Annotated in this window: 23 protein-coding genes and 2 pseudogenes (1 of these 25 only partly in view); 11 read left to right on the top strand and 14 right to left on the bottom strand. The window is 71.0% G+C overall.

Translation table 11 applies throughout. From position 1 onward, the window contains the following. The 11 genes in view from ACZ6QQ_RS16340 to ACZ6QQ_RS16290 are tightly spaced (at most 36 nt apart) and all read right to left on the bottom strand, a layout consistent with a single transcriptional unit that may run on beyond the window. Positions 1-6,006, bottom strand: partial view of an SDR family NAD(P)-dependent oxidoreductase gene (locus ACZ6QQ_RS16340; RefSeq protein ID WP_465877084.1) — the 5' portion only. Its footprint begins 600 nt before the window's first position; only the first 6,006 of its 6,606 coding nucleotides appear in the window; its start codon is at positions 6,004-6,006; its stop codon lies off the left edge, out of view. Further along, positions 6,003-11,606: a type I polyketide synthase gene (locus ACZ6QQ_RS16335; protein WP_465877082.1), complete on the bottom strand. Its 5,604-nt coding sequence runs from the start codon at positions 11,604-11,606 to the stop codon at positions 6,003-6,005. Before ACZ6QQ_RS16335 ends, ACZ6QQ_RS16340 begins: the two co-directional genes overlap by 4 nt. Then, complete coding sequence (locus ACZ6QQ_RS16330) at positions 11,603-18,526, bottom strand: SDR family NAD(P)-dependent oxidoreductase (protein ID WP_465877081.1); 6,924 nt, start codon at positions 18,524-18,526, stop codon at positions 11,603-11,605. Before ACZ6QQ_RS16330 ends, ACZ6QQ_RS16335 begins: the two co-directional genes overlap by 4 nt. 32 nt (positions 18,527-18,558) lie before the next feature. Next, positions 18,559-18,807, bottom strand: coding sequence for a phosphopantetheine-binding protein (locus tag ACZ6QQ_RS16325; RefSeq protein ID WP_465877080.1), 249 nt, complete (start codon positions 18,805-18,807; stop codon positions 18,559-18,561). Positions 18,808-18,843: 36 nt separating this feature from the next. Continuing rightward, complete coding sequence (locus ACZ6QQ_RS16320; protein WP_329101441.1) at positions 18,844-19,590, bottom strand: polyketide synthase; 747 nt, start codon at positions 19,588-19,590, stop codon at positions 18,844-18,846. After that, positions 19,565-20,374 (bottom strand): enoyl-CoA hydratase/isomerase family protein, encoded by an 810-nt coding sequence (locus ACZ6QQ_RS16315; RefSeq protein WP_465877078.1) that lies wholly within the window; start codon positions 20,372-20,374, stop codon positions 19,565-19,567. Before ACZ6QQ_RS16315 ends, ACZ6QQ_RS16320 begins: the two co-directional genes overlap by 26 nt. 4 nt (positions 20,375-20,378) lie before the next feature. Further along, entirely contained in the window at positions 20,379-21,626 is a 1,248-nt protein-coding gene (locus tag ACZ6QQ_RS16310; RefSeq protein ID WP_465877076.1) for a hydroxymethylglutaryl-CoA synthase family protein, read from the bottom strand. A 10-nt stretch (positions 21,627-21,636) separates the two neighbouring features. Next, positions 21,637-22,395 carry a polyketide synthase gene (locus ACZ6QQ_RS16305; protein WP_465877074.1) on the bottom strand — a complete coding sequence of 253 codons (759 nt, stop codon included), beginning with the start codon at positions 22,393-22,395 and terminating at the stop codon, positions 21,637-21,639. Beyond that, the gene (locus ACZ6QQ_RS16300; protein ID WP_465877072.1) at positions 22,392-25,184 is read right to left on the bottom strand and encodes a type I polyketide synthase; all 2,793 of its coding nucleotides are present in this window, start codon (positions 25,182-25,184) and stop codon (positions 22,392-22,394) included. Before ACZ6QQ_RS16300 ends, ACZ6QQ_RS16305 begins: the two co-directional genes overlap by 4 nt. After that, on the bottom strand, positions 25,177-31,752 hold the full coding sequence (locus tag ACZ6QQ_RS16295) for an SDR family NAD(P)-dependent oxidoreductase (protein ID WP_465877070.1): 6,576 nt from the start codon (positions 31,750-31,752) through the stop codon (positions 25,177-25,179). The genes ACZ6QQ_RS16300 and ACZ6QQ_RS16295 overlap by 8 nt, the downstream gene beginning before the upstream one ends. A gap of 19 nt (positions 31,753-31,771) precedes the next feature. Beyond that, complete coding sequence (locus ACZ6QQ_RS16290; protein ID WP_465877069.1) at positions 31,772-39,913, bottom strand: SDR family NAD(P)-dependent oxidoreductase; 8,142 nt, start codon at positions 39,911-39,913, stop codon at positions 31,772-31,774. Between the two features lie 1,119 nt (positions 39,914-41,032). On the opposite strand from ACZ6QQ_RS16290, the gene ACZ6QQ_RS16285 reads away from it, so the two are divergent. From ACZ6QQ_RS16285 to ACZ6QQ_RS16255, 7 genes and pseudogenes are all read left to right on the top strand, one after another. Continuing rightward, the gene (locus ACZ6QQ_RS16285; RefSeq protein ID WP_465877067.1) at positions 41,033-41,602 is read left to right on the top strand and encodes an aminotransferase class V-fold PLP-dependent enzyme; all 570 of its coding nucleotides are present in this window, start codon (positions 41,033-41,035) and stop codon (positions 41,600-41,602) included. Positions 41,603-41,865: 263 nt separating this feature from the next. Continuing rightward, positions 41,866-42,048: pseudogene (locus ACZ6QQ_RS16280) on the top strand (transposase); the annotation flags it as partial. 71 nt (positions 42,049-42,119) lie between these two features. After that, complete coding sequence (locus tag ACZ6QQ_RS16275) at positions 42,120-42,359, top strand: hypothetical protein (protein ID WP_465877065.1); 240 nt, start codon at positions 42,120-42,122, stop codon at positions 42,357-42,359. 173 nt (positions 42,360-42,532) lie between these two features. Next, complete coding sequence (locus tag ACZ6QQ_RS16270) at positions 42,533-42,871, top strand: hypothetical protein (protein WP_465877063.1); 339 nt, start codon at positions 42,533-42,535, stop codon at positions 42,869-42,871. Beyond that, positions 42,841-43,236, top strand: coding sequence for a hypothetical protein (locus ACZ6QQ_RS16265; RefSeq protein WP_465877061.1), 396 nt, complete (start codon positions 42,841-42,843; stop codon positions 43,234-43,236). Before ACZ6QQ_RS16270 ends, ACZ6QQ_RS16265 begins: the two co-directional genes overlap by 31 nt. Before the next feature lie 156 nt (positions 43,237-43,392). Further along, entirely contained in the window at positions 43,393-49,194 is a 5,802-nt protein-coding gene (locus tag ACZ6QQ_RS16260; protein ID WP_465877060.1) for a hypothetical protein, read from the top strand. Continuing rightward, positions 49,188-49,679, top strand: a complete 492-nt coding sequence (locus tag ACZ6QQ_RS16255; RefSeq protein WP_465877059.1) for a hypothetical protein — start codon at positions 49,188-49,190, stop codon at positions 49,677-49,679. Before ACZ6QQ_RS16260 ends, ACZ6QQ_RS16255 begins: the two co-directional genes overlap by 7 nt. A gap of 86 nt (positions 49,680-49,765) precedes the next feature. Here the strand turns inward: ACZ6QQ_RS16255 and ACZ6QQ_RS16250 are convergent, their stop codons facing one another. Further along, the gene (locus ACZ6QQ_RS16250; RefSeq protein WP_465877057.1) at positions 49,766-50,341 is read right to left on the bottom strand and encodes an EF-hand domain-containing protein; all 576 of its coding nucleotides are present in this window, start codon (positions 50,339-50,341) and stop codon (positions 49,766-49,768) included. Between the two features lie 723 nt (positions 50,342-51,064). Between ACZ6QQ_RS16250 and ACZ6QQ_RS16245 the strand changes: the two genes are divergently transcribed. Beyond that, the gene (locus ACZ6QQ_RS16245; protein WP_465877154.1) at positions 51,065-51,499 is read left to right on the top strand and encodes an integrase core domain-containing protein; all 435 of its coding nucleotides are present in this window, start codon (positions 51,065-51,067) and stop codon (positions 51,497-51,499) included. 409 nt (positions 51,500-51,908) lie between these two features. Continuing rightward, positions 51,909-53,318, top strand: a complete 1,410-nt coding sequence (locus ACZ6QQ_RS16240) for a VldE C-terminal domain-containing protein (RefSeq protein WP_465877056.1) — start codon at positions 51,909-51,911, stop codon at positions 53,316-53,318. 388 nt (positions 53,319-53,706) lie between these two features. Here ACZ6QQ_RS16240 and ACZ6QQ_RS16235 read toward each other — a convergent pair. After that, positions 53,707-54,212: pseudogene (locus tag ACZ6QQ_RS16235) on the bottom strand (transposase); the annotation flags it as partial. Then, positions 54,209-54,364, bottom strand: coding sequence for a LuxR C-terminal-related transcriptional regulator (locus ACZ6QQ_RS16230; RefSeq protein WP_465877153.1), 156 nt, complete (start codon positions 54,362-54,364; stop codon positions 54,209-54,211). The pseudogene ACZ6QQ_RS16235 and the gene ACZ6QQ_RS16230, both read right to left, overlap by 4 nt. Positions 54,365-55,256: 892 nt before the next feature. Between ACZ6QQ_RS16230 and ACZ6QQ_RS16225 the strand changes: the two genes are divergently transcribed. Beyond that, a complete protein-coding gene (locus ACZ6QQ_RS16225) occupies positions 55,257-56,642 on the top strand; it encodes a hypothetical protein (protein WP_465877054.1) in 1,386 nt (461 codons plus the stop codon). A 317-nt stretch (positions 56,643-56,959) separates the two neighbouring features. Next, positions 56,960-57,671 (top strand): DUF1906 domain-containing protein (locus tag ACZ6QQ_RS16220; protein ID WP_465877053.1); only part of this gene is annotated, 712 nt, incomplete at its 3' end.

The following is a 57,671-nucleotide window of genomic DNA, read 5'->3' as shown; positions in this document are numbered from 1 at the left end:
CTGCGCCCGGTCGTCGGCGGCCAGCAGCGCGGCCAGCTCGGCCATGCCCTGCTCCGGTTCGAGCAGGCCCATGCCGCGTAGCGCCCACTGCCGGTCGCCCCGGTCGTCCACGGACGCGGCCATGCCCGCGCCACGCCACGGACCCCAGTTGACGCTCAACCCGGGCAGGCCCTGCCTGCGGCGTTCGGCGGCGAGCAGGTCCAGGAAGGCGTTGCCGGCCGCGTAGTTGCCCTGCCCGGCCGAGCCGAGCAGCGACGCCACCGACGAGAAGAGCGCGAAGAAGTCCAGGTCGAGGCCCTGGGTGGCGCGGTGCAGGTGCCACGCCCCGGCCAGCTTCGGACCGAGCACCCGGGCGAACCGGGACCACTCCTGCTGGAGCAGCACCCCGTCGTCGAGCACCCCGGCCGCGTGCACCACGCCGCGCAGCGGCGGCAGGGACGCGCTGATCTCGTCGACGACCCGGGCCACGTCGTCCGCGCGGGCGATGTCGGCCCGGACCACCTCCACCCGGGCCCCGGCCTCGCGCAGCGCCTCGACCGCCGGCCGGGTGGCGTCGGTGACGCCACTGCGGCCCACCAGCACCAACGTCCCGGCCCCCCGGGCGACCAGCCAGCGCGCCACGTGCAGGCCCAACCCGCCCAGGCCACCCGTGATCAGGTACGTCCCGTCGGCCCGGACCAGGTCGGCGGCGTCGCCTGCCATGGGGTCGGTGTGGCTGACGACGACCTTGCCGACGTGCCGGGCCTGCGCCATGTACCGGAACGCGTCGACCGCCCGGGGGAGCGGGAAGACCCGCCGGGGCAGCGGACGCAGCGTCCCCGTCTCGAACCGGCGCATCAGCTCAGCCAGCAGGACGCGCACCGTCCCCGGCTCGTCCCGGGAGAGTTCCACCAGGTCGAAGGCGGTGTAGGTGATGTCGTCCCGGAACGCGGCCACCTGTCCGGCGGACCAGATCTCCCGTTTGCCGATCTCCACGAACCGGCCACCGGGGCGGAGCAGCCGCAGGCTCTCCACGATGAAGTCCCCGGTCAGCGAGTTGAGGACGACGTCCACGCCGGCCCCGCCCGTCTGTTCGCGGATCTGGGCGGCGAAGTCGAGCGTGCGGGAGTGGAACACGTGCCGGACCCCGAGCCCGGTCAGCACCGGCCACTTGCGGGGGCTCGCCGTCGCGTAGACCTCGGCGCCGACCGCCCGGGCGAGCTGCACGGCGGCCAGGCCCACCCCGCCGGCCGCCGCGTGCACCAGCACCCGGTCCCCCGGGGCGAGCCGGGCGATGTGCTCCAGCGCGTACAACGCGGTCAGGAAGGTCACCGGGATCGTCGCCCCGTCCGCGTCCCCGACCACCGCCGGCAACGGCGCGACCAGGTCGGCGTCCACCGTGACGAAGCTGCCGAAGCTCGCCGGGGCCAGGGCGACCACCCGGTCCCCCACCGCCAGGCCGGACACGTCCGCGCCGACTCCGACCACCTCGCCGACACACTCCAGGCCCAGCGGGCCCGCCTCACCCGGGTACATGCCGAGCGCGTTGAGCACGTCCCGGAAGTTCAGGCCGGTGGCCCGGACCCGCAACTCCACCTGGCCGGCGGCCGGGGCGCGGCGGGCCACCGGCCGGAGCACCAGTTGGTCCAGCACACCCGGGGCGCCGACCTCCAGCCGGAACGACTCGACGCCAGGCCGGGTCAGGTGCCGCCGGTCGTCGTCCGCGCACCGGCCCAGCCGGGCCACGTGCCGATTCTCGGCGCGCAGCGCGACCTGGTCGTCGCGTCCACCGGCGTGCAGCTCGGCGACCAGCGACGCCGCGTCGTCCCCGGTCCCGGCCGGGTCCAGGTCGATACGGGTGCAGCGCAGCTCCGGGTGCTCCAGCGCCACCGTGCCCGCCAGGCCCCACAGCGGTGCCTGACCGAGCGCGTACGGCCCGGCCGGCTCGCCGACCGGCTGCGCTCCCCGGGTCACCAGGTACGTGCGGGGCGGCTGGTTCCGGGTGGCCAGCGCCCGGACCAGGTGCAGGACGCTGCCGAGGACGACCCGCTGGGCGTCCTGGAGGACAGCCGGGTCCGCGTCCGGGTCGGCGGGCACGTCCAGCGCCCACAGGTGCAGCACCCCACGCCAGCCGTCGCCGGGTGTCTCGTCGAGCAGCCGGGTCAGGTCCTCCGGGCGGTCCGGGTCGATCCGGTACCCGTCCGGTCCCGCCCCGTACTGCTGTCCCTGGTGAACGAACGTGCAGGTGTGGCCCCCGGCGGTCAGCGACGCCGCGACCTCCTGCCCGAGCCCGCCCTGGTCGGCGAAGACCAGCCAGCGTCCCGGTGCGACCTGGTCACCGCCTGCCTCGACCGGGCCGACGACCGGCCAGGTGATCTCGTAGCGCAGCCCGTCGGCGCCGGCGCTCGCCGGACGCACCGCAGCCGGGTCCACGTGACGCAGTCGCAGTCCGCGCAGCTCCACCACGGTCCGCCCGGCCGAGTCCACCACCAGCACGTCGCCCATTACGTCGGACGCGGTGTCCCGGGTCCACGCGTACGCGCGCAGTTCGTGCTGGTCGGCGGGCGTTGCCGTCCGAAGCTGCTCCACCCGGAACGGGACGTGGATCGCCAGCCCGTCCGCCGGCTGCGGCCGGGTCAGCCCCAGCAGTTGGAAGCACGCGTCCAGCAGGCCCGGGTGCACCGGGTACGGCACCGACCGGTCGAGCTGCTCCGGGACCCGGATCACGCTGGTCGCCACGCCGTCGCCGGTGTGCACGTCGGTCAGCCAGCGGAAGCTCGGGCCGAGGTCGAGGCCGGCGTCGGTGACCCGCCGGTAGAACGCGTCCAGGTCGGCCAGGGGCCGGTCGCAGCGCGCCCCCAGCTCCGCCAGGTCGGCCGGCGGCTCCGCCGGGTGGGCGTCGGCGTCCAGCCCGGCCGTGGCGTACTCGGTCCAGGCCCCGTCGTCGAAGGTGACCAGCCGCAGGGTCGCGTCTTCCGAGGTCAGGACGGTCTGCACGGTGCGCTCGCCCGACTCGGGGAGCAGCAGCGGCTGGGCGAAGAGGACATCCCGCAGCCCCGCCGTCGTGGCGCCCGCCTCACCGGCCGCCGCCAGCAGCATGGCCACGTGGTGGGCGCCGGGTACCACCACCTGGTCGTGCAGCCGGTGCTCGGCCAGGAGCGGATGGTCGGTCACGCCCAGCGTGGCCTCGAAGACCGTGTCCCGCAGCGACGGCGTACGCAGCCGCTGCCCGAGCAGCCGGTGGTCCCCCGACCGTCGCCGGCTCCGTACTCCCGGCGTCGGTGCCGCCCAGTAACGCTGGCGTTGGAACGGGTAGGTGGGCAGGTCGACCGAGGCGGTCGACAACCCGCCGGTGACAGACTTCCAGTCCAGGTCCACGCCCTGGGTGTAAAGGGTGGCGACGGCGGTCAGCATCTGCTGCCAGTCGTCCCGGTTCCGCCGCAGCGACGGCACCCACGCCACACCGGTGTCGTCGGTTACCGACTGCCTGGCGGCGGCCAGCAGCACCGGGTGCGGGCCGATCTCCTGCACCACCGTGCAGCCCTGACCGACGACGGTCGCCGCCCCGTCGGCGAACCGCACCGGCGCCAGCACGTGGTCGACCCAGTAGCCGGGCTTGCTGATCTCCTGGCCGGCGACACCACCGGTCACGTTGGACACGACGGTGCGCTTGGCCGACTTGAAGGCGACCGTCTCGGCGACCTTCCGGAACGCCGGCACCATCGGTGCCATCAACGGCGAATGGAACGCGTGCGACACGTGCAGGGCGGTCGTCTTCACCCCGTCGGCGGCGGCCTTCTCCCGTACCACTGCCACCGCGTCGGCCGGGCCGGCGACCACGGTCTCGACCGGGCTGTTCACCGCCGCGACGACGGCGTCGGTACCGGCGAGAAGGGACGTCACCTTCTCGGCCGGCAGGGACACCGCCAGCATCGCCCCACCAGCGGGAAGCGCCTGCATCAGCCGGCCCCGCGCCGCGACCAGCCGGAGTCCGTCCTCCAGCGAGAACACCCCCGCCACGCACGCCGCCACCAGTTCACCGACGCTGTGACCGGCAACCACCTCCGGCTCCACGCCCCAGTGCCGCCACAGCGTCGCCAACGCCCACTCGACGGCGAACAGCGCCGGCTGGGTGAACCCGGTCTGGTCCAGGAGTTCCTGGGTAACCTCGTCCGTGCCTGGAAACAGCACCTCCAGCAGCGGTCGGTCCAGCTCGCCGGCCAGCAGCTCGGCACAGCGGTCGAGTTCAGCGCGGAACACCGGCTCCGACTCGTACAGCGCACCGGCCATGCCCACCGACTGGGCACCCTGACCGGTGAACAGCCACGCCAGCCGGGGCCGGCTGCCGGTGGCGACCACCCCGTGGGCCACCGACCGGTGCTCTTCACCGGCCAACCAACCCCGCAACCGTGCTGCCGCCTCCGCGGCGTCCGAGGCCACCACCGCTAGACGGTGCGGGAAGTGACTCCGCGACACCCCCGCCGCCGCACACACCGACCCGAGCGACGGCCCACCCTCCAACAGGTCTGCGTACCGCTGCGCGACGACACGCAACGCCACGCCGCCCCGCGCCGACAACGGCAGGACGTGTACGTCGCGCGTCAGCGCGATGTCGGGGGCCTCCGCCGCCGGCGCCTCGGCCACGATCACGTGGGCGTTCGTCCCGCTCATGCCGAACGAGCTGAGGCCGGCCACTCTCGGCTTCTCGCCGCGCAGCCAGGGCGTGGGTGCGATGGGCACCTGGACGGGCAGCTCCGCCCAGTCGATGTGCGGGTTCGGCGTACGCAGGTGCAGGTGCGGCGGCAACTGCTCGTGCCGCAACGCCAGCACCAGCTTGATCAGGCCGGCCATCCCGGCCGCCGCCTCCAGGTGCCCGATGTTCGTCTTCACCGAACCGACCAGCACCGGACGATCCGCGGGCCGGTCCCGGCCGAGGACGGCGGCGAGCGCGCGTACCTCGATCGGGTCACCGAGGGAGGTGCCGGTGCCGTGTGCCTCGACGTAGTCGACATCGGCAGGTGAGATCGCCGCGTCGGCCAGCGCCGTCCGGATCAGCTCCTGCTGGGCGAGGCCGTTCGGCACCGTGAGGCCACCGCTCGGGCCGTCGTGGTTGACCGCCGTACCGCGAACCACCGCGAGCACCCGGTCACCGTCGCGCTGCGCGTCCGACAGCCGCTTCAACACGACGACCCCGCAACCCTCACCACGGCCGTAACCGTCGGCGGCGGCGTCGAACGTCTTGCACCGGCCATCGACGGCCAGGGCGCGCATCTTCGACAGGGTGATGAACGCGTCCGGGGCGAGCATGGCGTTGACCCCGCCGACCAGCGCGAGGTTGCTTTCGCCCGTGCGGAGGCTGCGCGCGGCCAGGTGCAGCGCGACCAGCGACGACGAGCACGCGGTGGTCACCGCCATACTCGGCCCCTGGAGCCCCAGCAGGTACGACAACCGGCCAGCCGGGAAGCTCAGGTCGTTGCCGGTGCCGGCGTACAGGTCGAGCTGGCCGGGGTCACCCGCACCGGTCTGCAACTGGAGGTAGTCGTTGGTCATGATGCCGACGTAGACCCCGGTCGGCGTGCCGACGAGCCGGTCCGGCACCTGACCGGCGTGCTCCAGGGCCTCCCAGGCGACCTCCAGGAGCATGCGCTGCTGCGGGTCGAGGCTGGCCGCCTCCCGGGGTGCGATGCCGAAGAAGGCCGGGTCGAACTGGTCGACGCCGTCCACGAAGTGGCCCTCGCGGGGGTACATCTTGCCCGGGCGGTCCGGGTCAGGATCGTGGTAGTCGGCCAGGTCCCAGCGTTCGCGTGGCACCTCGGCGGCGGCGTCCACGCCGTCGCGCAGCACCCGCCAGAAGGACGACAGGTTGTCGCCACCGCCGGGAAAGCGGCAGCTCGCCCCGATGATCGCGATCGGCTCGTGCTGCGCCCGCCGCACCTCGTCGAGTTCGGCCTCCAGCTCCTCGATGGCGACGAACGCGCGCAGGAGCGCGGACTGCTGCTGCTCGGCCCGCGTCGAGTCCTCGGTCACTTCCTTCTCCGCTCAGCGAGGGCGGCGAGTTTCTTCGCCAGCAGGTCTTCCAGGTCGTTCTCGGAGAGGTCCTTGAGTCGGTCCATCGCGTCCGTACGGGCGGCCGGCTCTTCCGGTTCCGCCTCCTCCGGGCCGCTCACGTCCAGGACCAGGACGTCCTGGGCGAGGTAGGTGGTGAGCGCCTCGACGGTCGGGTACTCGAACACCACCGTCGACGGCAGGGGCTTGCCGAGCTGGCTCTGCAGGGTGTTCTTCAGCTCGATCGCCATCAACGAGTCGAGGCCGATCTCGAAGAACTTCTGCCTCGGTTCCAGGTGGTACGTGGCCGGCAGGCCGAGCACCGCGACCACCTGCCCGCGGACGTGCTGCCGGAGCAGGTCGAGGCGGTCCTGCGGCGCGGCCGCCGCGAGCCGTTCGGCCAGTCGTGGCCCCGGCGTGGTCACGGCCGCCCGCCGCTCCCCGGCGCGCGCCGTCCGGGCCAGCTCCCGCAGCAGCGCCGGTTCGTCCCCGGGCGGGAACCGCCGCAGGTACGTCGACCAGGTGACCGGCAGGACACCGACCTGGACCGGGTCGGCGTGCAGGATCTGCTCCAGCACCTCGATGCCCTGCTCGGGGGTGATACCGCCGATGCCAAGGGCGGCCCAGCGTCCCTCGCTCTGGCCTGCCCGCGCCGCCATCCCGGCCTCGGTCCACGGCCCCCAGTTGACGCTCACCGCCGGCAGGCCCAGTGACCTGCGGTGGTGCGCCAGCCCGTCGAGGAACGCGTTCGCGGCGGCGTAGTTGGCCTGCCCGGTGGAGCCCAGCAGCGAGGCCGCCGAGGAGAACAGCACGAAGAAGTCGAGCGGCAGGTCGCGGGTGGCCTGGTGCAGGTTCCACCCGCCCGCGACCTTGGGGGCCAGCACCCGGACGAAGTTCTCCCACGGCTGCTGGAGCAGCACCCCGTCGTCGAGGACACCGGCGGCGTGCACCACGCCGCGCAGCGGCCGGTCGGCCGGGATCGCCGTAAGCAGGCGGGTCACGTCGTCGGCGCGCGTCACGTCGGCCTGGGCCACCGTGACGGCGGCACCCGCCCGCCGCAGGTCGTCGAGGACCGTCGCGGTCGCGCCGGTCGGCTCCCGCCGACCGACCAGGATCAGATGCCCGGCACCACGCGCCACCAGCCAGCGCGCGACCGCCAGGCCCAGCGCACCGAGGCCCCCGGTGATCAGGTACGTCCCGTCGCCGGCCACGGTCACCGCCGGGTCTCCGGCCGGAACGGTCCGCTGCGGCACGAGCCGGGCGGCCAGCCGCTCTCCCCCGCGTACGGCGATCCGGTCGCCGGTCGGCGGTGCGAGCAGTTCCCCAACCAGTGCGGCGGCGGCCTCGGTGTCGGTGGCTGCCGGATCGAGGTCCACCTGTCCGCCCCACAGTTCGGGGTGCTCCAGTTCGACCACATTGCCCAGGCCCCAGAGCGGGGTCTGCGCCACGGCCACCGTTGCCTGGCCGGCCGGGAAGGCACCCCGCGTGACCAGGTGCAGCCGCGCCGCAGTCCCGCCCGCCACGGCGGCCAGTCCCCGGAGCAGGTGCAGCGCGGCCCGCAACGTCCGCGCCTGGGCGACGTCGAGGCCGGCCAGTTCCGGCTCGCCGTCGGCCGGGATCGCCCCCCACAGCAGCACGGCACCCCGGAACGGAATGTCCCGGTCGGCGGCCACGGTACGGAGCAGGCTCGTGACCTGGGTGGGGTCGGCCGGATCGACCTGCCAGGTGTGCTCGCCGACCGCCTCCTGGGACAGGCCGGGGTGCACGACGACCACCTGGTGTCCCCTCGCCCGCAGCGCGGCGGCCACGGCCGTGCCGACACCGTTCCGGTCGGCGCAGAGCAGCCAGCGTCCGGGGCCTTCCGCAGGGGCGGACGCCGCGGGCTGCGGCTGCCACGCGATCTCGTGCAGGAGGCCCGTCGCCTGGGACTGGCCGGCGCGCAGCAGCGCGGACCGTTCGGCTCGCTTGAGGTGCAGCCCCCGGGACTCGGCCACCACCTGACCGTCGTCGTCGATCAGTCGGACGTCGGCGGTGAGCGTCTCGTCGTTCGGGTCGCTGCCGGGACGCAGTCGGGCGTGTCCCCACAGCGGACGGTCGGCGGGATGAGCCCGGTGCAGCCGGAACCGGTCCAGCCCGAGCGGCACGTAGACGGCGAACTCCCGGCCGGCGGTGGGCAACGTCGCGCCGACGATCTGGAAGCTGGCGTCGATCAGGCCGGGGTGCAGCACGTACCGGTCCTGACGGTCCGTGTCCTCGACGGCGCGCATCCGGCACAGAGCTTCGCCGTCCCGCCGCCAGATCCGGCTCTGCCAGCGGAACCCGGCATCGAGTTCGAGCCCGTCCCGCCAACCGCTGTCGTAGAACCAGTCGACGTAGTCCGGGTCGGCGGTGCACCGCTCCTGGACGACGGCGGGCGTCTCGTGTGGCGTACCGCTCTCGTCGTCAGCCGGGCGCAGGGTGGCGGTGGCGTGGGTCGTCCAGGTCGGGTCGTCGGTGCTGCGGCTGACCAACTGGATCGGCGCCCCGTCGTCGGTGGCGGTCCCGATGACCACCTGCACCACTCGGGCCTGACCGTCGGCCAGCAGCATCGGCTGCGGGAAGACCACGTCCGCGATCGCGGTCGCGGTGCCCTGGCTGTCGGTGGCAGCGGCCAGCATCGTCAGGTGGTGGGCACCGGGCACCACGATCTGGTCGTAGATGCGGTGCTCGGTGAGCAGCGGATGGGATGCCGGGGCCAACGTGGTCTCGAAGACGGTGCCGGCGAGCGCGGGCGAGGTGAGGTTCCGTCCGAGCAGCGGATGCGTGCCGCCCTCGGCGGGCGGGTTCGCGTTCTGCCGAGGAGCGACGGATGCCCAGTAACGCTGGCGCTGGAAGGGGTAGGTCGGCAGGTCGACCGAGGCGGTCGACACACCGCCGGTGACCGCCGTCCAGTCCAGGTCCACGCCCTGGGCGTAAAGGGTGGCGACGGCGGTCAGCATCTGCTGCCAGTCGTCCCGGTTCCGCCGCAGCGACGGCACCCACACCACGTTGGTGTCGTCCTCGACGGACTGCCTGGCGGCGGCCAGCAACACCGGGTGCGGGCCGATCTCCTGCACCACCGTGCAGCCCTGACCGACGACGGTCGCCGCCCCGTCGGCGAACCGCACCGGAGCCAACACGTGATCGACCCAGTAGCCGGGCTTGCTGATCTCCTGGCCGGCGACACCACCGGTCACGTTGGACACGACGGTGCGCTTGGCCGACTTGAAGGCGACCGTCTCGGCGACCTTCCGGAACGCCGGCACCATCGACGCCATCAACGGCGAATGGAACGCGTGCGACACGTGCAGGGCGGTCGTCTTCACCCCGTCGGCGGCGGCCTTCTCCCGTACCACTGCCACCGCGTCGGCCGGGCCGGCGACCACGGTCTCGACCGGGCTGTTCACCGCCGCCACCACGACGTCGGTACCGGCGAGAAGGGACGTCACCTTCTCGGCCGGCAGGGACACCGCCAACATCGCCCCGCCCGCCGGCAACGCCTGCATCAGACGACCACGTGCCGCCACCAACCGGAGTCCGTCCTCCAGCGAGAACACCCCCGCCACACACGCCGCCACCAGTTCACCGACGCTGTGACCGGCAACCACCTCCGGCTCCACACCCCAGTGCCGCCACAGCTTCCCCAACGCCCACTCCACCGCGAACAGCACCGGCTGGGTGAACCCCGTCTGGTTCAGGAGGTCCTGGGCGACGTCGCCTTCGCCTTGGAACAACACCTCCAACAACGGCCGGTCCAGCTCACCGGCCAGCAACTCCGCGCACCGGTCGAGTTCCGCGCGGAACACCGGCTCCGACTCGTACAGACCCCGGGCCATGCCCACCGACTGGGCACCCTGACCCGTGAACAGCCACCCGATTCGCGGCCGGCGACCGGCCTCGACCACACCGTGGGTTGTCGACCGGTGCTCGTCGCCGGCCAACCAGCCGCGCAGACGCGTCGCCGCCTCGGCGGCGTCCGACGCCACCACCGCTAGACGGTGCGGGAAGTGACTCCGCGACACCCCCGCCGCCGCACACACCAACCCGAACGACGCCCCGCCCTCCAACAGGTCTGCGTACCGCTGCGCGAGGACACGCAACGCCGCACCGTCCCGCGCCGAGAGTGGGAGGACGTGCACCGGACGTGTCGGCGCGGCGGCCGGGGCCTCCGCTGCTGGTGCCTCGGCCACGATCACGTGGGCGTTCGTCCCGCTCATGCCGAACGAACTCACCCCGGCGATCCGGGGCCGCTCGTTCCGGGGCCACGGCCGCCCGTCGGCGGTCACCTCGACCGGCAGCTTCTCCCAGTCGATGTGCGGGTTCGGCGTACGCAAGTGCAGGTGCGGCGGAATCGTCTCCTGCTGCAGCGCCAGCACGAGCTTGATCAGACCGGCTATCCCGGCAGCCGCCTCCAGGTGACCGATGTTCGTCTTGACCGAACCGACCAGCACCGGACGATCGGGCGCGCGTCCCTCACCGAGCGCGGCGGCCAGCGCGTCGATCTCGATCGGGTCACCCAGGGAGGTGCCCGTACCGTGGGCTTCGACGTAGTCGATGTCGGCCGGGGTGACGCCCGCGTCGGTGAGGGCGGTGCGGATCAGTTCCTGCTGCGCGAGCCCGTTCGGCACGGTCAGCCCGGAACTCGGCCCGTCATGGTTCACCGCCGAACCCCGGATCACCGCCAGAACCCGATCACCGTCACGCCGCGCGTCCGACAACCGCTTCAACACCACAACCCCGCAACCCTCACCACGGCCGTAACCATCAGCGGAGGCATCGAAGGTCTTACACCGACCATCCGGCGACAACGCCTTGGTGCGGGACAGGTAGATCGTGCCCTCGGGGGTCAGGACCAGGTGCACGCCACCGGCAAGGGCGAGGTTCGACTCGCCGGACCGCAGGCTGCGACACGCCAGGTGCACGGCGACCAGCGACGACGAACACGCCGTGTCGACGGCCAGGCTCGGCCCCTGCAACCCGAGCAGGTACGACAGCCGCCCTGCGGCGACGCTGAACGCGTTGCCCGTGCCGGTGTACGCGTCCATGGTGGCCGGGTCGGCGGAACGGAGCATCAGGGAGTAGTCGTCGGTGCCGATGCCGACGAACACCCCGGTGCGGCTGCCCACCAGTCGGGCCGGGACCTGACCGGCGTGCTCCAACGCCTCCCACGCCACCTCCAACAACAACCGCTGCTGCGGATCCAAACTCACCGCCTCACGAGGCGACACCCCAAAGAACCCCGCATCAAAACCATCCACCCCAGACACAAAATGACCCCACCGCGTATACATCCGACCCGCCACATCCGGATCACCATCAAAAAACTCATCCACATCCCACCGATCCCCCGGCACCACACCAACACCCTCACCACCAGCCGCCAACAACTCCCAGAACCCACCCGGACCCACAACCCCACCCGGAAAACGACAACCCACACCCACCACCGCGATCGGTTCGGGTGCGGAACGCTTCGCTGCGTCGAGACGCTTCTGGAGGTCGAGGACCAGGAGCGCGAGGCGCTTGGGCGGCAGGTTGGCCAGCCGCTCGTGGAGGTCGCTCATGATGCCTGTCCTTCTACGCCTGAACTGTCTGCGAACATGCGGTCGATCTCGTCGTCGGACATCTGCTCGAGGTTGTCGAGCAGGGCACCCAGCTCGTCGTCCTCGGGTTCCGCCGTCTGCGGTGGGGCCCCGCTCCGGCCAGCGTCCGGCGCACCGAAGATCGCCTGTTGGAGGTAGCCGACGACGGCGTCGATGGTCGGATAGTTGAAGAGCAGCGTGGCGGGTAGCTCGTACTCGAAGGCGGCCTGGACACGGTTCTTGAACTCCAGCGCCATCAGCGAGTCCAGACCGAGGTCGAAGAGCCCCTTCTGCGGGTCGAGCGACGCCTCGTCGAGCATGAGGATCTTCTCGAGTTCCCGGGTCACGTAGTCGGTCAGCGCGGTCCGGCGGCTCGCGTCCGGCAGGGCCGCGTACTGCGTACGCAGGCGGGGGGCGGTCGTCGTGTCGGCCGATGCCCCGGCGACCGCCGGCTCCCGCCGGACGACCTCCGCCAGCAGGGGACGTTCCGCGCCGAGCGGGTACCGCTCGGCGTACCGGGACCAGTCGACCGGCAGGACGCCGACCTGGGTCACCCCGCGCGCCATGATCCGTTCGAGCACCCGGATGCCCTGCTCCGGTGGAATGATGCCGATGCCCCGCTCGGTCCAGCGCTGCTGGTCGCGGTCGGTGAGGCTGGCGGCCATGCCGGAGTCGCCCCACGCACCCCAGTTGACGCTGACCGCCGGCAGCCCGGAGGCACACCGGTGGTGGGCGAGCACGTCGAGGAAGGCGTTCGCCGCCGCGTAGTTGCCCTGGCCCGGCGCACCGAGCAGGGAGGCGATCGAGGAGAACAGGACGAAGTGGTCCAGGGGCAGGTCCCGGGTGAGGGTGTGCAGATGCCACGCCCCGTCGACCTTCGGCGCGAACACCCGCGCGAACCGTTCCCAGCTCTGCTGGTGCAGCACGCCGTCGTCGAGCACGCCGGCCGCGTGGAAGACGCTCCGCAGTGGCGGCATGGTGGTGCCGATCTCGTCGAGGACGCGTCGTACGTCGTCCGCGTCGCCGACGTCGCCGCGCATCACCCGTACGTCGGCACCCTGTGCGGTGAGGTTTCGCAGCGTCTCCACGGTGGCCTCGGACGGCGGGCGGCGGCCGACCAGGACGACGTGTCGGGCACCCCGGTCCACCAGCCACCGGGCGACGAGCAGGCCGAGCGCACCAAGGCCACCAGTGACCAGGTGGGTACCCTCTGCCGTGATCTGCACGGGGCTGGCGGGCAGGGTGGCGGCAGCTCGGGTGACCCGGGCGACGCGGCTGCGGCCGTCGCGCCACGCGAGTTGGTGCTCGCCGCTGGCCGACCGGACAGTCCGCACGATGGTGGCCGCCGGGTCGCCGGCTTGGGGGTCGAGGTCGATCAGGCCGCCCCACAGGGTGGGGTGTTCCAGGCCGACGACGCTGCCCAGCCCCCAGACCGGGGCCTGGTGCGGAGTGCCGGGCGTGGTGGTGCCGCCGACCGGCTGGCCGCCTCGGGTGACGACCCGGATCTTCGGCGGTTCCGCCAGTTCGAGTGGTGCCAGTGCCTGCACGAGGTGCAGCAGACCGGCGCAGTCACGCAGGTGGGCGGCGTGCAGCGCATCGGGGGCCGCGGCGGTGTGGTCAAGGCTCCAGAGGTGCACGATGCCGGTGAGGCCGCCGCCCACCTCCGCGAGAAGCTGGCGGAAGTGGTCCGGCTGGTCGGGCGTGACCTGCCACTCGTCGTCGGCGAGGGCGGCGTACGAGTCTCCGGCGCGAACCAGATGGCAGCGGGCGCCCTCGGCACGCAGCAGCGCGGCGACGGACTCGGCGACGCCGCCGGCGTCCGCGAGGAGCAGCCAGTTGCCCGGGTCGGCGTCGGCGGCTGCCTCAGGCAGGTCGTACGGTCGCCAGCTCAGCTCGTACAGCCAGTCGGCCTGCGGGTCGGTGTGGCCCGGGGAGATCTGGGCGAGGCGGGACGTGTCGACCCAGTACCGCTTTCGCTGGAACGGGTACGTGGGCAGGTCGACCGAGGCGGTCGACACACCACCGGTGACAGACTTCCAGTCCAGGTCGACACCCTGGGCGTAGAGGGCCGCGACGGCGGTCAGCATCTGCTGCCAGTCGTCCCGGTTCCGCCGCAGCGACGGCGCCCACACCACGTTGGTGTCGTCCTCGACGGACTGCCTGGCGGCGGCCAGCAACACCGGGTGCGGGCCGATCTCCTGCACCACCGTGCAGCCCTGACCGACGACGGTCGCCGCCCCGTCGGCGAACCGCACCGGAGCCAACACGTGGTCGACCCAGTAGCCGGCGGACGCGATGCTCCGGTCCGCGACCTGACCGGTCACGTTCGACACCACGGTCCGCTTGGCCGGATGGAAGGCCACCGTCTCGGCGATCTGCCGGAACGCCGGCACCATCAACGCCATCAACGGCGAATGGAACGCATGCGACACGTGCAGGGCCGTGGTCCTCACCCCGTCGGTAGAGAGCCGGTCGGCCAACATCTCCGCTGCCTCGACCGGACCGGCCACCACCGTCTCGACCGGGCTGTTCACCGCCGCCACGACGAGATCGGTACCCGCCAGCAGCGGGACCACCCGCTCCTCGGGCAACGCCACCGCCAGCATCGCCCCGCCCGCCGGCAACGCCTGCATCAGACGACCCCGTGCCGCCACCAACCGGAGTCCGTCCTCCAGCGAGAACACCCCCGCCACACACGCCGCCACCAGTTCACCGACGCTGTGACCGGCAACCACCTCCGGCTCCACACCCCAGTGCCGCCACAGCTTCCCCAACGCCCACTCCACCGCGAACAGCACCGGCTGGGTGAACCCCGTCTGGTCCAGGAGATCCTGGGCGGCCTCGTCCGCGCCCGGGAACAGCACGGTTAACAACGGCCGGTCCAGCTCACCGGCCAGCAGCTCCGCGCACCGGTCGAGTTCCGCGCGGAACACCGGCTCCGACTCGTAGAGGGTGCGTGCCATGCCCACCGACTGGGCACCCTGGCCCGTGAACAGCCACCCGATTCGCGGCCGGCGACCGGCCTCGACCACACCGTGGGTCACCGACCGGTGCGCGTCGCCCGTTAGCCAACCCCGCAACCGCGTCGCCGCCTCGACCGCGTCCGATGCCACCACCGCTACCCGGTGCGGGAAGTGGCTCCGCGACACGGCCGCCGCCGCACACACCAACCCGAACGACACTCCCCCAGGGGCCTCCAACAGATCCACGTACCGCTGGGCGAGGGCGCGCAACGCCGCGTCGTCCCGCGCCGACAACGGCAGGACGTGTACGCCCCGGGACGGCAACGGCGCTTCCACCGCGTCCAGAACGGGTGCCTCGGCCACGATCACGTGGGCGTTCGTCCCGCTCATGCCGAACGAACTCACCCCGGCGATCCGGGGCCGCTCGCTGCGGGGCCAGGCGGTCGGGGCGACCGGGATCTCGGCCGGGATCGTGTCGAGGGCGATCCGGGGGTTGACGGTGTGGAAGTGGAGCTGCGGCGGTAGTTGCTCCTGCTGTAGCGCCAGCACCGACTTGATCAGGCCGGCCACTCCGGCCGCCGCCTCCAGGTGGCCGATGTTGGCCTTGACCGAGCCGAGTCGCAGTGGCCGGTCCGGGGTACGGCGGTCACCGAGCACGCTGCCCAGGGCGGCCACCTCGATCGGGTCGCCGAGGGGCGTACCGGTGCCGTGCGCCTCGACGTAGTCGACGTCGGTGGGCGAGATGCCGGCATCGGCCAGCGCGGTACGGATCAGTTCCTGCTGCGCCAGACCGTTCGGCACGGTCAGCCCGGAACTCGGCCCGTCATGGTTCACCGCCGAACCCCGGATCACCGCCAGAACCCGATCACCGTCACGCCGCGCGTCCGACAACCGCTTCAACACCACAACCCCGCAACCCTCACCACGGCCGTAACCATCAGCGGAGGCATCGAAGGTCTTACACCGACCATCCGGCGACAACGCCTTGGCCCGGGACAGGAAGATGTACGACTCCGGGATGATCATGAGGTTGACGCCGCCGGCGAGGGCGAGGTCGGACTCCCCGGAGCGCAGGCTGCGACAGGCCAGGTGCACGGCGACCAGCGACGACGAACAGGCCGTGTCGACCATGAGGCTCGGCCCCTGCAAGCCGAGCAGGTACGACAGCCGGCCGGCCACGGCGCTGCCGATGCCCCCGGTGCCGTAGTAGGTGTCGATGATCGTGGGATCGGCGAGCTTGAGCTGGAGTTGCATGTACTCGTTGCTGATCAGCCCGACGAACACCCCGGTGCGGCTGCCCACCAGTCGGGCCGGGACCTGACCGGCGTGCTCCAACGCCTCCCACGCCACCTCCAACAACAACCGCTGCTGCGGATCCAAACTCACCGCCTCACGAGGCGACACCCCAAAGAACCCCGCATCAAAACCATCCACCCCAGACACAAAATGACCCCACCGCGTATACATCCGACCCGCCACATCCGGATCACCATCAAAAAACTCATCCACATCCCACCGATCCCCCGGCACCACACCAACACCCTCACCACCAGCCGCCAACAACTCCCAGAACCCACCCGGACCCACAACCCCACCCGGAAAACGACAACCCACACCCACCACCGCGATCGGTTCGCTTGTCGGCCGAGGTGCGGCGTGCTGGCCGAGGGCAAGCAGGGCCTGCTTGACCGGGGAGAGCCCAGTCGGGTCGCCGAGGTGCCGGCGGAGCAGGGTGAGGGCCTCGTCCTCGGAGAGTGCGGCCAGCGCGTCGGCGGTGGGCAGGTCCCCGCCGGCGGCGCGGCGGGGCGGCTCCAGGGTCTCGATCCGGAAGACCTCGCGGGCGAGGTAGTCGCTGAGCGCGGCGACCGAGGCGTACTGGAAGACGACGGTCAGCGGCAGTGAGTGCGTGTCGCCGAGGGCCCGCTGGAGCCGGTTCTGGAGGTCGACGGCCATCAGGGAGGTCATGCCGAGGGCGAAGAAGCCCTGCCGGGGGTCGACCGGACTGTCGTCCTCGGTGCCGAGGGTGGCGGCGACCAGGTCGTTGACCGCGTCGGCGATCCGGGCCCGCCGCTCGGCGGGGGGTGCCGCGACGATCTCACGGACCAGGGCGGGCACCTCGGGCGTCCGGTCGGCGCGGGCGGCGGGACGGGACTCGATCCAGTAGCGCTTGCGCTGGAACGGGTAGGTGGGCAGGACGATCCGGGTCGGCGCCGCAGCGGGGGTCGCCGGGTCGGTGCCCTTCACGTACGCCTCGGCCTGCCCGCCGGGATCACTGCCCGGCGCGTCCCCGGCGGTACCCGGGTCGGACGGCCCGGTCGGGTCGGCCACGCCGTGCCGGACGGCGGGCTGGTCGGCGCCGGCGAGCCAGTCGGCCAGCCGGTCGGCGGCGGTGGCCCGGTCCGGGGCGAGGACGGCGAGCCGGTGCGCGAAGTGGGTCCGACCGGTGGCGGCGGTCGCGCAGACGGCGGCCAGGTCGGGGGCGTCCGGGGCGCGGAGCAGGGTGACGTACCGCTCGGCGAGGGCACGCAGCGCCGGGGCGGTCCGGGCGGAGAGCGGCAGCAGCAGCGGGGTGGAAGCGTCGGCCGCAGCAGGGACCGCAGGCTGCGGCGCTTCGGCGACGACGAGGTGGACGTTCACGCCGCCGAGGCCGAAGGAGTTGACCCCGGCGAGTCGGGTCCGGTCGCCGGCAGGCCAGGGCAGCGGCGTGTCGGGCAGCACGAACGGCGCGTCGGCCAGTCCGGTCTGCGGGTTGAGCGTGGTGAGGTGCAGGTGCGGGGGGATGGTGCCGTGCCGCAGGGCGAGGACCACCTTGATCAGGCTGGCGACGCCGGCGGCCAGTTCCAGGTGGCCGACGTTGGTCTTGACCGAGCCGAGCGCGCACGGCTGGTCGGGGTCGCGGTCGACGCCGAAGACGCGGGTGAGGGCGGTCGCCTCGACCACGTCGGCCAGTGGGGTGCCGACGCCGTGCGCCTCGATCAGGTCGACCTGCCCGGGGGTGACGCCGGCGTCCCGCAGGGCCCGCCGGACGACCGCCTCCTGGGCGTGGGCGTCGGGGGCGGTCAGCGCCTCCCCGCGTCCGTTCTGGTTCATGGCCGAGCCGCGGATCACGGCCAGGATCGGGTCGCCGTCGCGCTGGGCGTCGGCGAGTCGCTTGAGGACGACCATCCCGGCGCCCTCGCCGCGTACGTACCCGTCGGCGGCGGCGTCGAAGCTCTTGCACCGCCCGTCGGCGGCCATCATCCAGGTCTGGGAGAGCCCGATGGTGGCCTTGGGCGAGAGCATGAGGTTGACGCCGCCGGCGAGCGCCACCTGGGTGTCGCCGGCGCGCAGGCTCTGGCAGGCGAGGTGCACGGCGACCAGGGACGACGAGCAGCCGGTGTCCAGCGCCAGGCTCGGCCCCCGCAGGTCCAGCAGGTACGACAGCCGGTTCACGGCGACGCTGAGGGCGTTGCCGGTGACGAAGTAGGCGTTGAGGTTGGCCGGGTCGTCGAAGGCGACCGAGGCGTAGTCGTCGGTGCCGATGCCGACGAACACCCCGGTCGCGCTGCCGGCGAGCCGGGCCGGGACGATGCCGGCCCGTTCCAGCGCCTCCCAGGTGACCTCGAGGAGCATCCGGTGCTGCGGGTCCATGCTGGCCGCCTCGCCGGGTGAGATGCCGAAGAAGTGCGGGTCGAACCGGTCCACGTCGTCGACGAAGCCGCCCCAGCGGGTGTTGGCTCTGCCCGGCTCGGCGAGGTCGGGGTCGTAGAGGGCAGCCGCGTCCCACCGGTCCGCCGGGACCTCGGTGATCGCGTCCCCGCCGTCGACGAGCAGACGCCAGAACGCGTCGGCGTCGGGCGCGCCGGGGAACCGGCAGCTCAGACCGACGACGGCGATCGGCTCAGCGGCGGGCCGGGACGACAGTCGATCGTCGTCCCGGCGGCTGCGCTCCAGTGCCATGGGGGCTCGAACCCTTCCTCGGGAGATGAGGCCTACTGCTCCTGCTTGACCTTCAGGAACAGGTCGACGAGTTCGTCGACGTTCTTGAGGTTGGCCAGTTCGGTGCGGGGCACCCGGATCTTGAGTTCGCGCATCGACGCCGAGACGATCTCGACGATGTCGAGGCTGCCGAGCCCGAAGTCCTTCATCGACTTGGTGGTGTCGACGGGCTGGTCGTCCAAGCCCTCGGCGTTGAGCTGGATGTGCTTGGTCACCACGTCCACGACCTGCTGACGGTCCATCTTGGGGTGTCTCCTTGTTCTGATCGGTGGTGCTGGTCAGGTGAGGTAGGTCTCGGCGACGATCTCCGCAACCTCGGGTCGGCCGAAGCAGACCCGGTGCATCAGGTGCTCGCGGGACATCGCCGCGCGCAGCAGTTGGCGTCGGGGCTGGGCCAGGGTCTCCTTGGTCAGCTCCAGCACGTGCCGGGGTTTCTCGGCGATGCGCTGGGCGAACTCCAACGCGGTGGGGAACACCTCGTCGGCCGGGACGACGGCGTTGAAGAAGCCACGGCCGTCGAGGTCGCCGCCCCGGTAGTAGCGGGCGGTCAGGGTCAGCTCGGCGGCGGTGGCGGCCCCGACGGCGGCCGGTAGCAGCGCGGTGGTGCCCATCGCCGGGGTGAAGCCCATCCGGGCGAAGTTCATGGCGTACCGGCGGTTGCGGGCGGCCACCACGAGGTCGCAGCAGAGCGCCAGCACCAGCCCGCCGCCGACGGCGTGCCCCTCGAGGGCGCCGACGATCGGCACCGGGAAGTCCAGCATCGGCCGGGACAGCAGCAGGTCCTTGACGTGCAGGGCACCGGAGAGCACCCGTTGCAGGGCCTCCATGGTCGCCCCGGCGCAGAACACCTCCGGCCGGCCGCGCAGGATCAGCACCTTGAGCTGCGGGTCCTGGGCGAGTTGGGCCAGGGCGGCCAACAGCTCGTCGCAGAGCCGGTCGCTGAGGCGGTTGTCGTGCTCGGCGTCGTCGAGGGTCAGCTCGGCGACGCCGGGCTCGACCTCACGTACCCGAATGACTTGGAACATCCGTCCGCCCTCGGTAGCGTGCGAACCACGGCGGGGCGAAGCCCTCGCCGAACGACGTGACCCCCGCCAGGACGTCCGGCCGGGCCAGCCAGCCGGTGAACTGGTCGAGGCCGATCTCGATCTGCTGGTCGAGGTCGGCGGCGCTGAGCCGGTCGTAGTAGCGCTTGGTCTCGGCGAGCGCCTGCGGCGCGGACCGGAAGATCCGCTGGAGCTGGGCGCGCAGCGCCGTGCCGACGCCATCGGTGACCAGTTCGTCGACCAGGCCCCAGGTGTGCGCCTCGGCGGCCGGGATGCCCCGGGTGCTCAGGGTCATCGCCCGGAGGCGGGCCGGGCCGGTGCGCAGCAGCAGGAACGGCACGATGGTCGCCGGCACCAGGCCGACGATCGGCTCGGAGAGCATGAACCGCGCGGCCGGGGTGGCGAGCACCAGGTCGCAGGCGGCGAGCAGGCCGACGCCGCCGCCCATGGCCTCGCCGTCGGCGACCGCGATCACCGGTACCCGGGCCCGCCGGATCCGGGCCAGGCAGGCCGGGAGCCGGCGGAGCTGGTCGCGGTCCGGGAGCCGGCCGTGGACGAAGAACGCCTCCAGGTCGAGCCCACGGCAGAACGTCGGCCCCTCGGCGGCGACCACCATCGCCCGGCAGTCCGGGTCGGCGTCCACGGCGTCGAGCGCCGCCGTCAGCCCGTCGATCAGGTCGAAATTGATCGCGTTGCCGTTGGCGGGGGCGGCCAGCGTCACGAAGCAGACGCCGTCGGCGATCTCGGTGCGTACCGCGCGGTCCATTCCGTCAGCTCCAGCGGTAGTGACGGTGGTAGTCGCGGACGGCCTCCAGGACCAGCAGGTGCTCTCCCTCGTAGCGCTGGGCGTACAGGTCGCCGACGTCCTGGGTCAGCGGCTGGTAGGTGCGTTCGTCGATGTTCGTCTCGCAGGCCTTCTCGATCTGCTCGTACTGTGCGACGGAGAGCCGGACCCGGGAGTCGAGGTGCGCGTCCAGGTCGAGGCCGCGCACGTATCCGGTGGCGTCCGGTCCGACCAGTCCGCTGTAGAACTCGGCCTGGCAGCCGGAGCCGTACGCGAAGACCGAGAGCCGATCCCCGGCGGCCAGGTCGGTGGCGGTGTGCAGCATGCCGAGCAGGCAGATGAAGGTGGACGCTCCGTACGCGCTGCCGATCCGCCGGGCGAAGTGGGTGCTGGCGGCGACCCGGTCCCGCCAGCTCGCCTCGATGGCGGCCTTGTCGGTGACGCCGAGCCGGTTGAGCAGGGTCTTGTGCGCGACCTTGGTCATCCCCGGGAACGGGGCGTGATAGATGTTCTTCCGGAAGTACGACTCGAAGTCGACCTCGCCGACGATCGCCTCGTACCGCTCGTAGGTCTCCTCCAGCGCGTCCAGGTAGGAGTAGAAGCTGGTCGTGCCGGTGATGATCTCGGTACGCGAGTTGGGGCGCAGCGCGTCGGACAACTCGTTGGTCCAGTAGCCGGCCTTCTCCAGTTCCAGCTCGAACACGGCCGGCTCGGCGCTGACCAGCATGGCGACCGCGCTGCCGCCGGCCATCAGCTCACCGAGGTCGTCGTCCTCGGTCTGCACGTGGTTGCGGGTGCGGCTCAGGTCACTGTTGATGACCAGGGCCTTCTTGCCGGGGCGGACGTTCGACGCGACCCAGGAAGCGGCGACGCGCAGCGCGGCCGTGCCGCCGTAGCACATGTGCTTGACCTCGAAGTTGCGGCTGTGCGCGGGCAGCCGGCAGAACCGCTGCACCCAGGTGGAGATGGGCTTGCCGAAGTCCACCGCCGATTCGGTGGCCACCACGACCAGTTCGATCTGCGCACGGTCATCGTCGGTGAGGAGCCGTTCGGTGGCGTTGACGGCCAGGGTGACCGGGTCCTCGTACGGCGGGACGATGGCCCGCGACTCGTACGGGACCATCTGGCGGCGTTCCAGCTCGGTGAGGGAGCCGCCGCGCGCCGAGGCGAGGTCGGCGATCGTCAGGTACGCCCGACCGCCGTACAGGTTCAACTTCTCGATGCCTACCCGCATGGGAGTTCTCCTAGCTCAGGTATGTCTGGTCGAGCAGCGCGGCGCTGCCGGGCTGGGTGAAGCAGATCCGGTTCATCAGCGGCTCGCGGGCGATGGCCTCCTGGAGGGCGTGGCGCTTGGGCAGCGCGAGCGTCTCCTTCAGCAGTTCCAGCACGTAGCGCGGCTTCTCGGCGATCTGCTCGGCCAGGTCGGTGGCGTGGGCGAGCACCTCGTCGCCGGGTACGACCGCGTTGAACAGCCGCCGGTCGGCCAGCTCCCGACCCTTGTAGTACTTCCCGGTGAAGATCATCTCGGCGGCGACGTGGTGACCGACGGCGGCCGGCAGCAGCACCGACAGGCCCATCGCCGGGGTGAAGCCCATGCTGGCGGAGTTGACCGCGTAGCGGCGGTTCGCGGCGGCGACGGTCAGATCGCAGCACAGCGCCAGGGCCAGGCCACCGCCGACCGCGTGCCCCTCGAGGGCGCCGATCACCGGCACCGGGAAGCCCAGCAGCCGGTCGGCGAGGGCGAGCAGCCGGCGCTCGTCGTACACGCCGCTGGCCATCTCCCGGAGCATCTGGAGAGTGCCGCCGGCGCACCAGATCTCCGGGGTGCCGGTGACCAGGAGGACCTTGACCGACTCGTCGCCAGCGAGCTTGTCGAGGGCGGCGAACAGCTGGTCGACCAGCTCGTAGCTGAGCCGGTTCTCCCGGGTCGGGTCGCAGATGGCGAGCTGGACGATGCCCGAGTCGAGTCGGGTCACCGCCAGAACCGGATCGTGGTGGGTCACCTCGGGTCCTCCGTCGGCCGGCGGTACTGGGCGAGTTGTTCCGGGTCCAGCCAGCAGCGCCGCCGCTGGAACGGGTAGGTGGGCAGGTCCACCGGGGCGTGCGCGCCGCCGCCGAAGGCGGTCCAGTCCACCTCGACGCCGTCGGTGTGCAGGGTGGCGGCACTGGCGGTGAGGGTCTCCCAGTTGCCTACCTCCGGGTCCAGCGACCGCAGCCACCGGCCGGTCCCCCGGGGCAGGCAGCGTTTGCCCATCTCGATCAGGGTGTCCTTCGGGCCCATCTCCAGGAACGTGTCGTAGCCCTCGGCGGCGAGCGCCCGGGTGGCGTCCAGGAAGCGGACCGGCTCGCGGAGCTGATGACGCCAGTACGCGGCGTCGTGGCAGATCCCGGAGCGCAGCATGGTCGCCTGGTAGGTGGACATGAACGGGATGCGCGGCTCGCCGTACTCCTGCCCGGCGATGGCCTTCTCGAACTCGTCGAGGATCGGCTCCAGCAGCGGCGAGTGGGAGGCGTAGGACACCCGCAGCGGGCGGGTGAGCACGAAGTCCTCCTCCAGCCGTTCCAGCACCGCCTGCACGGCGGTCCTCTCGCCGGAGATGACGGTGTGCTCGGGGCCGTTGACGGCCGCCACGGCGACCCGGCCGGCGTACCCGTCCAGCAGCGCGGTGACGTCCTGCGCCGAGGCGGAGCAGGCGGCCATCATGCCGGTCGGCGGGAGCGTGCGGGTGAGCCGGCCGCGTTCCACGATCAGCCGCACCCCGGTCTCCAGGCTGAACACCCCGGCGACCCAGGCGGCGGCGTACTCGCCGAGGCTGTGCCCCAGCACCGCGTCCGGTTCGACGCCCCAGGAACGCCAGGTCGCGGCGAGGGCGCACTGGAGGGCGAAGAGGGTCGGCTGGGCGTACTCGGTGTCGTCGATCGGGTAGGTGACCCCGCCGTCGGGGTAGAGGACGTCCCGCAGCCGCCATGGGTGGTGGGCGTCGAAGAGTTCGGCGCAGCGGTCGATCACACCCCGGAAGACCGGCTCGGTCCGGTACAGCTCCCGGCCCATGTCCCGGTGTTGGCCGCCCTGACCGGGGAAGATGAACGCCAGCCGCCGGCGGGTGCCGGTGGCGACGGCGCCGACCTGGACGCCGTCCGGGCGCTCGCCGGCCGCGATCGCGGTCAGTGCGGCACGGGCCTGCGCGAGGTCGGTCACCGGGACCGCCGCACGGTGCGCGAAGTGGGTGCGGCGGGCGTTGGCGGTGTGGCAGAACGCGGCGAGGGTCGGGGTGGGTGGCGCGGCGAGCCGGTCGGCGTACCGGCGGGCCTGGTCGCGCAGGGCGTCCTCGCTGCGGGCGGAGAGGGTGAGCAGCCGGACCGGCCGGTCGTCGGCGACCGAATCAACCGAGGCGAGCGGCTCGGCCGCGTCGGCCGGAGTGTCGCCGAGGACGATGTGGGCGTTGGTGCCGCCGAAGCCGAACGAGCTGACGCCGGCGGTCCGCGCGCCCGCCGGGGACGGCCACGGGGTGCGGGCGGTGGCCACCCGCAGCGGCAGTTCGGCCCAGTCGACGTACGGGTTCAGCTCGCGTAGGTGCAGGTGCGGGGGGATCTCGCCGTGGTGCAGCGCGAGCGCCACCTTGATCAGGCCGGTGATCCCGGCGGCGGCCTCCAGGTGCCCGGTGTTGGTCTTGACCGAGCCGAGCAGCAGCGGGCGGGCCGGGTCGCGGCCCGGGCCGAGGGTCGCGCCGAGGGCCCGGACCTCGATCGGGTCGCCGAGGGTGGTGCCGGTGCCGTGCGCCTCGACGTAGTCGACCCGGTGGCCGGGGGTGCGGGCGTCGGCGAGCGCGGCCCGGATCACCGCCTCCTGGGCGACGCCGTTCGGGGCGGTGAGGCCGTTGCTGTGACCGTCCTGGTTGACCGCCGAGCCCCGGATCACCGCGAGGACCCGGTCCCCGTCGGCGCGGGCGTCGGAGAGTCGCTTGAGGACGACCATGCCGGCGCCCTCGCCGCGCACGTAGCCGTTGGCGCTGGCGTCGAAGGTGCGGCTGCGCCCGTCCGGGGAGAGCATGCCGATCTGCGAGAACGCCGCCATGGTCTCCGGCCAGAGCATCACGTTCACCCCGCCGGCCAGGGCGACCCGGGCGGTGCCGGCGCGCAGGCTCTGGCAGGCCAGGTGCACTGTGACCAGGGACGACGAGCAGGCGGTGTCCACCGCCATGGACGCGCCGCGCAGGTCGAACAGGTACGACAGGCGGTTCGCGGCGATGCTGAACGCGGTGCCGGACAGCCCCCGGATCGGCGCGCCACCGAGCAGCAGCGAGTAGTCCCAGGTGCTGATGCCCACGTAGACGTCGGTGGCGCTGCCGGCGAGCCGGGCGGGCACCTGACCGGCGTGTTCGAGGGCCTCCCAGGCGACCTCCAGCAGCAGTCGCTGCTGGGGGTCCATGCTGGCGGCCTCGCCCAGCGAGATGCCGAAGAAGCCCGGTTCGAACTGGTCGACCCGGTCGAGGAAGCCGCCGTCGCGGGTGCTCATGGTGCCCGGAGTGGCCTGCTCCGGGTCGTGGTACGCGGCCACGTCCCAGCGGTCGGCGGGAACCTCGGAGACCAGGTCCACGCCGTCGCGCAGCCGGGTCCAGAAGGCGTCGGGGCCGTCCGCGCCGCCGGGGAGGCGGCAGCCCACCCCGATGATCGCGATCGGTTCGGTCCGGGCGCGTTCGACCTCGTCCAAGCGGGCCTGCAGGGTCTCGATGGCGACCAGGGCCCGCTTGAGCGGGGAGAGCGCCTGAGAGGACGGTCCGGCGTCACTCATTGGTGTTCCTCACCTCCAGGGCGGAGAGCTTCGCGGCCAGCAGCGCCTCGACGTCCGCGTCGTCCAGGGCGGCGACCCGGGCGACCAGGTCGGCCGGGGCCTCGGGGGCAGGGCCCGGGGTCACCGGCGGCGGGGTGGCCGGGGTGGGCGACGGTCGGGCCGGCTCGGGGAAGAGTTCGCCGAGCAGGTGGTCGGTCAGCCGGGCCACGGTGGGGTGGTCGAAGACCAGGGTGCTGGGCAGGGCCCGGCCGGCGAGCCCGCCGAGCGCGTTGCGTAGTTCGACCGCCATCAGCGAGTCCAGGCCGAGGTCCCGCAACGGTTGCTGCGGGTTGACCGGTTGGCTGGTGGGCAGCCCGAGGATGGTGACGGCGGTGTCCCGGACGTACTCCTGAAGGAGCTGCCGGCGCTCGGTGGGGTGGGCGGCGGTGATCCGCTCGCGCGGCCCGCCGGTCGCCGGGGTGGGTGCCGCGCCGGTCGGGGCGGCGGCCGGGGTGACGCCGAGCCGGGTCAGCAACGGCGGGGCGTCGGCGCCGTACTGGCGCAGGTGGGTCGGCCAGTCCACGGCGAACACCCCGGCCTGCACGGCGTGCGCGTCGAGGAGCCGACCGAGGGCGGCGGTGGCGTCGTCGGCGGTCAGCGGCCGGAAGCCCTGCCCGGCAAGCCGCTGCCGCTGCTGGTCGCTGAGCCGGGCGGCCATCCCGCCGTCCGCCCACGGCCCCCAGTTGACGCTGGTGGCGGGAAGCCCTCGGGCGCGGCGGTGCTGGGCGAGCGTGTCGAGGAAGGCGTTCGCGGTGACGTAACCGCTCTGCCCGGCCGAGCCGAGCAGCGACGCGACCGACGAGCAGAACACCAGGAAGTCCAGCGGCAGGTGCCGGGTGAGCCGGTGCAGATTCCAGCCACCGGCGACCTTCGGGGCGAGCACCCGGGCGAAGCGCGGCCAGTTCTGCTGGTCGAGCACACCGTCGTCGAGCACGCCGGCGGCGTGCACCACGCCGCGCAGTGGCGGCAGGTCGGCGGCGATCCCGGCGAGCAGGTCGGTCAGGGCGTCCGGGTCGGCCACGTCGGCCTGCCGGACGTGGACCCGCGCGTCCGGGTGCAGGTCGCGCAGGGCCGCGGCGACCTGCGGCGTGGGGGCGCTGCGGCCGACCAGCACCAGGTGCCGGGCGCCGCGCGCCACCAGCCACCGGGCGATCGCCGGGCCGATTCCGCCGAGACCTCCGGTGACCAGGTACGTGGCGTCGGGGTGCACGGCCGGCGGTGGCTCGTGGGTGACCACCACCTTGCCGACGTGCCGAGCCTGGGCCATATGGCGGAACGCGTCCACCGCCCGGTCCAGGTCGAACGCGCGCAGCGGCAGCGGGTTGAGCCGGCCCTCCCCGAGTGCGGCGGTCAGGTCCCGCAGCAGGGTGCGGACCAGCGCCGGGTCGTCGTCGGCGACCGCCCCGAGGTCGTACGGGTGGTAGGCGACGTCAGGGCGGTGGGCGGCGACCCGCTCGACCGCCCAGATGCCCCGCTTGCCGATCTCCAGGAACCGCCCGCAGGGGCGGAGCAGGTCCAGGCTGTACGGGATGAAGTCGTCGGCGAGCGAGTTGAGCACAACGTCGACGCCCGCACCGTCGGTGCGCTCACGGATCTGGTCGGCGAAGTCCAGGGTGCGCGAGTTGAAGACGTGTTGCACGCCCAGGTCGGTGAGGATCGGCCACTTGGCCGGGCTGGCGGTGGCGAACACCTCCGCCCCGGCCGCCTGGGCGAGTTGCACGGCGGCCAGGCCGACGCCACCGGCGGCGGCGTGGATCAGCACCCGGTCGCCGGGCTTGAGCGCGGCCAGGTGGTGCAGCCCGTACGCGGCGGTGCAGAACGCCACCGGGATCGTGGCAGCCTCGGCGTGGCCGAGGGTCGCCGGGAGCGGGGCGACCCGGTCGGCGGCGACGGTGACGAAGCTGGCGAAGCTCGCCGGGGCGAGCGCGAGGACACGGTCCCCGACGGCCAGGTCCGGCACGTCCGCGCCGGCGGCCACCACCACCCCGGCGCACTCCAGGCCGAGCGGTCCCGCCTCACCCGGATACATGCCGAGCGCGTTGAGCACGTCCCGGAAGTTGAGCCCGGTGGCGTGCACCCGGATCTCCACCTCGTGCGGTGCCGGCTGCCGGCGGGCGGCCGGGTCGAAGGTGAGGTTCTCCAGGACACCCCGCGCGCGGATGCCCAGCCGCACCGGCCCGGCCTCGGCCGGCGGCGTGGCCGGCACCAGCCGGGGCACATGGACGGTGCCGGCGCGCAGCGCGAGCTGGTCCTCGGCGTCGGCGGCGCGCAGCAGGTCGGGCAGTTCCGGCGGCACCGGCCGGGGGTCGGCCGGGTCGAGGTCGAGGCAGGTCCAGCGCAGGTCGGGGCGTTCCCGGCCGACCGCCCGGGCCAGGCCCCAGATTGGCGACTGGGTCACCGCCACCGGCGCGTCGTCCGGGGTGACCGCCCGTGCGCCCCGGGTGAGCAGCCAGACCGGCGGGGTCGGGCCGTCGGCGGCGGTGAGCACCCGGGCCAGGTCGAGCAGGACGCGGACGGTCCGTTCGTGTGCGGTCAGCACGTCGCCGGTGGTCGGCTCGGCCTCCGGCCCGAAAACCGCAGGGGTGTCCAGGCCGGCGAGGTGCACGACGCCCCGCCACGGCCGGTCGGCGGTGAGCTGGCCGTGCAGCCGGGCGGCCAGGTCGTCGGCCGGGTCGGCGGGCAGCACGACGACCTCGTCGCCCCGGGCCCGCAGCAGGTCGCCGAGCGCCTCGGCGGAACCGTCCCGGTCGGCCAGGAACAGCCAGGCCCCGCCGCCGTCCCACTCGGCCGGACGGGGTGCCCGCGCCGGCTCCCAGGCGATCTCGTAGCCGAGGTCGGCGTTCCGGCGCAGCGCGTCCCGGCCGGCCCGCCGCAGCAGCAGCCCCTCGACCCGGGCCAGTGGCGTGCCGTCCGGGGCGTACAGGTCGAGGTCGGCGACGGTCGTGTCGTCGTCGCGGCGACGCAGCGTGGCGTGGCTCCACACCTGCGCCCCGGCCGGGGCTGCCGCGGCGAACCGGTCCAGACCGATCGGCAGCCAGGCGGCGGCCAGGTCGTCGGGGAGCGCGGCCAGGACCACCTGGAGGGCCGCGTCGAGCAGCGCCGGGGGCCACCGGTACGCGCCGGCGGTGGCGGCCACGTCGGCCGGGAGGGCGACCCGACCGAGCGCCTCGTCGGTGCCCCGCCACAGGTCGCGTACGCCGGTGAAGGCCGGCCCGTAGCCGATGCCGACGTCGCGCAGCCGCTGGTAGAACGGCGTGACCTCGGCCGGGGTGAGTCGGTCGCGCAGCGCCGCCACGTCGACCGGTGGTCCGGGCGGCGGGGCGTACCGGGCCACCACGCCTTCCGCGTGCCGGGTCCAGGGCTGGTCGTCGACGGCGGTGGCCGGCTGGCTGAACACACCGACGCTGCTCCGGTCACCGCCGGCGGGGGTGAGCACGGTCTGCACCGCCACCGGCGCGTCGGCGGGCAACACCAGCGGCTCGTGCAGCACCAGGTCGGTGACCTGGACCGGACCGGGGTCGCCGTGGGCGGCCAGGGCCAGTTCCAGGTAACCGGTCAGCGGCAGCAGCGCCGCGTCGTGGACGCGGTGGTCACCGAGGGCCCCGACGGTGGCGTCCAGGACGCCGTCGAAGGTGGGCAGGGCGGTGCGGGCCCGCCGACCGAGCAGCGGGTGCCCGCCGGCCGGCCGGGCGACGGCGGGTCGGGCTGTCGGGCGCAGCCAGTGCCGTCGCCGCTGCCACGGGTACGCCGGCAGCTCCACGCACCGGCCGGCGGTGGGGTGCAGCCGTCCGAAGTCGACGGGGTGGCCGGCCCGGTAGAGGCCGCCGAGGGCGGTGAGCAGGGCGGTCCGTGGGTCCGCGTTGGCCCGCATCGAGGCGAGCACGACGGCCCGTTGGCCGGTGCTCTCGAACTGCTCGACGATGGGCCGGGCCAGCACCGGTTGCGGGGCGACCTCGACCACCGTCCGCAGGGCGGTCTCCACGCCGAGGTGGGCGAGGGCGTCGGCGAAGCGGACCGGTTCGCGGATGTTGCGTCCCCAGTACGCCGCGTCGAAGTCCCCGTCTCCGGCGGCGCGTCCGGTGACGGTGGAGACGATCGGCACGCTGGCCGGCTGCGGGGCGAGCCCGCGCAGCGCCGCCACCAGCGGGGCCTGGAACGGTGCCATCTGCGGGCTGTGGAAGGCGTACTCGACCCGCAACATTCGGCTGGCCACGCCCCGGGTGGTGAGCGCGGCGAGCACCTCGGCGAGGGCATCCGGGTCACCGGCGAGCACGGTGGCGGTGGGCCCGTTGACGGCGGCCACGGTGAGCCGCTCCGCGTACCCGGCGACGACCGCCTCGGCCTCGGCGACCGGCAGCGCGACGCTGGCCATCCGGCCGAGCCCGTGCGCCTGCTGCATCACCCGTCCCCGGTGGTACGCGACCCGCAGCGCGTCGGCGAGGGTGAGCACCCCGGCGACGTGGGCGGCGGCGATCTCGCCGACGCTGTGCCCGATCACGGCCTCCGGTTCGATCCCCCACGAGCGCCACAGGGCGGCCAGCGAGACCTGCACGGCGACCAGGGCGGGCTGGGCGATCTCGGTGCGGTCCAGCCGGGAGCGGGTCTCGTCGGCGCGGATCTCGGCCAGCAGCGACCAGTCGGTGTGGGCGCGGAGCAGCTCGTCGCAGTGGCGCATGGTCTCGGCGAAAACCGGTTCCTGGTCCAGCAGATCGCGGCCCATGCCGGCCCACTGGGCGCCCTGCCCGGAGAAGACGAAGAGTGGCCCGGCGGGCGGGTCGGGGACGGTTCCGTCGACCGGCAAGTCGACCAGGGCGGCCAGCTTGTCGGCGAGTTCGGCGGGCGTACGGCCGGTCACCATGGCCCGGAACGGGTGGTGACTGCGCCGCACCCCGGCCGTCCAGACCAGGTCGCGCAGCGCCGGGCCGACGTCGGTGGCCAGCAGCGACCGGTACGCACCGGCCAGGTCCCGCAACGCCTGCGGGCTGCGCGCCGACAGCGGCAGCAGCTCCACCCGGTCGGCCAGGCCGTCCGTGGGCGCGGCCCGTGCCGAAGCGTCGGTGGGCGCGGCCGACGTGGGACTGTCGGTCGGGGCGGCCGACGCGGGACGGTCCGTCGGCGCGACCGACGCGGGCTCGGCGGGTGCCGGGGCGTCGCCCACCACCAGGCAGCCGTTCGTGCCGGACCAGCCGAACGAGCTGACCGTGGCGTACCGGGGATGGTCGCTGGCCGGCCACGGGCGCGACTCGGTGGGGATGACGAACCGGGTGCCGGTCAACGAGGTGTTCGGGTTGAGGGTGTGGAAGTGCAGGTGAGCGGGGATCGCCTGGTGCCGCAGGGCGAGCACGACCTTGATCAGGCCGGCGATGCCGGCGGCGGCCTCCAGGTGGCCGATGTTGGTCTTCACCGAGCCGAGTGCGATCGGCCGGCTGGTGTCGGTGGCCGGGCCGAACACCTCGGCGAGCGCCTCGACCTCGATCGGGTCGCCGAGCGCGGTGCCGGTGCCGTGGGCCTCGACGGCGTCCACGTCGGCCGGGTCGACGCCCGCGTTGCGCAACGCCTGCGCCACGATGAGCTGCTGGGAGAGGCCGCTCGGCGCGGTCAGGCCGTTGGTCCGACCGTCCTGGTTGACCGCCGAGCCCCGGATCACCGCGAGGACCGGGTCGCCGTCGCGCCGCGCGTCGGAAAGTCGCTTGAGGACGATCGCCCCGCAGCCCTCGCCCCGGACGAAACCGTCGGCGGCGGCGTCGAAGGTCTTGCACCGGCCGTCGGTGGCCATCATCCGCATCTTGGTGGTGGCCATGGTGAAGTGCGGGGCCAGCGCCAGGTTCACCCCGCCGGCCAACGCGGTGTGGCACTCGCCGGCGCGCAGGCTCTGGCAGGCCAGGTGCACCGCGACCAGGGACGACGAGCAGGCGGTGTCCAGCGCGACGCTGGGCCCACGCAGGTCGAGCAGGTACGAGATGCGCCCGGCCACGACGCTGTGTGAGGTGCCGGTGCCGGTGTACGTGTCGATCTGGTCGGGGTCGGCGTACTGGAGCCAGGTGTAGTCGTTGCTGTGGCTGTGGACGCCGACGAACACGCCGGTCTGGCTGCCGGCGAGCCGGTCGGTGGTCTGGCCGGCGTGCTCCAGGGCCTCCCAGGCGACCTCCAGCATGATCCGCTGCTGCGGGTCCATCTGGTCGGCCTCCCGGGGGGAGATGCCGAAGAAGGCGGCGTCGAAGCGGTCCACCTGGTCGAGGAAGCCGCCCCAGCGGCTGCTGACCCGGCCGGGCACGGTCGGGTCCGGGTCGTAGAGGGTGTCGGCGTCCCACCGGTCGGCCGGGACCTCGGTGATCGCGTCCACCCCGTCGCGCAGCAGCGCCCAGAACGCCTCCGGGCTGTTCGCGCCGCCGGGGAACCGGCAGCTCAGACCGACGATCGCGATCGGTTCGGTGCGGGCACGCTCGGTGGCCTCGAGTTTGGCGCGCAGGTCGCGCACCGCGGTCAACGCGCGTTGCAGCGTCGCCGCCGAGGGGTGTGCTGAGGACATGTCGGTTCCTTGTCCGCCGTCAGGTCTCGAGGTCGTTGAGCTCTTGGGCGAGGAGCGCTTCGAGGTCGTCGACCGAGAGCCCGCCCAGGTCGTCGTCGCCCGTCTGGTCGCCGGAGGTGGGGTCGGCATGGTTGGCGGATTCGGTCGGCTGGTCCTGTTTCGGGGGTTCCTCCGGGGCGTCGAGCGGGACGCCCAGCCGGTCGGCGAGGTAGGGCACGAGCACCTCGATCGTCGGGTAGTTCCAGATCAGCGTCGCGGACAGCGCCAGGTGCAGGCCGGCCTCGAGCCGGTTGCGCAGTTCGAGGGACATCAGCGAGTCGAAGCCGAGGCTGCGCAGCGGCGTGCCCACCCCGACCCGGGACGGGGCCAGCCGCAGCACCCGGGCCGCCTCCTCACGGACGTACGCCTCGACGGCGGCCCGTCGACGGCGACCCGGCGGGGCGGCGAGGAAGCGTTCCCGAACGCCGTCCGACGCGGGCCGCTCGGCGGCTGCGGTGCCGAGCAGCGCGAGCTGGTTGGTCCGCCCGGCGGCCGGGTACGCGGCCACCCACTCGGCGGCGTCGAACGGCATCACCGCGACCTGGGCGCTCTGCTGCCCGAGCAGCGCGCCGAGCACCGCGACGCCCTGGTCGGGGGTGATCGCCCGCAGTCCGCGCAGCGCCTCCTGGCCGCCCTGTTCCAGACGGGCCGCCATACCCACCGCCGACCAGGGACACCAGTTGACGCTGAGCGCGGGCAGGCCGGCCGCCCGACGGGCGTGGGCCAACGCGTCCAGGAAGGCGTTCCCGGCGGCGTAGCTGCTCTGCCCGGGTGAGCCGAGCACCGAGGTCACCGAGGAGAACAGGACGAAGAAGTCCAGTTGGTCGACGCCTGTCTGGGTGTGCAGGTGCCAGGCGGCGTCGACCTTGGGACGGGTCACCCGCCGGTACCGCTGCGCGGTCTGCTGGAGCAGGATGCCGTCGTCGAGAACCCCGGCGGCGTGCACCACACCGCGCAACGGGGGCAGATGGGCGCGGACGTGGTCGAGCACCCGGGCCACCTCGGCCGGATCGGTGACGTCGGCGGCGAAGGTCGCCACCCGGACGCCGGCGTCGGCCAACTCGTTCAGGGTGGGCTGCGCGGCGGCCGATGCGCCACTGCGGCCGACCAGGACGAGCTGGGTTGCCCCCCGCTCGGCGAGCCAGCGGGCGACCCGCAGGCCGAGCCCGCCGAACCCGCCGGTGATCAGGTAACTGGCGTCGGCGGGCAGCCGGCCGACACCGGCGGTGGGACGGACCTCGACCGTGGCCGGATCGGTCACCGTCAGCACGATCTTGCCGATGTGGCCCGCCTGCTCCATCAGGTGGAAGGCGTCCTGCGCCTGGCCCACCGGGAACCGGCGCACCGGCAGCGGCTGGAGTTCCCCGGCGTCGACCCGGGCGACGATGCGCCGCAGCAGCCCGCCGACCAGCGCGGTGCGCTCGGTGAACATCAGGTCCAGGTCGACGGCGAAGAACGACAGGTTCCGGCGGAACGGGCCGAGCCCGAGCGACCGATCCTGGTAGATGTCCCGCTTGCCGATCTCCACGAACCGCCCGTACGGGGCGAGCGCGCCGACGCCGTGCGCGATGAGGTCCCCGGAGAGCGAGTTGAGGACGACGTCCACGCCCCGCCCGTCGGTCTCGGCGCGGACCTGGTCGGCGAACGCCGCCGACCGGGAGTCCATCACGTGCCGCACGCCCAGCGACGTGAGGTGGGCGCGCTTCTCGTTGCTGCCGGCGGTGGCGAACACCTCCGCCCCGGCGGCGTGGGCGAGCTGCACGGCGGCCAGCCCGACCCCGCCCGCGGCGGCATGCACCAGGACCCGCTCGCCGGGCTCGATCCGGGCGAGGTGCTCCAGGGCGTACGCCGCGGTGAGGAAGGCGATCGGGATGGTGGCGGCCTCGGCGAAGTCGAGGCGCTCGGGTTTGGGCGCGACGAGCCGCGCGTCGGCGAGGACGTGGCTGCCGATGCCGTGCGGGGCGACCGCCACCACCGGGTCGCCGATCCGCAGGTCGGTGACGTCCGGTCCGACCGCCGCGATAACCCCGGCGCACTCGTCGCCGAGCGTCACCTCGGCGGTGTCGTCGAGTCCGGGGTAGAGGCCGAGGGTCTTCAGGACGTCGCGGAAGTTCAGCCCGCTGGCCCGAACCTCGACCAGCACCTGCCCCGGCCCCGGGGCGAGCGGGGCGACGGCGCGCAGGTGGAGTTGGTCGAGGGTGCCGACCCGGTCGACGGCGAGCCGGAACGGGCGGTCCCCGGCCGGCTCCGGGTCGACGGTCGGTTCCTCGGCGGTGGCCGGGACCAGGCGGGAGACCAGCACGTCGGTGCCGCGCAGGGCGAGTTCGGGTTCCTCGACCGGGGCGGTCAAGGCGCTGAGCAGCGCGGCGTCCTCGTCGGGCAGGTCCGTCCCGAGGTCGACGCGGGTGCAGTCCAGGTCCGGGTGTTCGTGCGCGATGGTCCGGCCGAGCCCCCAGAGCGGGGCCTGGGCGACCGCCGTAACCCGGTCCGTGGGGCGGACGGCCTGGCTGTCCCGGGTGACCAGCCAGAGCCGGGGGCGCGTGGTGCCGGGTACGTCGTGCAGTGCCGCGACCAGATGCCGGAGGCTGTCGGCGACCAGCCGGTGGTTGGGTTCCCAGCCGTCGGCAGTGTCCGTCCCGGGTACCACCGTGTCCAGCGCCCAGCGGTGCACCACCCCGCGCAGGGTGGGCTGCCCCGGGGCGAGGACCTCGGCGAGCAGGTCGCGCAGGTGCTCGGGGCAGGTCGGGTCGACCTGGTAGGCGTCCGGCCCGAGACGTTGGTAGCGGTCGCCGGGGCGGGCCACGACGCAGGTGCCGCCCCGGGCGGTCAGCGCGGCGTCCAGGGTGGTGTCCCGGTCGGCGAGGAGCAGCCACCGTCCGGTGAGGTCGGCCGTACCGGCGTCGGCGGTCAGGGCCGGGGCGGGCTGCCAGCGGATCTGGTAGAGCAGGTCGGCGCCGCCGGCCACGCTTCGGGCCAGGCGGCGCAGCCGTAGGCCGGTGACGACGACCAGGACCCGGCCGTCCGGGGCGTGGACCGTCAGGTCGGCGGTGTGCTCGTCGGTGTCGGTGTCGGTGGTGTCGCGGAGCCGGGCGTGGCAGGTGACCTCGGTGCCGGGGCGGTCCCGCAGGTCGAGGCGTTCGACGCCGACCGGCACGTAGGTGTCGGCGGGCTGCGTCGGGAGCGCGGCGAGGGCGACCTGGAGGCAGGCGTCCAGCAGTGCGGGGTGCATGGTGTAGCCGCCGCCGGCCTCGCCGTGGACCTGCGCCCACGCCTCGCCGTCGGTTCGGCGGAGCTGTCGTACGCCCTGGAAGTGGGGGCCGTAGTCGAGTCCCCGGGCACGCATCGCCGCGTAGTGGGTTTCGCCCGGTTCGGGCAGTTCGGGTCGGGTGGCGTCGGCGGCCGGGGCGGTGTCGCCGGTGCGGCGGACGGTGCCCCGGGCGTGGACGAGCCAGTCGCCGGGGCGGCCGTCCTCGTCGGGTTGGCGGCTGGCGCACTGGAATGCGAACCCGCCGGTCGGGTGGCCGGTGAGGGTCGCCTGGACGGTGACCGGCCGATCGCTCAGCGCGAGCGGTTCGGTGATCTCCAGGTCGGCGACGGAGACGGCCGGGCCGAGCCGGTCGGTCGCGGCGGCCAGCGCCATCTCCAGGTACCCGGTGGCGGGGAGCAGCACCTGGCCCCGGACCCGGTGGTCGGCGAGGTAGGGCAGCCGGTCGACGTGCAGGTCGGTGGTCCAGAGGTGGGTGCCCTGGTCGAGGGAGGACTCGACGCGTGCGCCGAGCAGCGGGTGGCCGACCGGCTGGCCGGCCCGGACGGTGCGCTCCGGCCAGTGGCGTTCCCGCTGCCAGGGGTACTCGGGGAGGCGGACGACCTCGCCGGCGCCGGGGTGCAGGGCCGTCCAGTCGAGCCGGACGCCCAGCCGGTAGAGCTCACCGGCGGTGTCCAGCATGGTGAGTCGTTCCCCGGTGTCCCGTCGGGTGGAGGTGAGGACCACCCCACCACCAGAACGCCGACACGACTCCTCGATCGCCCCACCCAACACCGGATGCGGACTGACCTCCAGAAAACACGTCAACCCATCAACCAGCAACCGCTCCACCATCGGCGCGAACCGCACCGGCTCCCGCAGATTCTCCCACCAGTACCCCGCCCCCAACTCCACACCAGACAACACCTCACCGCGCACCGTCGAGTACAACGGCACCGACGCCACCCGCGGCGACACCCCCACCAACCCCGCCAAAAGATCATCACGCAACCCATCCACCTGCGGAGAATGCGACGCCACATCCACCTGCACCCGCCGCGCGAACACCCCCCGACCCGACAACTCCCCCACCACCGCATCCACCGCACCCGACGACCCCGCCACCACCGTCGTCACCGGACCATTCCACGCCGCCACCACCACCTCACCACCAAACCCAGCCACCACCTCCCCCACCTCAACCGCACCCAACCCCACCACCGCCATCGCACCCACCCCCGACACCCGCCGCATCAACCCACTCCGCACACAGATCACCCGAGCCGCATCACCCAACGACAACGCCCCCGCCACACACGCCGCCGCCACCTCACCCATCGAATGCCCCACCACCGCCGCCGGCTCCACACCCCACGACCGCCACACCGCCGCCAACCCCACCTGCACCGCAAACAACACCGGCTGCACCACATCGATCCCCTCCAGGACCGACCCACCCTCCAACACCTCCACCAACGACCAATCCACCAACCCCGCAAACGCCCCCTCACACGCCAACACCACCTCCCGAAACACCGGCTCCCGACGCCACAACTCCCGACCCATCCCCACCCACTGACCACCCTGACCCGGAAACACGAACACCACCTTGCGGGCGGTTCCGGCGGGCACGGGGGTGGCCGGACGGTCGTCGGCGAGCCGGACGGTCAGCTTCTCCACCAGGTCGGCGTGGGAGGTGGCGGCGACGGCGAGCCGAACGGCGTGGTGGTCCCGCCGGAGGGCGGCGGTGTGGCCGAGGTCGCGCAGTCGTACGTTCGGGTGCCGGCCGAGCAGGTCGACGGTGCGTCGGGTGAGGTCGGTCAGCGCCTCCGGGGTGTGGGCCGAGAGCGGGACGAGGACCGGGTCCTGCGCCGTCCGCGCGTCGACGGCGGCGGTCACCTCGTCGGCGGTGGGCCCGGCGTCGTCGACCGCCGGTGGGACGGGCGTGGTCGGCACGGCGGGTCGGGTCGGCGCGTCCGGCAGCGGCAGGTCGACCGGGGTGACGTCCTGCGGGTAGAGGGCGGGCCAGTGCAACGGGTGACCGAGCCGGTAGAGGGTGGCGGCGGTGTCGAGCAGCGCACCGCGCTCGTCCTCGTCTCGCCGGGTGGAGGTGAGGACCACCCCACCACCAGAACGCCGACACGACTCCTCGATCGCCCCACCCAACACCGGATGCGGACTGACCTCCAGAAAACACGTCAACCCATCAACCAGCAACCGCTCCACCATCGGCGCGAACCGCACCGGCTCCCGCAGATTCTCCCACCAGTACCCCGCCCCCAACTCCACACCAGACAACACCTCACCGCGCACCGTCGAGTACAACGGCACCGACGCCACCCGCGGCGACACCCCCACCAACCCCGCCAAAAGATCATCACGCAACCCATCCACCTGCGGAGAATGCGACGCCACATCCACCTGCACCCGCCGCGCGAACACCCCCCGACCCGACAACTCCCCCACCACCGCATCCACCGCACCCGACGACCCCGCCACCACCGTCGTCACCGGACCATTCCACGCCGCCACCACCACCTCACCACCAAACCCAGCCACCACCTCCCCCACCTCAACCGCACCCAACCCCACCACCGCCATCGCACCCACCCCCGACACCCGCCGCATCAACCCACTCCGCACACAGATCACCCGAGCCGCATCACCCAACGACAACGCCCCCGCCACACACGCCGCCGCCACCTCACCCATCGAATGCCCCACCACCGCCGCCGGCTCCACACCCCACGACCGCCACACCGCCGCCAACCCCACCTGCACCGCAAACAACACCGGCTGCACCACATCGATCCCCTCCAGGACCGACCCACCCTCCAACACCTCCACCAACGACCAATCCACCAACCCCGCAAACGCCCCCTCACACGCCAACACCACCTCCCGAAACACCGGCTCCCGACGCCACAACTCCCGACCCATCCCCACCCACTGACCACCCTGACCCGGAAACACGAACACCACCCGGGGAGCGGACGTGGTCACCTCCGCCGTCGTACCGGCGGGGTCGGCGAGCCACCGGTCGAGCCCGGCGGCCAGCTCGTCGCCGGTCCGCGCGGTCACCGCCGTGCGGTACGGCTGCCCGACGCTCCGGCCGGCCAGGGTCCAGCCGAGCCCGGCCAGGTCGAGCGGTCCGGTGGCGGCGTCCCGGACGGCGCCGGCCGAGTCGACCGGACCGGCCACGGCGTCCCGGACGATACCGGCCAGCTCGCGCAGTCCGGCCTCGGTGGCTGCGGCAAGCGGCAGGAGCTGGACCGGCTGCGCGGTCGCTCCGGCCAGCACGACGTGGCAGTTGGTGCCCCCGAACCCGAACGCGCTGACCCCGGCCAGAGGGGTCTCCTCGGGGTACGGCCACGGCTCGGTGGTGCGCGGAACCCGCAGCCGCAGCCCGTCGAAGTCGATGTGCGGGTTGGGCGTCTCGAAGTGGAGGTTCCCCGGGATGGTCCCGTGCCGGACGGCCAGAGCGGCCTTGATCAGGCCGGCGATGCCGGCGGCGGCCTCCAGGTGACCGATGTTGGTCTTCACCGAGCCCAGCGCGAGCGGACGCTCCGCCGGCCGGCCCGCGCCCAGGACGGCACCGATCGCGTTCGCCTCGATCGGGTCGCCGAGCAGGGTGCCGGTGCCGTGGGTCTCCACGTAGTGCACCCGGTCCGGGGCGACGCCCGCCCGGTCGTACGCGGCCCGCAGCATCGCCACCTGCGCCTGCGGGTTCGGCGCGGTCAGGCCGTTGCTGAAACCGTCGTTGTTGACCGTGGAGCCGGCGATCACGCAGTACACCGGGTCGCCGTCGGCCAGCGCCCGGGACAGCGGCTTGAGTACGACGAGGCCGGCGCCCTCACCGCGGACGTAGCCGTTGGCACGGGCGTCGAACGCCTTGGAGCGGCCGTCCGGGGCCATCGCCCCGAACTTCGACATCGCCACCGTGCTCTCCGGGGCAAGGGTCAGGTTCACCCCGCCGGCCAACGCCATCGTCGCCTCACCGGTACGCAGGCTCTGGCAGGCGAGGTGGACGGCGACCAGCGCGGACGAGCAGGCGGTGTCGACGGCCAGGCTCGGCCCTTGGAGCCCGAGCAGGTACGACACCCGGGCCGCGACGATGCTGAGGTCCTGCCCGGTCGCGGTGTGCGCGGTGACGTCCTCGGCGTGGTGACCGAACAGGTGGCCGTAGTCGTGCCACATCGCCCCGCAGAACACGCCGGTGGCGCTGTCCCGCAGGGATCCCGGGGCGATCCCGGCGTCTTCGAGTGCCTCCCAGGCCAGCTCGAGGACGAGGCGCTGCTGCGGGTCCATCTGGAGGACCTCGCGGGGGGCGAGTCCGAAGAAGCCGGCGTCGAAGCGGTCGACGTGTTCGAGGAAGCCGCCCCAGCGGGTGTTCATTTTGCCGGGGGCGTCCGGCGCGGAACTGAAGAACTGTTCGATGTCCCACCGCCCGGCCGGCACTTCGGTGATCGCGTCGACACCCTGCGTCAGCAGTTTCCAGTACGCCCCGACGTTCGGGGCGCCGGGAAAGCGGCACGCCATTCCGACAATCGCGATCGGCTCCGATTCCCGGGTGATCGGACGCCTACTCGGCGTGTCCTTTTCTTCGTCTCCATGGGTAAGGAAACGGACCAACGAGTCGATGGTGGGGTGATCCCAGACAAGCGTTGCCGGAAGGGGCCGTCCGACGAATTCGGCGAGCGCGGCGATGAGGCCGGCGGCGCGCAGCGAATTGAGGCCGTACCGGTGGAACCGTTCGTACGCGTCCAGGCTGGCGGCGTCGAGGTCGAGTTGCGCAGCCAGCCGTTCCCGCAGCCAGGTCTCCACCTGGACAGCGGTGAGGGAATCCTGACTCGGGACTTCCGGATCGTCGTGACGCATGCACTTGTCCTAAACGGGAGAATCCTCCACCTGGCCGGGCTCGTTCGCCGGCGAGAGGTACGCGGCGAGAGGTGGACCGACCGGGGAAGGCTGCCGACACGGTGGGTGACTGGCGCGGTTCTACGGGTCAGGAAGTGCGGGCCGCCCCGGGCGGCAGGGAGAGTCTCACCAGCTCAGGGCGACGGCGGTGGCGGACTGGGCCAGGACGGCACGTTCTCGGCGCCGCGACGGAACGCGTCGTCGGCGCGGCGAATGTGACCGACCGAGAACGGCCGGACATCGTCCGCCCTGACGTTTCCCCCACAGCTCACCTCAATACGCAGAGCGACCGTCGGCCCGTGTGCGCCAGGCCGGAAAAGGGCAGGAGTATCGGCAGCCCGAAGGCCAGAACACCTGCTCGGCATTCCGTCCCAGCATTGACCCGATGACGCCCCCGCAAACCTCCAGCGGGCCACGAGGGGAATGCTAGCAGCGGAACGCGAAAAGTGCTCAGTGACCTCACGGTGTCGGTTTTGGGTGCTCTGTTGTGGATCGATAGCAGTTCTTTCGGAGCAAGCTCCATTGCGGATTAGTCGACGACCACAACCATCAGGACCGACCAATATCCCCCGCCGGCCCGCCCCGAGCAGGGGTTTCACCACTGCGGCGGGTGCCACGGCGGCGCGTGCCACACCAGCCAGCACACGGGGGCCTGCCGGCGCCGACCAGGGCACACTACTCAAGGTGACCTTGTCCACTTCGGACAGCCGTCCGGAAAGGGCCATCACGCAGGCGTAACGTACCTTTCACGTGGCGGCAATCGACGCGCCCCGCCGAACGAAACTCCTACTGACCTGATCGGACTATCCCGCCCGCCCGGCCGACGGGCCCCACCCGGGCCGATCGACGGCCGACACCGTCCTCACCGGACGGACGGACCCGACCCGCCACCGCCTGAACCGGACGTCACGACGACGCGACCGGCCACCGGCGACTTCACCGGCCGGGTGACCGACTTCGCCCATCAAACGCACCGACAAGGGGCGCTTTCCTGGCAAGAAGCGCAGATCGGGATCTCCCCCCCGTCCCGACGTCGACCGGCGGGGCCCCCGAAGATCAATTGCCTGTTGTCACTGGATAATGGCCGCGCGACGATCCGTGGAGACGACCGAGGGTCGGGCTCATCGGCATCGAAAGGGACAGTTCTGTAAAGAAAGGTTACTCACCCGTGCTGCCGGCGTGGACGCCTTCCAGAGCGTCGGCATCATGCCGATCGACGTCACCGCGCTCGGCGTGGACTTCCTACTCGGCGGCGCGCACAAGTGGCTGTGCGGGGTCGGGACAGCCTTCCTCTACGTCCGGTATGCGTGGCCAGGTCGACCGGCTGACCACTGCGGCAGGCGTTGGCCAGCGACGCCGGCCCGTCGCGTCCGGTTGGCCGTGCCTGTCGCCGAGGTCACCGCCTGCCGGGTCGGCTTACGACCAACAGCGCGGGCCCGTTCGGCCAGACCGCCGCCAGAGTGGCGGCGAAGGTGGTGCATCGCCCGGACTTCAACGTCCGTGTCCGGTTCAACCTCGACCACGCTCGCCGCGACCCACACCGGAGCCAAAGCCAACGCTGCGGTGTCCGAGGTGCCTTCCTTGGCCACGGTCACGACCAGCGCATGGCTTCCCGGCGCGATGCCCCCCCCGGGACCTGGCCGGGTTTGAGCGCCACCGCCACGACGGCCTGACCCGATGGTGGCCAGGCGACCGGGCCGAGGGGCGCCTCCGACAGCAACGTGCCCGACACCAGGGGAATCGCCGCGCTGCGGCCGATCACTTGCTGTGCCTCGGCTGCGCGTAGCAGCGGCACCCGCCGACCAAGAGCGACCAGCGCCGCTTCGGCTGCGGCGAGGCGTTGAGAGGGTGTATGACATCGATGTCGGACGGTGTGCCCGTCGGGGCGGCGGGGCTGAGTCGGTGATCAGGGTGTGGACCGCGCCCCTCGTTACCCATCAGATCTGACCGACGCGCAGTGGACCATCATCGAGCCGATGTTGCCGCTGCCCAGGTGGCTCGGCCGGCCGGAGAAGAACTCCCGCCGGGCGATCGTGGACGCGATCCTGTACATGCTGCGGACCGGTTGCTCCTGGCGGCAGTTGCCGGTCGACTTCGCCGCTCGCTGGCTTGGCCTCCGCGCCTGGCTGGCCGGACACGAGGCATTCGCGGACCTGCCCCGGCGGCCGTGACGGTCTGGCACCGCTACCTGTCGTACGGGGCAGCGCTCGGCGTGAGCCGGGTGGCGTCGCAGATCACCCACCTCGGCCTGGCCGACCGAAGCCGCATTCGGTCGGCGTACGGCGGCATCTGGCGCCAGGTCGAGGTCAGCTACCCGGACAGCCTGCCCCGGTACGGCCAGCCGCTCGTTGGCCCTCCGTCCGGGCGCTCGGCGCAGCCGGGTTCGGCTGGTCGCTCGTCGGCATAGTCGGGCCGGCCGCGGACCGACAGGAGAGCCGGCCGGTCTACCCGGCCGAGGATCCGTTCCACCTCCTTTTCGCCCGGTGGTTCCAGCCGTGGCTCGACCTCGCCGAACTGGACTCGATCACCCTCGGCATCCTCCTCGTCGGACTCGCCCTGCTCGGCTACGCGGCGTACACGATGATCCGGGTCTTCGGGGACGCGGCGGGCACGGTCTCCGGTGAGGTGATCTGGGACCAGATGTGGCAGTACCACTGCTCGGAGGAGAGCACCGACCGGACACCGATCAACTACTACCTGGTGATCGACGACGGTCGGTCCGACCGGACCCGGTCCTGGATCCTGCCGAAGGAGATCTCCGGCCAGTGCGAGCTGGGCGACGTGGTGACCGCCCAGGCGCGCCGGTGGACCCGCCGCGTCAAGCAGGTCACCGTGTTGCGGGCGGCAACTCCCGCGCCGCACGTCACCAGCTCGGCCGGGCGGGTGCCGTGGCCGGTAACGTCGCCGAGCCGCTGCTGACCGCCGACGAACTCGGTGGCGTGGTGGGCCGCCAGGTGCGACCGGACCGGACCTCGGCCGACTGCGGCGACCCGCGTTACACGAACACCAACTTCAACGACCTGACCGGTACGTTCGCGGCCTCGGTCAGCGTGATACGCGGCCGGGCCGGGCGAGTCCTCATGGTCATCGGCAAGGGAAGCGGCCAACCGCTGCCGACCCCGCACGGGGACGAGGCGTACCTCGCCAAGGACCGGGTGGTCGGGCGCCGGGGCGACGTGGTGGTCATGCTCGCGCCGGGGCGGAACATCGCCGCCACCCAACTGGCCGGTCTGCTGCCGCTCGCACTGGACCGGGCCGCGGTCCAGGCCGCCCCGACGAGCTGAAGGCGCCACCGGGGCGCCCCGGGACGCCGTGGGTCGTCAATTCCGGATGCTCGTCAGGGACCCGGAGCAAATGTCGGATACCCAACCATTAGTAGACGCCTGTCAATGTATGGGAGAGGCTTACCGCGTCCATCGCCACCCGGGGGAGGCGTCGTCATGCACAGTCGTGCAAGCCATGGCCGCACGTTCCTGACCACCGCCGCTGTCGCGATTCTGGTAGCCGGCCAACTCGCGGTACCGGATCCGGCCCGCGCCGAGCCTGTTCCGGCAGCTCCGAAGCCCGGCGCGGCAAGCTCGAAACCCGGTTCGACAACACCGGACGGTACGACGCCGGACGCGACCACGCAGCCGTCGCGTACGGCGATGATGCCGCGACTCGCCCAGGTGCCACCCCTCGATCCGGCACCCGGCTCGGTGCAGGTCGACCGGGGGCAATCCGCCGCGCTGACGCCGGTCGCCCCGCTACCCGCGGTCGACCCCGCCGCCGGCACGGTCGACGTCGAACGGGCCCCGGTGGTGCCGAACCCGCCGGTCAGGCCCGTGCCGCTCACCGTACCGATGCATCCCGCCCAGGAACTGATCGACGCCACCTCGGCGGACGCCAGCACCACACTCGACCAGGCCGGCCGGCTCCACCCGGACCGCACCCCGGACCTGGACGCCCGCAAACTCCAACCCCAGGTCTCCTCGGCCCAGTTCGTCGATCCGGCGAACCCGGTCACGCTGGAAGCGCTGATCGCGGCACTCGCCAGCGGCAACATCCCGCCACCGCTGCCGGTCGACCCACTGGCGCTGCTGGAGCAGTTGCCTGACGGCATTCCGCGGATCACGTACCGGATCTGCTCGGAGTCGGCCACCAAGACGGTGTCCTGCTCGCTCACCCTGCCGTTGGCCGTACCCGCGATCGTTGACGTGACCGGTGACGGCACCCCGGACGTACTGGCCGATCTGCTGCCGGTGGCGCTTCCCGGCGACGTGGTCGCCGCGTCGCGCCAGCTCCTCGATGTGCAGTCCACCCTCACCGCGGCCCAGGATCGCCTCGCCGTCGTCCTGGAACTGCTCAGGGACCCGCTCCAGATCATCCTTCACCCCGAGCTGCTGATCGAACGGCTGTGGTTGCAGGACCTCATCGAAGATCTCCAGGCGCTGCTGACGGAGAAGTTGGAGGCCCTGCTGGACCTGATCAACGTCGGCGTCGCCCTGCTGGCGCTCCGACTGCCTACCAGCGAACTGGCCGGTCAGCCACTGCCGGCGCACGTCTGGGCCGTCTACGACCTCCCCGGCCACCAGCGGATCTCGGTCGGTTTCGACGGACTGCGGCGCGGTAGCACGCTGCCGACCGGCACCCTGGGACTGTTCACGTTCAACCCGGTGACCCTGCTCCGGGGCGTGTACGACATCCAGGCCCGGCTGTTCCAGGGTGGTGCCGGCGACGCGCTCGCGGTCACCGCCGGGCTGGCCTCGGTCACCGACGACGACGCGGGTGACCCGTACCAGCCGACCGTGGCAAGTGCCCGGTTCTCGCCCGTACCGTCGATCTTCTCCACCCGGGCCCGGATCGATCCGGGCAGCGAGACCACCGACCAGAACGTGGTGGTGGACTCGACCAGCGACACCGCCACCCACCTGGACGTCCAGGTGCTCAGCAACCGCGACGGCGTCGACGAGTTCACCCAGCTCGCCGTCGACGAGTTGCCCACCAGCGTGTTCGTCGAGCTGACCCGGCCTCCCGGCGGCAAGGCCACCCTTGAGTACCAGGCGTCCGCCGGCATCGACCGGGTGCTCTTCGCCGACTTCGGCTACCAGCCCACGGGCCTGGTCAACGCGGTCCAGGCCACCGCCGAGGCGATCCCCACCTCGTTCAACGCCGCGTTGGCGAACACCGAGACCGGGGTCGATCTCGACTACACCGCAGCCAGCCAGCTCGCCGCACTGGACGTGGCGGTGTACGACAGGGCGGGCGGCCTGGTCGGCCGAGGCTCGCTGCGCGGGCTGCCCACCGAGGTGAAGCTCACCGCCGACACTGGCACCAGCCACGTGGCGTTCAACGGCGCCCAGCCGCTCGGCTCCGCCACCGTGGCCATCTCGCGCAACCTCGGCGCGTTCGCGCCGTACGACGGCGACCACGCGACGCTGGTCACCGCGGGCACCGCGCTGGGCGTGTCCGCCCGGGTCACCGGTATGCGGCAGGTGGACGCCTACTATGACGGGCATCCCCGGCTCACCACCACGTTCGACCCGGGCGGGCAGCCCTTCGTCGCCGCGGGTGACCTGGACGGGCTGCACAAGGCCCGGTTGGAGATGTCGAACCTGCCGGCCACCGCGTCGCTGGACGTGGACACCGCCGCGCGTACGGTGGCGTACCAGACCAGCTCGGTGATCCACCGAGTGTTCGCCGCGTACACCAACACGGCCGCCGGGCCGACATTGTTCGCCACCGTGAACGAGCTGCCCGAACGGATCAACCTCTCCTACGACCTCGGTGACCGGCCTCGGCTACGGTACGAGGCGACCAGCCGGGTGCAGAAGGTGGAGGTGTTCGCCAGCCCCGCACACGTGGAGACGTTGCGCCCGCAGCAGGACCACTACCTGTCAGCGGCCGCAGCCGGGCTGGCCAGCACGATGGACTTCCTGCTGGACCTGCCGGCCCGACACCTCGACGGCACCCAGTCCGATCCGCTGACCAGTTTGGCGGCGGTGGTCCGGTTGCCGTCCGCTGGTCGGGACTGGACCGCGATGGCCGACCTGACCGGCGTGCCGGCCCGGTTCGACGCGGACTTCGCCGAGGGCACCTACCGGTTCAGGGGCCTGTCCGGACCGCTCGGCGGAGCCCGGCTCGCGGTCACCAATCACGCCGGCCAGGTCGCACCGACCGGGCTGCACCTGGCCGTGCGCTACCGGCAGGTCACCGGTGACCTCGACGGCAGCGTGTCGGTGCGCAACCTGTCCTGGGTGGAATACGCGCGCGACGGCGGCGGACAGACCTTCCGGCTGGACACCGACACCGGAGGTGATCCCGTGTTCGTGGACGCGGACGTGCTGCTCGCCGCGAACGGCGTCGACGACACCCAACTGTCCGCGGTGGCCCGGGTGGACGGGTTGCCGAGCACCATCCGTTCCACCTTCGCCGACGGCCGGCTCAGTTACACCGCGAGCGGCAACGTCGGCCTGACCATCGGCGTACGGGTGGGCAAGGTGGCCGCGCTCGCGGGGCTGGGCGCACCGCTGTTCGCCAACGGAGTGGCCCTGGTCGGAAACGGCTGCGACACCGGCAACGGCTGCGCCGAGGACGAGGGCGTGTTCTGCACCGTCTTCACCCGCTGCCTCGGACTCGTCGGCACGGTCCGGCTACCCGGGCTGCCGAGCAACCTGGCTGTGGACACCCGGGCTCGTACGGTGGTGTTCACCGGCTACCGGCCGCCGGCCGCGCCGTTGCAGGCGTACCTGCGCCTGGCCGGGCTGGTCGACACCCTGCCCGACGTACGTGCCCTGGCCAGCCTCTCCGGTCTGCCGACCGAGCTGGACATGACGATCGGCCCGGTCGAGGTCAGCGGCGGCTCGATCGACTTCCGGTACACCGCTTCGGCGCCGCTGGGCAGCCTGCGCTTCGACGCCGACCTGACCACCACCAACCAGACCTTCCCGGTGGTACGCGGCCGGGCCACGATCGGCCGGCTGCCGGCCACGATGCATGTCAACGGTACGGTCGGTGACCGGACCACCGTGGCCGTCCGCAACTCCGCCGCGGTGGACTCGGTCGGTCTGACCGTGACCAGCGCCAGCACGGGTTACCTGACCGCCTCGGTGACCGGGGTGCCGGCCACCGTGGACGCGCTGGTCGACCTGCCGGCCCGGCACGCCGCGACCACCATGTCGGCACCCATCTCGGCGATCTCGTTCCTGGCCCACGTGCCGTACGCCGGCCGGACCTGGTCCGCGTTCGCGGACGTACGCGGCGTGCCGGCCCGGTTCGACGCGGACTGGGGAAACGGCACGTACGCCTTCCGGGCCGCCGAGGGCAGTTCGCTGGGCAGCGCCGCGTTCGCGGTGACCAACCACGCTGGCGCCCTGGCGCCGAACGGGTCACACCTGGCCGCCCACTACGACGAGGTCAGCGGCGACATCGACGGCAGCGCGTCGATCACCGGGCTGCGGGACGCCGAGTTCGGTCATTCCGATTCGTCGATCACGGCCAGCTACCACGCGGATCGGCAGACCATCGCGCTGGACGGCGACGTCCGGCTGGCTGCCGGCGGTGCGCAGGACGTCCGGCTGGGGGCACTCGGGCGGCTCGGGCCGATCCCGGGAACAGTCACCTTCAGCTCCGCCAACGGGGTGGTCGACTACACCGCCGACACGACACTCGACGTGGAGACGCAGTTCTGGCTGGGCAAGGTAGCCGCACTGAGCGGGTTGGGGGCACCGCGCTACGCCAACGGTGCCTCGGTGGTGGACCGGGGCTGCGGCACCGGGCCGGGCTGCGCCGACCAGGGGCCGTTCTGTGTGGACGGGAAATGCTTCGGGTTGACCGGGATCATCAACGTCTCGGGACTGCCCACCCGGGTCACCGTCGACCCGACAACACGCAGCTACTCGTTCGCCGGCTACCAGCCCCGGACGAACACGCTGACCCTGTACGTCGACGACTCGGTCTTCGTACCGTCGCCGCCGGACCGGATCAAGGCCGAGGCGACGCTGACCGACCTGCCGTCCGGGATCAACTTCACCCTGGGCCCGATCGACCTCACCGACACGCTCACCATCAGGTACGACTCGGACGTGGCCTCGGCCGGCACCCTGGACCTGCACGCCCAGGCCGACCAGGTGCCGATCTTCGGCTCGACTCGGGCGATGGCCCGTCTCGACCCGATTCCGGGCGACCTGGAGGTGAGTGGCAAGGTCGGCTCGCCCACCTCGGTGCGGGTCAAGAACTCGACGGTTGTCGACAACCTCTCCATCAAGGCCACCGGCACGTTCAACGGTGACCCGGCCACCGGCCAGGTCCAGTTGAGCGACGTTCCCACCGACATGACGTTCGGCGCGAGAGGTTTCGGCAGTGCCCAGGGCGACAACCTGCCCACCGTGGACTACACGGCGAACGACGGACGGGACACTCTCGACATCGACGTGGAGGTCGAGGCGAATCTGGTGCAGAAGACCGATCTCGCGGTGGTCGGTCCCGACGACCTGGAACTGCACATCACCAACCTCGGCCACCGGACCACCGTCGAACTCGCGCCGGAGACCCAGGTCGTCACGATCACCTCGGTCCCGGACACCGACGATCTGCGGATGGTCGGCAACCTGCACCTCCGGGTGCCGAGGCAGGACGTGGACCTGGAATTCTTCAACTGCTTCGGGTTGGTACGCGGGTTGTTCGCCGGACACGCGGAGGTGAGAGAGAGCTGGATCAGTGACATCACGTTCCACCTCACCGACATCCGCCAGGCGACGCTGCGGCCGGGTAACGTACGTACCGATCTGCCGTTCGAGTTGCCCAGGGAGCTGGGCTACCTGTTCCTGGCGTTCGACGGCACCTTCGGTCAGGCGACCATGTCGATGGCCGGCGTCCACCTCGATCTCGACATCGACCTGCTGTTGCGGATCGACAAGATCATCGGACCGGACTTCTTCAAACAGGACCTGCAGCTGACCCGGTTGTACGACAGCGTCTACTACCACCGTTACGATCTGCGGCAACCCAGCCGTGTGACGTTGGAGGTCAGCACCTGGGGCATTCCGTTGGCCGAGATCGTCCTGGCGGTCTGGCCCGGTCTGGCGGAGAAGTCCCGCAACGGGGTGACCGTGCCCGGCGGCCGGCCGAGCGTGGTGACCATGCTCGATCCGGGAGACGACGTGGACGACTACATCTTCGACCTGCTGGCGTACGCGGCCTGGCCGTTCGACGGCGAGCACGCACCCAGGCAGGAGAACACCGGCGACGGCGGGGCATGTTGACCGGCATTCCGGCGAAGGGCCGCCGGCGACGCACCGGGCTGCTCGCCCTGGTGCTCGTCGGCGGCCTTGTCGGTCCGCTCGGCGGCTGCGCTGGCGGCTGCACCGACACCGTGCTCCAGGTGTCGGCGGTCGAGGTCGACGACGTAACCGCCCCGCTCACCGTCAGCGCGCGGCTGACCAGGGACGGTGAACCGTTCCCCGGGGTCACCGTGAAGCTGGCGGTCACGGTGGTGGGTCCGAACAACGCGCACAGCGAGGCGCTGTTCTCCGCGACTACCGACGCCGACGGCCGGGCGAGCGTGACCCGGCCGGGCGGGGTCGCCCGGCTGTCGCCCACCAATCACCAGGTCACCGGGTACGCCGCCTACTTCCAGCCGCTAGACAAGATCGACGAGGTGCGTTACTGCTGGTCGAGCGTGTCGGCACCGATCACCTGCCGTACCGATGCCGGCTCCGGCCCCTGTCCGGTCAGGACGTCGACCTGACGTCACAGCGTCGGGGCAGGTAGTTCCTCGTGGCGGTGTCGTGCCTCGGAACGGGCACCCGAGGCGGCTGGCCGACCGCCGTGGCGTCACCTGACCGGGTACGACGCCGGTAGCGGCCCGAGCAGCCAGCTCCCCGCCGAGTCCGGGTCCTCGCTGAAGTAGAACTCGCGTATCGCCTCCAACAGGTCGCGGGTACTGACATAGTGGTCACCGTCCGCGTCCAGCCGCTGGAAGATCTCTCTGGCGTCGAACTCGGGAAGGTTCATCAGCGAGCCGGTCCAGCGGACGTACTCGTCGCTAGTGAGCAGCCCGTCGCCGTCGGTGTCGGCGATCGCCATGATGGCGTCGAGGAACGGCAGGTAGCCGGCGTCGAACGAGTCGGGAGTCTCCAGCAACCCTGCGGCGAACGCTGCCTTGTACTCGGTCTCACTGACCTGGCCGTCCGTGTCCGTGTCGGCCACCTCGGCGAGATGCCGCCAGATCTGGTCGGCCAGCTCCTCCAGGCGGTGCCGTGTGGGGGAGCCGACGAGGTGACCGAACTCCTCGGCCATCCGCACCGCGGACCGGGCGAAGTCCTCGCCCCCGATGTAGCCGTCGCCATTGGTGTCGTAGGTGGCGAACCGGCGGGCGAGCTTGCGGTCGAGGAACGGCGAGATGTCCATCGTTGGCCCTTCGTGATCAGTCGCTGACGCGTAGCGCCTGGTGAGTGATGCCTTGCTGAACGTAGATATTAGGGGCGTGATGTAGCAGCGGCTACCCTCATAAATTGACATATGACGGCATAGGTCACCCTGTGGCTGGCGCCGGACACGGCGGATCCCTAATGTTCCGGGCTGAAGTGGTCACGGGCGCGCAAAGCCGCTACCCCCGATACGACCACCGCCGTCACACCCGACACACCGGCAAGCATCCGATCGAATCATCGATGTCCCAGATCCCACGCACCGTGGATGCCATCATCATGTTGATCTCCAGCAGGGCCCGGTGAAGAACCAGCTCAGATGAGTTTGGTGACGGGTCGAAGCCGTCCGGTGCGGTGATGGCAATCCTGCGAGGCCAGGTTTGCCTCGTCCTGATGTTCCTACGGCGTACCTGGTCCCCGGATATCCACCGGGTGGCCGTTGTCCAGGGGTTGCAGCAGCGGGGGCTCCCCTGTTCGGCGGGTTCACGGCGGACCCGGAGGGCGGCTACGGCTGTTCAGGGACGGCAAAGTAGGCAGACCACCTCGTCGCGAGGTCTCCTGACACGACCGGGTGCAGCGGGTTGCCGGGCACGAGCTCAACTTTCCCGTCTTCGTCGAGATCGCCAGCCGCCAAGTCCACGTGGTTGGGGTGACCGCCCATCCAACCGGTGCCCGGGTAGCCCAGCAGGCACGGAATCTACTGATGGACCTCGACCAACGCGCGGCTGGGCCGCGGTTCTTGCTCCGCGACCGCGATACGAAGTTTACGGCGGTCTTCGACGCGGTGTTCACCGCGGACGGCATCGACGTGATCAAGACCCCGCCGCAGGCACCCCGGGCGAACGCGTTCGCCGAACGATGGGTGGGCACCGTACGCCGGGAGTGCACTGACCGGATGCTCATCGTCGGCGAGCGCCACCTCGCGGCCACCCTCGCCGAGTACACGGCCCACTACAACAACCACCGACCACATCGATCGCCCGGCCAGCAGCCGCACAACCCGCCGTGGGGAGTTACTGACTTGACCGCCGCCGAGGATCCGACGGCGCCCGATCCTCGGCGGGTTGATCAACGAATATTCGCAGGCAGCATCGCGAAACCGGCTTTACGAGCCCCACACGATCGCCCTCGTCCGTGACGTCGTCGACCACCAGAGGGGACATTCCCGCGAACACCATCTTCGTAAGATCATCGATCTTGCACACATGATCTCAACGACATCGACCACCTTCGGTCACCACCGAATGTGAGACAGGGCCATTCACCTGACACACCCGGTTCAGATCCCGGTAAGATTCCCCGGCCCCACCGGCCCACACCCATATCGACTAACCGATGGTAACGCCATAGCAACGGGTTGTGATGTCGATCATATTGTGGCGATTGCCGGGAATAGCCGATGATGATGATCGTTGATGTCACGGGGTTCTTAACGTCGAGCCCATTCAGATCGAACTCGCTGCGCCGCGGTAGAAGTCCGGTCGAATTGACCTAGAGTCGGAGTCGGGTACTGCTGCGGTCAAATGCGGATTCACAAGGGAGCATAGTTGAAAATTGTCACGCGCTCTGGGGTCTTGCGTCGCTCCGTTACCTACTTTCTTGCAGCGGCCGTAGCTTCTGCAGCATTACTGACTAGTTCCGGAGGTGTCAATGCGGCGCCACCCACACCGTCTTTCGGTTCACAAATTGACGGTTACGCCGCCCATGACGCACAGGACACGTGCAGTTTCAGCGACAAACCTGGTGTCGTAGATTTCAAAAATTTGCTGAATAGCACGTACGGCAGTCATGCCTGGAATATCTCCAGGCCTTGCAGCAATGGCGGAACCAGTGAGCACAAAGAGGGGCGCGCGCTCGACTACTCTTTGGACATCAACAACGCCGGGCAGGCTGCCGACGCTCAGGACATTCTCAACTGGTTGCATGCAACCGACCAGTACGGCAACCGACATGCCATCGCGCGTCGACTAGGCATCATGTACATCATCTGGAACCGCAAGATCTGGAGTGCTAGCCGGGCTAGCGAAGGATGGCGGAACTACGATTGCGACACCAGTGACCCCAACGATTGCCACACGAACCACATCCACTTCAGCTTCAGTTGGTCTGGTGCGCGTCAACAGACCACCTGGTGGACTGGTGCCGTGCGTAGCCACCGCTACATCTACACGGCGGAAGCCGGACACCTATACGAGACCTACGGCGGCCCTACCGGATGGCAGATCAATCCCATTAATGCTGGGACTACGGCAGCGACGCAACTGTCCGCGACCTGGAGCCCAAGTGGCTTCCGGTACATCTACACCCTCGAAAACGGTGTTCTGTACGAGACGTACGGCAGCCCCACCGGATGGCAGAAGAACTCGATCAACCTCAACTACGGAGCGATATCAGCGCTGTCCGCGACCTGGAGCCCAAGTGGCTTCCGATACATCTACACCCTCGAAAACGGTGTTCTGTACGAGACGTACGGCAGCCCCACCGGATGGCAAAAGAACTCGATCAACCTCAACTACACTGCCGCGACCGAGGTATCCGCGACGTGGAATTCCGGTGGCGAACGGTATATATACACCATTGAGAACGGTGTGCTGTACGAAACCTACGGTAGCCCCACCGGATGGCAGAAGAACCAGGTAAACACTAATACGACCGCCGCGACCGAGTTGTCCGCAACATGGAGCCCCAGTGGTCGCCGTTACCTCTACACTCTTGAGAATGGCGCGCTCTACGAAACCTATGGTAGCCCTACCGGATGGCAAAAGAATCAAATTACCTACAACTACGGCGCCGCGACTGAGTTGTCTGCAACGTGGAGCCCCACCGGCTTTCGGTACATTTACACCGTTGAGAACGGCGGACTCTTCGAAACGTATGGCAGCACTGAGGGTTGGCAGAAAAACCGAATCAACGCCGATTACAGCACGACAACCGAGCTATCCGCGACCTGGAGTTAGCTAGACGTCCATACGACTTTCCGTGCGGACCCAAAGGACCACGTAGCTCAGGCTACCTTCGCTGGCCCCACCGAGCGTTCGGTGGGGCCAGGACTATCTCAACTACCCTCGCCGCACGGGAGTGTCCCTCATATATTCGATAGACAAGGGAACACTCGATCGAGATTGCAACAGGCACGATCGGAATTTTCGATCGGCACACGGAACTGTGCCCGACGGGTACCTAACCTCGATTATTCGCGTGGCTGACCCGTCGACTCGGCCCGCTCGACGCCATCGCCATCTATCGGTGGCCGCGGATGGGGCGTGGTCGGGTGGCCGGCTGTCGCTCCGGCGGCGGGGTCTCCTTGGTCCCTCCGGGTTGTGGGGTCAGGGCCGATCCGTGAGGTCAGCCTGGTGCGGGAATCGCCGCGATTCGGGTGACGGCGGCGGCGATGTGGGTGGCCCAGGGCCAGGTCGACGGGATGCGTAGCCGTCGGCGGCGTGGCCCATGGACCGTCGGGCGGCGGTGTGCAGCACCCGGCAGCGCAGCGTCTTGGGCTCGCAGCGGTCCAGGTCGCCGGTCAGGGCGGGGATCTGAGGCCAGGCGGTCAGATCGGTGGCGATCGCGGCGAAGGCGCACCGGGCTGGCTGATGACGAACTCGCGGGAGGGTAGTCGGCGTAGGCCGCTGTGTCCTCGGCGCAGCGGATCCGCTCCTCGACGCGGGCGTGGGCGCGGTGACGGGCTTCCAACCACTGCAACGCCCTGACCGGGTGTTGGTGACGAACGCGGGGTAGCGCCACCCGTCGCGGTGCTCGAACAGGGTCAGCTGCGCGCCGGGGTGAAGGCGGTCCGCCCGCACGACCACCGTCATCCCGTCCGGCCACCCGGTCTGGGTGAGCAGGCCGACTAGAGCCAGCCGGCGCGTACCGCCAGCACGCCCACCTGGAAGCGACTGGACGCGTTGAGCCGCCGGGCCAGTTCGGCGACGTTGCGACGAAGCGTTCGCACCGAGACGTTCAGACGGCGGGCCACAACCTCATCGGTTGCCCCTTCCGCCAACATCTGCAGCATTTGGCGTTGCTGTGACGTCAAGGCCCAAGGATCGGCCTGCGCATTTTCCTGAAGCGAGCGCGCCGACCAGAGCTGCTCGAACATCGCGCAGATGGTCGACACCAGACCGAGGGCTCGCACCTCCATCACAGCGGTCCCGGAGCCGAGAAGGCCGGTTGGCAGAAGCACTACTTTGCGATCCACGACGACAGCGGCCAACGGGATGGTCGACACCAGGCGTAGTCCGCCGCCGGAGCCAATCGACCAGTCTGCAGGGGCAACGAAGCGGTGAAAGTTGTCGTCCGTCTCCTGAACGAGCATGCGGACCGTCACACCGTCCTTCACGACCGCACCGACAAGTGCCTTGGTTGCCTCCGCTTGGCCGGAGTCCAGCGGCACGAAAACATCACATTCCCGCTCCGCTCTTACCGACAGTTCATCCAATCGAGTCCGAGCGCTCAGGTCCCGTTCAGGTCGCCATCTAGCGCCTAATTTCAGCACTACCTGTGCCAGCGGAGCATAGTCCGACGCCTCTACTTTATTCGGAAGCGTGACATCTGCGATCACTTGCTGTTCTCCCCCGTAGCCATGATGGAGCGCTCAGTAGTATCCCGCTGCCAGGTAGCGTTGGCAAGATCCTCAAGAGAATTACTCTGAGTGACAGAAAACGGTGGCAGGAACCTGCCAGACGTAGATGGTGACGTGGGCTGTTCCAGTCCGTAAGACTTGTGATCTACCGTCGCCTCGCTGGATGTGATTCATCCGAAGTATTGCCACCATGATTAGCGCAAGGAGTTGTCGGGACCACGACACATCGGCGGTGGATACAACGTCTTTGGGTCACCGCTCAGGAGAACCTCATTGACGCAGACAGGTCGAGACGAGTAACGATGGAGACGACTGCATGCATGGATTGACTGGACGTAGGCGGGTTCTGGCCGGCCTGCTTGGGGTGACAATCGCGGGCGGGCTCGGCCTGAGCGCCGGAGCAGGCCTGGAGATGGCAAACGCCCCACAGGCCGCCCAGGCGGCATCGACAGTAGGCGGGGACATCACCCGATCCGAGGTGCTCGATCGGGCGCAATACTGGGTGGACAGAAAGATCACCTACACCCAGGAAGCAAGTGCTGGCGACCCTGCGGGCAAGAACTACCGGCGCGACTGCTCCGGGCTCGTTTCCATGGCCTGGCACATTCAGGACAGTCCCATCACGGGCGACTTCATGGGCGCCGATTCACGCTGGTCTGAAATTCCGTTCGATCAGCTCCTTCCTGGTGACGCAGTGGTTACCCACGGACACATGGAACTCTTCGCATTCTGGAAAGATCCGGACAACCATGGGGCAGGCGCCTACGTCTACTCTTTCAATGATTACGGCCAGACGGTGCAGAATCCCTATCGAGTGAACAACGTAGGCGCACTGGGATTCAATTCCTATTATGATCTCACCGTGAATTACACAAAGGCAATCAGGTATGCACATATCAAGGACGACCTGGCAACCTCACCAAGCCGGCGCTACATCTACACCGCAGAGGGGGGCACCCTCTACGAGACATACGGCGGCCCCACGGGGTGGCAAAAGAACACGGTAGCCTCCGCTGCCACCAACACCGTCTCCGCCACCTGGAGCCCGTCCGGCGAGCGCTACCTATACACCATCGAGAACAACACACTCTACGAGACGTACGGCAGTCCGACCGGCTGGCGGAAAAACGCTGTCATATCCAGTCCGTCGAGCGTCCTCTCCGCCACCTGGAGTCCAAGCGGTCGCCGTTACATCTACACGATCGAGAACGGTGTCATCTACGAGACGTACGGCAGTCCCACCGGCTGGGAGAAAAACGCCGTAATGTCCAGCATCGCGACCTCCCTTTCCGCAACCTGGAGTCCGCAGGGCGAGCGGTACCTCTACGTCATCGAAGACGGCGTGATGTACGAGATTTACGGCAGCCCGACCGGCTGGGTGAAAACTCGGGTCCTTGCGGCCCCGTCGGCCAGCGCCATATCGGCAACCTGGAGCCCAACCGGTAAGCGCTACATCTACACCCTGGAAAACGGTGTGCTGTACGAGTATTACGGCAGCAGCGGGTGGCAGAAGGTCGCCGTCACCTCGACGGTCGCCACCGGCGTCTCGGCGACCTGGGGTCCGCAGGCCGCGCGTTACGTATACGTCCTCGAAAACGGCGGCGTCTACGAACTGTACGGCAGCCCGACCGGGTGGCAGAAAAACCGGGTCGGTTACGGCACCTCGACGTCATTCTCCGCGACTTGGAGCAGGACTCAGTAGCCAGAGTTCACCCGTAACCGGCGCCTCACGATCGACCCCGCAGCCCGGGCACGTTCAGCTGGCCCCATCGGACGTCCGATGGGGCCAGCGCTGTCTCAACCACCCGCACTCCTCCCGGTCCTCATCTCTCCACCAGACAGAATCGAGTTGAAATGCCTGAAAGCCCTTTCTCTGGCCTAGGTAATCCCTCCAGGCGCAACCTGCTGCTGGGTGCGGCCGGAGTAGCCATTGCCTCGGCTGCAGTTTTCGCAATGCCCCGCGCGGCTCTGGCCGCTGGCAACCGAAAGGGAATCGACTACTCCTGGGACCGCCCAGGAGTGTCAGCCATCACGGCGGCCGGTTACACCTTCGTCTGCCGATACCTCAGCTACACCCCGGACAAGAATCTCACCCCGGCCGAGGCCCAGTCCCTGATTGGGGCCGGCATCGATATCGTCGCCAACTGGGAGGCCACCGCGAGCGCGGCGCTCGAGGGCTATGCCAGAGGCGTGAGCGACGCCCAGGAAGCGCAACGGCAGGCGGCGGTTTGTGGCATGCCGGCGGATCGGCCCATCTACTTCAGCGTCGACTTCGACGCTAGTGCAGCTCAACAGGCCGCGCTCAATTCGTACTTCGACGGAATCGCATCTGTCATTGGCCGGAGCCGTACCGGAGCCTACGGCGGCTACTACGTCATCAAACGCCTTTTTGACGCCGCCAAGATCACTTGGGGGTGGCAAACGTACGCGTGGTCCAGCGGTCAGTGGGACTCACGGGCGCAGCTGAGGCAGGTCCAGAACGGCATCACGGTCGGCGGCGCGGACTGTGACCTCGATGAGGCGATCGACGCGGACTTCGGGCAATGGGGAAGCGGTTCCGCGACCCTGTCGCGCTACCTGTACACGCTCGAAGCGGGTGCGATCTACGAAACCTACGGCAGCTCCGTCGGTTGGCAAAAGAACAAGGTCGCCGCCAGCTCCCCGACCCTGATGTCCGCCACGTGGAGCCCATCGAGCGAGCGGTACATCTACACCGTCGAGGGCGGTGTCC

This window comes from Micromonospora sp. NPDC049529 (genome assembly GCF_055586685.1).
Note: the sequence above shows the minus strand (reverse complement) of the source record. Positions and strands in the feature narration are given on the sequence as shown.

Bases quoted from the DNA above. Each gene is read 5' to 3' on its own strand.
- ACZ6QQ_RS16335 (WP_465877082.1), bottom strand. From the start codon at position 11,606: ATGAGCGACCTCCACGAGCGGCTGGCCAACCTGCCGCCCAAGCGCCTC.
- ACZ6QQ_RS16330 (WP_465877081.1), bottom strand. From the start codon at position 18,526: ATGGCACTGGAGCGCAGCCGCCGGGACGACGATCGACTGTCGTCCCGG.
- ACZ6QQ_RS16325 (WP_465877080.1), bottom strand. From the start codon at position 18,807: ATGGACCGTCAGCAGGTCGTGGACGTGGTGACCAAGCACATCCAGCTC.
- ACZ6QQ_RS16320 (WP_329101441.1), bottom strand. From the start codon at position 19,590: ATGTTCCAAGTCATTCGGGTACGTGAGGTCGAGCCCGGCGTCGCCGAG.
- ACZ6QQ_RS16315 (WP_465877078.1), bottom strand. From the start codon at position 20,374: ATGGACCGCGCGGTACGCACCGAGATCGCCGACGGCGTCTGCTTCGTG.
- ACZ6QQ_RS16310 (WP_465877076.1), bottom strand. From the start codon at position 21,626: ATGCGGGTAGGCATCGAGAAGTTGAACCTGTACGGCGGTCGGGCGTAC.
- ACZ6QQ_RS16300 (WP_465877072.1), bottom strand. From the start codon at position 25,184: ATGAGTGACGCCGGACCGTCCTCTCAGGCGCTCTCCCCGCTCAAGCGG.
- ACZ6QQ_RS16295 (WP_465877070.1), bottom strand. From the start codon at position 31,752: ATGTCCTCAGCACACCCCTCGGCGGCGACGCTGCAACGCGCGTTGACC.
- ACZ6QQ_RS16290 (WP_465877069.1), bottom strand. From the start codon at position 39,913: ATGCGTCACGACGATCCGGAAGTCCCGAGTCAGGATTCCCTCACCGCT.
- ACZ6QQ_RS16285 (WP_465877067.1), top strand. From the start codon at position 41,033: ATGGCCGCGCGACGATCCGTGGAGACGACCGAGGGTCGGGCTCATCGG.
- ACZ6QQ_RS16270 (WP_465877063.1), top strand. From the start codon at position 42,533: ATGATCCGGGTCTTCGGGGACGCGGCGGGCACGGTCTCCGGTGAGGTG.
- ACZ6QQ_RS16260 (WP_465877060.1), top strand. From the start codon at position 43,393: ATGCACAGTCGTGCAAGCCATGGCCGCACGTTCCTGACCACCGCCGCT.
- ACZ6QQ_RS16255 (WP_465877059.1), top strand. From the start codon at position 49,188: ATGTTGACCGGCATTCCGGCGAAGGGCCGCCGGCGACGCACCGGGCTG.
- ACZ6QQ_RS16250 (WP_465877057.1), bottom strand. From the start codon at position 50,341: ATGGACATCTCGCCGTTCCTCGACCGCAAGCTCGCCCGCCGGTTCGCC.
- ACZ6QQ_RS16245 (WP_465877154.1), top strand. From the start codon at position 51,065: ATGGACCTCGACCAACGCGCGGCTGGGCCGCGGTTCTTGCTCCGCGAC.
- ACZ6QQ_RS16230 (WP_465877153.1), bottom strand. From the start codon at position 54,364: ATGTTGGCGGAAGGGGCAACCGATGAGGTTGTGGCCCGCCGTCTGAAC.
- ACZ6QQ_RS16225 (WP_465877054.1), top strand. From the start codon at position 55,257: ATGCATGGATTGACTGGACGTAGGCGGGTTCTGGCCGGCCTGCTTGGG.